This is a genomic window from Pseudomonas sp. ICMP 460 (assembly GCF_002723595.1).
GTDB lineage: Bacteria > Pseudomonadota > Gammaproteobacteria > Pseudomonadales > Pseudomonadaceae > Aquipseudomonas > Aquipseudomonas kitaguniensis.
Genome location: NZ_LKBR01000013.1, coordinates 56,885 through 112,563, shown reverse-complemented (window position 1 = coordinate 112,563; position 55,679 = coordinate 56,885). Strand labels below are relative to the sequence as shown.

Annotated in this window: 55 protein-coding genes (1 of these 55 cut by a window edge); 31 read left to right on the top strand and 24 right to left on the bottom strand. The window is 60.1% G+C overall.

Annotated elements, in window-relative coordinates:
* Nucleotides 1–124, bottom strand: the 5' portion of a protein-coding gene (gene rpmH / locus AO240_RS11180) for a 50S ribosomal protein L34 (protein WP_003213577.1). Its footprint begins 11 nt before the window's first position; only the first 124 of its 135 coding nucleotides appear in the window; its start codon is at nt 122–124; its stop codon lies off the left edge, out of view.
* Nucleotides 125–710: 586 nt separating this feature from the next.
* Between rpmH and dnaA the strand changes: the two genes are divergently transcribed.
* The 4 genes from dnaA to gyrB are packed head-to-tail and all read left to right on the top strand — an operon-like array spanning nt 711 to nt 6,919.
* Complete coding sequence (dnaA, locus tag AO240_RS11175) at nt 711–2,231, top strand: chromosomal replication initiator protein DnaA (protein ID WP_058415818.1); 1,521 nt, start codon at nt 711–713, stop codon at nt 2,229–2,231.
* 38 nt (nt 2,232–2,269) lie between these two features.
* Complete coding sequence (dnaN, locus tag AO240_RS11170; protein WP_010565855.1) at nt 2,270–3,373, top strand: DNA polymerase III subunit beta; 1,104 nt, start codon at nt 2,270–2,272, stop codon at nt 3,371–3,373.
* 20 nt (nt 3,374–3,393) lie between these two features.
* Nucleotides 3,394–4,497 carry a DNA replication/repair protein RecF gene (gene recF / locus AO240_RS11165; RefSeq protein WP_010565854.1) on the top strand — a complete coding sequence of 368 codons (1,104 nt, stop codon included), beginning with the start codon at nt 3,394–3,396 and terminating at the stop codon, nt 4,495–4,497.
* Nucleotides 4,498–4,501: 4 nt separating this feature from the next.
* The gene (gene gyrB, locus AO240_RS11160) at nt 4,502–6,919 is read left to right on the top strand and encodes a DNA topoisomerase (ATP-hydrolyzing) subunit B (protein WP_099236586.1); all 2,418 of its coding nucleotides are present in this window, start codon (nt 4,502–4,504) and stop codon (nt 6,917–6,919) included.
* Between the two features lie 105 nt (nt 6,920–7,024).
* Here gyrB and AO240_RS11155 read toward each other — a convergent pair whose 3' ends face one another.
* A complete protein-coding gene (locus tag AO240_RS11155) occupies nt 7,025–7,738 on the bottom strand; it encodes a response regulator transcription factor (RefSeq protein WP_099236585.1) in 714 nt (237 codons plus the stop codon).
* Nucleotides 7,739–8,164: 426 nt separating this feature from the next.
* Here AO240_RS11155 and AO240_RS11150 point away from each other — a divergent pair, with 426 nt between their 5' ends.
* Complete coding sequence (locus AO240_RS11150; protein WP_371918620.1) at nt 8,165–9,733, top strand: ATP-binding protein; 1,569 nt, start codon at nt 8,165–8,167, stop codon at nt 9,731–9,733.
* A 182-nt stretch (nt 9,734–9,915) separates the two neighbouring features.
* Here the strand turns inward: AO240_RS11150 and AO240_RS11145 are convergent, their stop codons facing one another.
* From AO240_RS11145 to glyQ, 4 genes are all read right to left on the bottom strand, one after another.
* Nucleotides 9,916–10,686 (bottom strand): 1-acyl-sn-glycerol-3-phosphate acyltransferase, encoded by a 771-nt coding sequence (locus AO240_RS11145; RefSeq protein ID WP_058415821.1) that lies wholly within the window; start codon nt 10,684–10,686, stop codon nt 9,916–9,918.
* Nucleotides 10,687–10,766: 80 nt separating this feature from the next.
* On the bottom strand, nt 10,767–11,303 hold the full coding sequence (gmhB, locus tag AO240_RS11140; protein WP_177445813.1) for a D-glycero-beta-D-manno-heptose 1,7-bisphosphate 7-phosphatase: 537 nt from the start codon (nt 11,301–11,303) through the stop codon (nt 10,767–10,769).
* Between the two features lie 2 nt (nt 11,304–11,305).
* The gene (glyS, locus tag AO240_RS11135; protein WP_099236583.1) at nt 11,306–13,360 is read right to left on the bottom strand and encodes a glycine--tRNA ligase subunit beta; all 2,055 of its coding nucleotides are present in this window, start codon (nt 13,358–13,360) and stop codon (nt 11,306–11,308) included.
* Nucleotides 13,357–14,310: a glycine--tRNA ligase subunit alpha gene (gene glyQ, locus AO240_RS11130; protein ID WP_003213601.1), complete on the bottom strand. Its 954-nt coding sequence runs from the start codon at nt 14,308–14,310 to the stop codon at nt 13,357–13,359. The genes glyS and glyQ overlap by 4 nt, the downstream gene beginning before the upstream one ends.
* An 81-nt stretch (nt 14,311–14,391) precedes the next feature.
* Between glyQ and AO240_RS11125 the strand changes: the two genes are divergently transcribed.
* Nucleotides 14,392–14,949, top strand: a complete 558-nt coding sequence (locus tag AO240_RS11125) for a DNA-3-methyladenine glycosylase I (protein WP_099236582.1) — start codon at nt 14,392–14,394, stop codon at nt 14,947–14,949.
* Nucleotides 14,950–14,989: 40 nt separating this feature from the next.
* On the top strand, nt 14,990–15,877 hold the full coding sequence (locus tag AO240_RS11120; RefSeq protein ID WP_058415824.1) for a lysophospholipid acyltransferase: 888 nt from the start codon (nt 14,990–14,992) through the stop codon (nt 15,875–15,877).
* A 162-nt stretch (nt 15,878–16,039) separates the two neighbouring features.
* Here the strand turns inward: AO240_RS11120 and AO240_RS11115 are convergent, their stop codons facing one another.
* The 5 genes from AO240_RS11115 to def all read right to left on the bottom strand — a co-directional run bounded on the left by AO240_RS11115 (nt 16,040) and on the right by def (nt 20,602).
* Nucleotides 16,040–16,351 carry a lipopolysaccharide assembly protein LapB gene (locus AO240_RS11115; protein WP_099236581.1) on the bottom strand — a complete coding sequence of 104 codons (312 nt, stop codon included), beginning with the start codon at nt 16,349–16,351 and terminating at the stop codon, nt 16,040–16,042.
* Nucleotides 16,352–16,370: 19 nt separating this feature from the next.
* Nucleotides 16,371–17,744 carry a Trk system potassium transporter TrkA gene (gene trkA / locus AO240_RS11110; RefSeq protein ID WP_034110514.1) on the bottom strand — a complete coding sequence of 458 codons (1,374 nt, stop codon included), beginning with the start codon at nt 17,742–17,744 and terminating at the stop codon, nt 16,371–16,373.
* Nucleotides 17,745–17,766: 22 nt separating this feature from the next.
* A complete protein-coding gene (gene rsmB / locus AO240_RS11105; RefSeq protein ID WP_099236580.1) occupies nt 17,767–19,077 on the bottom strand; it encodes a 16S rRNA (cytosine(967)-C(5))-methyltransferase RsmB in 1,311 nt (436 codons plus the stop codon).
* Nucleotides 19,074–20,027, bottom strand: coding sequence for a methionyl-tRNA formyltransferase (gene fmt, locus AO240_RS11100; protein ID WP_099236579.1), 954 nt, complete (start codon nt 20,025–20,027; stop codon nt 19,074–19,076). Before fmt ends, rsmB begins: the two co-directional genes overlap by 4 nt.
* A gap of 68 nt (nt 20,028–20,095) precedes the next feature.
* Nucleotides 20,096–20,602, bottom strand: a complete 507-nt coding sequence (gene def / locus AO240_RS11095) for a peptide deformylase (RefSeq protein WP_099236578.1) — start codon at nt 20,600–20,602, stop codon at nt 20,096–20,098.
* Between the two features lie 135 nt (nt 20,603–20,737).
* On the opposite strand from def, the gene AO240_RS11090 reads away from it, so the two are divergent.
* From AO240_RS11090 to AO240_RS11080, 3 genes are all read left to right on the top strand, one after another.
* Complete coding sequence (locus tag AO240_RS11090; protein WP_099236577.1) at nt 20,738–21,514, top strand: peptidoglycan-binding protein; 777 nt, start codon at nt 20,738–20,740, stop codon at nt 21,512–21,514.
* A 63-nt stretch (nt 21,515–21,577) separates the two neighbouring features.
* Complete coding sequence (dprA, locus tag AO240_RS11085) at nt 21,578–22,681, top strand: DNA-processing protein DprA (protein ID WP_099236576.1); 1,104 nt, start codon at nt 21,578–21,580, stop codon at nt 22,679–22,681.
* A 72-nt stretch (nt 22,682–22,753) separates the two neighbouring features.
* The gene (locus tag AO240_RS11080; protein ID WP_099236575.1) at nt 22,754–23,311 is read left to right on the top strand and encodes an L-threonylcarbamoyladenylate synthase; all 558 of its coding nucleotides are present in this window, start codon (nt 22,754–22,756) and stop codon (nt 23,309–23,311) included.
* 215 nt (nt 23,312–23,526) lie between these two features.
* On the opposite strand, the gene AO240_RS11075 is transcribed toward AO240_RS11080, so the two are convergent.
* Entirely contained in the window at nt 23,527–24,504 is a 978-nt protein-coding gene (locus tag AO240_RS11075) for an NADPH:quinone reductase (protein WP_099236574.1), read from the bottom strand.
* A gap of 158 nt (nt 24,505–24,662) precedes the next feature.
* Between AO240_RS11075 and hemF the strand changes: the two genes are divergently transcribed.
* Together hemF and aroE are read left to right on the top strand one after the other, a co-directional pair.
* Entirely contained in the window at nt 24,663–25,595 is a 933-nt protein-coding gene (gene hemF, locus AO240_RS11070; protein WP_099236573.1) for an oxygen-dependent coproporphyrinogen oxidase, read from the top strand.
* Nucleotides 25,595–26,413 carry a shikimate dehydrogenase gene (gene aroE / locus AO240_RS11065; protein ID WP_099236572.1) on the top strand — a complete coding sequence of 273 codons (819 nt, stop codon included), beginning with the start codon at nt 25,595–25,597 and terminating at the stop codon, nt 26,411–26,413. Before hemF ends, aroE begins: the two co-directional genes overlap by 1 nt.
* Nucleotides 26,414–26,450: 37 nt before the next feature.
* Here aroE and AO240_RS11060 read toward each other — a convergent pair whose 3' ends face one another.
* The 3 genes from AO240_RS11060 to betC all read right to left on the bottom strand — a co-directional run bounded on the left by AO240_RS11060 (nt 26,451) and on the right by betC (nt 30,595).
* On the bottom strand, nt 26,451–28,019 hold the full coding sequence (locus tag AO240_RS11060; RefSeq protein WP_099236571.1) for a SulP family inorganic anion transporter: 1,569 nt from the start codon (nt 28,017–28,019) through the stop codon (nt 26,451–26,453).
* A gap of 128 nt (nt 28,020–28,147) precedes the next feature.
* Nucleotides 28,148–29,062, bottom strand: a complete 915-nt coding sequence (choX, locus tag AO240_RS11055; RefSeq protein ID WP_099236570.1) for a choline ABC transporter substrate-binding protein — start codon at nt 29,060–29,062, stop codon at nt 28,148–28,150.
* Nucleotides 29,063–29,080: 18 nt separating this feature from the next.
* Nucleotides 29,081–30,595, bottom strand: coding sequence for a choline-sulfatase (betC, locus tag AO240_RS11050; RefSeq protein WP_099236569.1), 1,515 nt, complete (start codon nt 30,593–30,595; stop codon nt 29,081–29,083).
* 103 nt (nt 30,596–30,698) lie between these two features.
* On the opposite strand from betC, the gene AO240_RS11045 reads away from it, so the two are divergent.
* From AO240_RS11045 to AO240_RS11020, 6 genes are all read left to right on the top strand, one after another.
* The gene (locus AO240_RS11045; protein ID WP_099236568.1) at nt 30,699–31,649 is read left to right on the top strand and encodes a LysR family transcriptional regulator; all 951 of its coding nucleotides are present in this window, start codon (nt 30,699–30,701) and stop codon (nt 31,647–31,649) included.
* Nucleotides 31,650–31,680: 31 nt separating this feature from the next.
* A complete protein-coding gene (locus AO240_RS11040) occupies nt 31,681–32,007 on the top strand; it encodes a DOPA 4,5-dioxygenase family protein (RefSeq protein WP_058414569.1) in 327 nt (108 codons plus the stop codon).
* 162 nt (nt 32,008–32,169) lie between these two features.
* Entirely contained in the window at nt 32,170–33,129 is a 960-nt protein-coding gene (locus tag AO240_RS11035; protein WP_099236567.1) for a 2-dehydro-3-deoxygalactonokinase, read from the top strand.
* Nucleotide 33,130: 1 nt separating this feature from the next.
* The gene (locus AO240_RS11030; protein ID WP_058414571.1) at nt 33,131–33,751 is read left to right on the top strand and encodes a 2-dehydro-3-deoxy-6-phosphogalactonate aldolase; all 621 of its coding nucleotides are present in this window, start codon (nt 33,131–33,133) and stop codon (nt 33,749–33,751) included.
* Nucleotides 33,752–33,799: 48 nt separating this feature from the next.
* On the top strand, nt 33,800–34,948 hold the full coding sequence (dgoD, locus tag AO240_RS11025) for a galactonate dehydratase (protein WP_058414572.1): 1,149 nt from the start codon (nt 33,800–33,802) through the stop codon (nt 34,946–34,948).
* A 181-nt stretch (nt 34,949–35,129) separates the two neighbouring features.
* Nucleotides 35,130–36,434, top strand: a complete 1,305-nt coding sequence (locus AO240_RS11020) for an MFS transporter (protein ID WP_099236566.1) — start codon at nt 35,130–35,132, stop codon at nt 36,432–36,434.
* Between the two features lie 127 nt (nt 36,435–36,561).
* Here AO240_RS11020 and AO240_RS11015 read toward each other — a convergent pair whose 3' ends face one another.
* From AO240_RS11015 to trpB, 3 genes are all read right to left on the bottom strand, one after another.
* A complete protein-coding gene (locus AO240_RS11015; protein ID WP_099236565.1) occupies nt 36,562–37,002 on the bottom strand; it encodes an anti-virulence regulator CigR family protein in 441 nt (146 codons plus the stop codon).
* Nucleotides 37,003–37,139: 137 nt separating this feature from the next.
* Nucleotides 37,140–37,949 (bottom strand): tryptophan synthase subunit alpha, encoded by an 810-nt coding sequence (gene trpA / locus AO240_RS11010; protein ID WP_099236564.1) that lies wholly within the window; start codon nt 37,947–37,949, stop codon nt 37,140–37,142.
* Entirely contained in the window at nt 37,949–39,175 is a 1,227-nt protein-coding gene (gene trpB / locus AO240_RS11005) for a tryptophan synthase subunit beta (RefSeq protein WP_099236563.1), read from the bottom strand. Before trpB ends, trpA begins: the two co-directional genes overlap by 1 nt.
* A 108-nt stretch (nt 39,176–39,283) precedes the next feature.
* Between trpB and AO240_RS11000 the strand changes: the two genes are divergently transcribed.
* Entirely contained in the window at nt 39,284–40,180 is an 897-nt protein-coding gene (locus AO240_RS11000) for a LysR family transcriptional regulator (RefSeq protein ID WP_099236562.1), read from the top strand.
* An 8-nt stretch (nt 40,181–40,188) separates the two neighbouring features.
* Here AO240_RS11000 and AO240_RS10995 read toward each other — a convergent pair whose 3' ends face one another.
* The gene (locus AO240_RS10995; protein ID WP_058414578.1) at nt 40,189–40,515 is read right to left on the bottom strand and encodes a YqjD family protein; all 327 of its coding nucleotides are present in this window, start codon (nt 40,513–40,515) and stop codon (nt 40,189–40,191) included.
* Between the two features lie 154 nt (nt 40,516–40,669).
* Here AO240_RS10995 and AO240_RS10990 point away from each other — a divergent pair, with 154 nt between their 5' ends.
* Together AO240_RS10990 and AO240_RS10985 are read left to right on the top strand one after the other, a co-directional pair.
* Entirely contained in the window at nt 40,670–40,885 is a 216-nt protein-coding gene (locus AO240_RS10990) for a dodecin (RefSeq protein ID WP_058414579.1), read from the top strand.
* Nucleotides 40,886–40,998: 113 nt separating this feature from the next.
* A complete protein-coding gene (locus tag AO240_RS10985; RefSeq protein ID WP_058414580.1) occupies nt 40,999–41,226 on the top strand; it encodes a DUF1161 domain-containing protein in 228 nt (75 codons plus the stop codon).
* A 59-nt stretch (nt 41,227–41,285) separates the two neighbouring features.
* On the opposite strand, the gene AO240_RS10980 is transcribed toward AO240_RS10985, so the two are convergent.
* A complete protein-coding gene (locus AO240_RS10980) occupies nt 41,286–42,287 on the bottom strand; it encodes an LLM class flavin-dependent oxidoreductase (protein WP_099236561.1) in 1,002 nt (333 codons plus the stop codon).
* A 218-nt stretch (nt 42,288–42,505) separates the two neighbouring features.
* On the opposite strand from AO240_RS10980, the gene AO240_RS10975 reads away from it, so the two are divergent.
* Together AO240_RS10975 and AO240_RS10970 are read left to right on the top strand one after the other, a co-directional pair.
* Nucleotides 42,506–42,937 carry an OsmC family protein gene (locus AO240_RS10975; RefSeq protein ID WP_099236560.1) on the top strand — a complete coding sequence of 144 codons (432 nt, stop codon included), beginning with the start codon at nt 42,506–42,508 and terminating at the stop codon, nt 42,935–42,937.
* 222 nt (nt 42,938–43,159) lie between these two features.
* Nucleotides 43,160–43,399, top strand: a complete 240-nt coding sequence (locus tag AO240_RS10970; protein WP_056860983.1) for a DUF1161 domain-containing protein — start codon at nt 43,160–43,162, stop codon at nt 43,397–43,399.
* Here the strand turns inward: AO240_RS10970 and AO240_RS10965 are convergent, their stop codons facing one another.
* Nucleotides 43,400–43,822 carry a hypothetical protein gene (locus AO240_RS10965; protein ID WP_099236559.1) on the bottom strand — a complete coding sequence of 141 codons (423 nt, stop codon included), beginning with the start codon at nt 43,820–43,822 and terminating at the stop codon, nt 43,400–43,402.
* 142 nt (nt 43,823–43,964) lie between these two features.
* Here AO240_RS10965 and AO240_RS10960 point away from each other — a divergent pair, with 142 nt between their 5' ends.
* The gene (locus AO240_RS10960) at nt 43,965–45,008 is read left to right on the top strand and encodes an aminopeptidase (protein WP_099236558.1); all 1,044 of its coding nucleotides are present in this window, start codon (nt 43,965–43,967) and stop codon (nt 45,006–45,008) included.
* 86 nt (nt 45,009–45,094) lie between these two features.
* Here AO240_RS10960 and AO240_RS10955 read toward each other — a convergent pair whose 3' ends face one another.
* Nucleotides 45,095–45,754: an HAD family hydrolase gene (locus tag AO240_RS10955; protein WP_099236557.1), complete on the bottom strand. Its 660-nt coding sequence runs from the start codon at nt 45,752–45,754 to the stop codon at nt 45,095–45,097.
* Nucleotides 45,751–46,293, bottom strand: a complete 543-nt coding sequence (locus AO240_RS10950) for a gamma carbonic anhydrase family protein (RefSeq protein ID WP_058414587.1) — start codon at nt 46,291–46,293, stop codon at nt 45,751–45,753. The genes AO240_RS10955 and AO240_RS10950 overlap by 4 nt, the downstream gene beginning before the upstream one ends.
* A gap of 102 nt (nt 46,294–46,395) precedes the next feature.
* On the opposite strand from AO240_RS10950, the gene prlC reads away from it, so the two are divergent.
* Together prlC and AO240_RS10940 are read left to right on the top strand one after the other, a co-directional pair.
* Nucleotides 46,396–48,447 (top strand): oligopeptidase A, encoded by a 2,052-nt coding sequence (gene prlC / locus AO240_RS10945; protein ID WP_099236556.1) that lies wholly within the window; start codon nt 46,396–46,398, stop codon nt 48,445–48,447.
* On the top strand, nt 48,444–48,716 hold the full coding sequence (locus tag AO240_RS10940) for a YheV family putative zinc ribbon protein (protein ID WP_058414589.1): 273 nt from the start codon (nt 48,444–48,446) through the stop codon (nt 48,714–48,716). Before prlC ends, AO240_RS10940 begins: the two co-directional genes overlap by 4 nt.
* Before the next feature lie 6 nt (nt 48,717–48,722).
* Here AO240_RS10940 and AO240_RS10935 read toward each other — a convergent pair whose 3' ends face one another.
* Nucleotides 48,723–49,409 (bottom strand): dual specificity protein phosphatase family protein, encoded by a 687-nt coding sequence (locus AO240_RS10935; protein WP_099236555.1) that lies wholly within the window; start codon nt 49,407–49,409, stop codon nt 48,723–48,725.
* Between the two features lie 270 nt (nt 49,410–49,679).
* On the opposite strand from AO240_RS10935, the gene AO240_RS10930 reads away from it, so the two are divergent.
* The 5 genes from AO240_RS10930 (at nt 49,680) to AO240_RS10910 (ending at nt 55,631) form a co-directional block, all read left to right on the top strand.
* Entirely contained in the window at nt 49,680–50,432 is a 753-nt protein-coding gene (locus AO240_RS10930; protein WP_099236554.1) for a gluconate 2-dehydrogenase subunit 3 family protein, read from the top strand.
* A 2-nt stretch (nt 50,433–50,434) separates the two neighbouring features.
* Nucleotides 50,435–52,219: a GMC family oxidoreductase gene (locus AO240_RS10925; RefSeq protein WP_099236553.1), complete on the top strand. Its 1,785-nt coding sequence runs from the start codon at nt 50,435–50,437 to the stop codon at nt 52,217–52,219.
* A 12-nt stretch (nt 52,220–52,231) separates the two neighbouring features.
* Nucleotides 52,232–53,530 (top strand): cytochrome c, encoded by a 1,299-nt coding sequence (locus tag AO240_RS10920; RefSeq protein WP_099236552.1) that lies wholly within the window; start codon nt 52,232–52,234, stop codon nt 53,528–53,530.
* Between the two features lie 81 nt (nt 53,531–53,611).
* Nucleotides 53,612–54,670, top strand: a complete 1,059-nt coding sequence (locus tag AO240_RS10915; RefSeq protein ID WP_099236551.1) for a PA0069 family radical SAM protein — start codon at nt 53,612–53,614, stop codon at nt 54,668–54,670.
* A gap of 229 nt (nt 54,671–54,899) precedes the next feature.
* Nucleotides 54,900–55,631: a carbonic anhydrase gene (locus AO240_RS10910; RefSeq protein ID WP_058414595.1), complete on the top strand. Its 732-nt coding sequence runs from the start codon at nt 54,900–54,902 to the stop codon at nt 55,629–55,631.
* Nucleotides 55,632–55,679 lie beyond the last annotated feature (48 nt).

The following is a 55,679-nucleotide window of genomic DNA, read 5'->3' as shown; positions in this document are numbered from 1 at the left end:
GACGCGCACGACCTTTGGCGCGGCGACGCGACAGGACAGCACGGCCGTTCTTGGTAGCCATGCGAGCACGGAAGCCGTGAGTACGGGCGCGTTTGATGGTGCTTGGTTGGAAAGTACGTTTCATGGCGTTGTTACCTGGTTCGTCCACAACGGGCCGGAATGGCCCCCGTTTTAAGAGACCGGCGATTCTAGAGAAAGCAAGCCTCTAGGTCAATTTCCAACCAGCTTTTCCTCTAATTATATGTTTGTGGCCCATCGGCACGTTTTTGTCCGACTGGGCTTTCATGAGCAGTGCCATAGATATAAAAATAAAGAAGGAAGTTATTTAAAGCTTTTCTGTAAAGCTTATAAAAGCTATAGGGCCACTTATCTGTGGATAACTACCTTTAGACCACGTTTTACGTGCTGTACAGAGGATGACAAAGCGGGGGAGAAACGGTGCTCTGCCTGTGCTGCGCTGTCGGATAAGCTGTGTGTGGAATGGCTTGTTATCCACAGGCCAGTTACCCACAGACTTTTGACCCCACTTGTGCAACGGGCTTAGGTACGCTTATCCACAGAGCTTATGCACACACCATTGGTCGGCTTTTTGATGCTTAACGCGTTGATTCTGCCTGCCTTGTGAGCAACCTACATGTGGATAAGTAGGCGGCCGACCGCTACAATGGCGGCTGTTTTTGCCTCACCGGCTTTCAACTTAGGGGATATCCGTGTCAGTGGAACTTTGGCAGCAGTGCGTGGAGCTTTTGCGCGAAGAGCTGCCTGCCCAGCAATTCAACACCTGGATCCGTCCGCTACAGGTCGAAGCCGAAGGCGACGAGTTGCGTGTCTACGCGCCGAATCGTTTTGTTCTCGACTGGGTTAACGAGAAGTACCTGAGCCGCGTTCTCGAATTGCTCGATGAACACGGCAATGGCATCGCGCCCGTTCTTTCCTTATTAATAGGCAGCAAACGCAGCTCCGCACCGCGCGCGGCTCCGAATGCGCCGTTGGCGGCAAGTGCTTCGCAGGCGCAGCAAACCTCGGCACCTGTTAATAACGTGCAAGCGCCCGTTGCCCAAGCGTCTTCGAAATCCACGTCGCAGAAAAACGCGCCTATTAATGAAGAGCCGTCGCGCGACAGCTTTGACCCAATGGCGGGTGCCAGCTCCCAACAAGCACCGGTACGCGCCGAACAGCGCACCGTGCAGGTTGAAGGCGCGCTGAAGCACACCAGTTACCTGAACCGCACGTTTACTTTTGAAAACTTCGTTGAAGGCAAATCCAACCAGCTGGCCCGCGCGGCTGCCTGGCAGGTGGCTGATAACCCCAAGCACGGTTACAACCCGCTGTTCCTGTATGGCGGCGTTGGTTTGGGTAAGACGCACTTGATGCACGCTGTGGGTAACCATCTGTTAAAGAAGAACCCGAATGCCAAGGTCGTGTACCTGCACTCGGAACGCTTCGTGGCCGACATGGTCAAGGCCTTGCAGCTCAACGCAATCAACGAGTTCAAGCGCTTCTATCGGTCTGTCGATGCACTGTTGATCGATGACATTCAATTCTTTGCGCGCAAAGAGCGTTCCCAGGAAGAGTTTTTCCACACCTTCAACGCCTTGCTCGAAGGCGGCCAGCAGGTCATCTTGACCAGCGACCGTTACCCGAAAGAGATCGAAGGCCTGGAAGAACGTTTGAAGTCGCGCTTCGGCTGGGGCCTGACCGTTGCGGTCGAGCCGCCGGAGCTTGAAACTCGCGTCGCCATCTTGATGAAAAAGGCCGACCAGGCGAAAGTCGATCTGCCCCACGACGCGGCGTTTTTTATCGCCCAACGCATTCGCTCCAACGTGCGTGAGTTGGAAGGCGCGCTCAAGCGTGTCATCGCTCACTCGCACTTCATGGGCCGCGACATCACCATCGAGCTGATCCGCGAATCCCTGAAAGACTTGCTGGCGCTGCAAGACAAGCTGGTGAGTGTGGATAACATTCAGCGCACTGTTGCCGAGTACTACAAGATCAAGATTTCCGACCTGTTGTCCAAGCGCCGTTCGCGCTCGGTAGCACGTCCGCGTCAGGTGGCGATGGCGCTCTCTAAAGAGTTGACCAACCACAGCCTGCCGGAAATCGGTGATGTGTTTGGCGGTCGTGACCACACCACGGTTTTGCACGCCTGCCGAAAGATCAACGAACTTAAGGAATCCGACGCGGATATTCGCGAGGACTACAAGAACCTGCTGCGTACACTGACTACGTGATGACACCAGCGCAGCTTATTAAGGCAAGGGACTAGACCATGCATTTCACCATTCAACGCGAAGCCCTGTTGAAACCCCTGCAACTGGTCGCAGGCGTCGTTGAGCGCCGACAGACCTTGCCGGTGCTTTCCAACGTATTGCTGGTTGTCGAAGGCCAGCAATTGTCCCTCACCGGCACCGACCTGGAAGTCGAACTGGTGGGTCGTGTACAGCTGGAAGAACCTGCAGAACCGGGCGAAATTACGGTGCCGGCGCGCAAGCTGATGGACATCTGCAAAAGCTTGCCCAACGACGCGCTGATCGACATAAAGGTTGATGAGCAAAAGTTGGTGGTCAAAGCCGGTCGCAGTCGCTTCACCCTGTCGACCTTGCCTGCCAACGACTTCCCTACTGTGGAGGAAGGCCCTGGCTCGCTGACGTGCAGCCTTGAACAAAGCAAACTGCGCCGTTTGATCGAGCGCACCAGCTTCGCCATGGCTCAACAGGATGTGCGTTACTACCTCAATGGCATGCTGCTCGAGGTATCGGAAGGCATCATCCGTGCAGTCGCTACCGACGGCCACCGCCTGGCGATGTGTTCGATGAAGGCCGATATCGGTCAGCCGGACCGTCACCAGGTCATCGTGCCGCGTAAAGGTATCCTTGAACTGGCACGTTTGCTCACCGAGCCGGAAGGCAACGTGAGTATTGTCCTCGGTCAGCACCACATCCGTGCGACTACCGGCGAGTTCACCTTCACCTCCAAGCTGGTTGACGGCAAGTTCCCGGACTACGAGCGCGTGCTGCCTAAAGGCGGCGACAAGCTGGTGGTCGGTGATCGTCAGGCACTGCGTGAAGCGTTCAGCCGTACTGCGATTCTGTCGAACGAAAAGTACCGTGGTATTCGCCTGCAACTGGCTAATGGTCAGCTGAAAATCCAGGCGAATAACCCGGAGCAAGAAGAGGCGGAAGAAGAAGTGGGCGTCGACTACAACGGCGGTTCGCTGGAGATCGGCTTCAACGTGAGTTACCTGCTCGACGTACTGGGCGTGATGACGACTGAACAGGTACGCCTGATTCTGTCTGACTCCAACAGCAGCGCCTTGGTGCAAGAATCCGACAACGACGACTCGGCTTACGTTGTTATGCCGATGCGCCTGTAATCATGCTCAGCAGAAGCTAGATGTCCCTCAGTCGCGTCTCGGTCACCGCGGTGCGCAATCTGCACCCGGTGACCTTCTCCCCCTCCCCCCGCATCAATATCCTCCATGGCGCCAACGGCAGTGGCAAAACCAGCGTGCTGGAAGCCATCCATTTGCTCGGGCTTGCGCGTTCCTTTCGTAGTGCGCGCCTGTTGCCGGTGATTCAGTACGAGCAATTGGCATGCACGGTGTTTGGCCAGGTTGAATTGGCTGAGGGCGGGCATAGCAGCCTGGGCATATCCCGTGATCGCGGCGGTGAATTTCAAATTCGCATTGATGGGCAAAATGCTCGCAGTGCCGCGCAGCTGGCGGAAATTCTGCCGCTGCAACTGATCAACCCCGACAGCTTCCGCCTTTTAGAAGGTGCCCCGAAAATCCGCAGGCAGTTCCTCGATTGGGGAGTGTTCCACGTGGAACCACGGTTTATGGCCACGTGGCAGCGGTTGCAGAAGGCCCTGCGGCAGCGGAACTCGTGGCTGCGGCATGGTACACTTGACGCCGCTTCGCAAGCAGCTTGGGACCGGGAACTGTGCCTGGCCAGCGACGAAATAGATGAATACCGCCGTGCCTATATCAAAGCCTTGAAACCAGTCTTTGAGCAGACCTTGAGTGAGTTGTTGGATCTCGAGGGGCTGACGCTGAGTTACTACCGTGGTTGGGATAAAGAACGTGAGCTGAGCGCAGTGCTCGCCACCTCTCTACAACGGGATCAGCAAATTGGCCACACCCAGGCCGGCCCCCAACGCGCTGATTTGCGCCTTAGATTAGGCGCACATAATGCCGCGGACATCTTGTCCCGTGGTCAGCAAAAGTTGGTGGTGTGTGCATTGCGGATCGCGCAGGGTCACCTGGTTAGCCAGGCCCGCCGCGGTCAGTGTATTTATCTGGTGGATGACTTGCCGTCTGAACTCGACGAGCAACACCGCCGCGCGTTATGCCGCTTGTTGGAAGACTTACGCTGCCAGGTGTTTATCACCTGTGTAGACCACGAATTATTGAGGGAAGGCTGGCAGACGGAAACGCCAGTCGCTTTGTTCCACGTGGAACAAGGCCGTATCACCCAGACCCACGACCACCGGGAGTGAAGGCATGAGCGAAGAAAACACGTACGACTCGACCAGCATTAAAGTGCTGAAAGGTTTGGATGCCGTACGCAAACGTCCCGGTATGTACATCGGCGACACCGATGATGGTAGCGGTCTGCACCACATGGTGTTCGAGGTGGTCGACAACTCCATCGACGAAGCTTTGGCCGGTCACTGCGACGACATCAGCATCATCATCCACCCGGATGAATCCATCACCGTGCGCGACAACGGTCGCGGCATTCCGGTCGATGTGCATAAAGAAGAAGGCGTATCGGCGGCAGAGGTCATCATGACTGTGCTCCACGCCGGCGGTAAGTTCGACGACAACTCCTATAAAGTATCCGGCGGTTTGCACGGTGTAGGTGTGTCCGTAGTGAACGCGCTGTCCGAAGAGTTGGTGCTTACGGTTCGCCGTAGCGGCAAAATCTGGGAACAGACCTACGTGCATGGCGTTCCACAAGAGCCGATGAAAATCGTTGGCGAGAGTGAAACCACCGGTACGCAGATCCACTTCAAACCGTCCGACCTGACTTTCAAGAATATTCACTTCAGCTGGGACATCCTGGCCAAGCGTATTCGTGAACTGTCCTTCCTCAACTCCGGTGTGGGTATCGTCCTCAAGGACGAGCGCAGCGGCAAAGAAGAGCTGTTCAAGTACGAAGGCGGCCTGCGTGCATTTGTTGAATACCTGAACACCAACAAGACTGCGGTTAACCAGGTGTTCCACTTCAACATCCAGCGTGAAGACGGCATCGGCGTGGAAATCGCCCTGCAGTGGAACGACAGCTTCAACGAGAACCTGTTGTGCTTTACCAACAACATTCCACAACGCGACGGCGGTACTCACTTGGTGGGTTTCCGTTCCGCGCTGACGCGCAACCTGAACAACTACATCGAAGCCGAAGGCTTGGCCAAGAAGCATAAAGTTGCCACCACCGGTGACGATGCGCGCGAAGGCCTGACAGCGATTATTTCGGTGAAAGTGCCAGACCCTAAATTCAGTTCCCAGACTAAAGACAAGCTGGTGTCTTCCGAAGTGAAGACCGCAGTGGAACAGGAGATGGGCAAATACTTCTCCGACTTCCTGCTCGAGAACCCGAACGAAGCCAAACTGGTTGTTGGCAAGATGATCGACGCGGCACGTGCGCGTGAAGCAGCACGTAAAGCCCGTGAGATGACTCGTCGTAAAGGCGCGTTGGACATCGCAGGCTTGCCGGGCAAACTGGCCGACTGCCAAGAGAAAGACCCTGCCCTCTCCGAGCTGTACCTGGTGGAAGGTGACTCTGCTGGCGGTTCCGCCAAGCAGGGTCGCAACCGTCGCACCCAGGCTATCCTGCCGTTGAAAGGCAAGATCCTCAACGTTGAGAAAGCCCGCTTCGACAAGATGATTTCCTCTCAGGAAGTCGGCACGTTGATCACGGCGCTGGGCTGCGGTATCGGCCGCGACGAGTACAACATCGAGAAGTTGCGCTACCACAACATCATCATCATGACCGATGCTGACGTCGACGGTTCGCACATCCGTACGCTGTTGCTGACCTTCTTCTTCCGTCAGCTGCCGGAGCTGATCGAGCGTGGTTACATCTACATCGCTCAGCCGCCGTTGTACAAAGTGAAAAAGGGCAAGCAAGAGCAGTACATCAAAGACGACGACGCCATGGAAGAATACATGACGCAGTCGGCCCTGGAAGATGCAAGCCTGCACTTGAACGACGAAGCTCCGGGCATCTCCGGTGCATCGCTGGAGCGTCTGGTTAACGACTTCCGCATGGTCATGAAGACCCTCAAGCGTCTGTCGCGCCTGTACCCTCAGGAACTCACCGAGCACTTCATCTACCTGCCGGCTGTAAGCCTTGAGCAGCTGGGTGACCATGCAGTGATGCAGGATTGGCTGGCCCAATACGAAGTGCGCCTGCGTACCGTCGAGAAGTCTGGCCTGGTCTACAAAGCCAGCCTGCGTGAAGACCGTGAACGCAACGTGTGGCTGCCAGAGGTCGAACTGATCTCCCACGGCCTGTCGAACTACGTCACCTTCAACCGCGACTTCTTCGGCAGCAATGACTACAAGACGGTCGTAACCTTGGGCGCGCAACTGAGCACGCTATTGGACGACGGTGCTTATATTCAACGTGGTGAACGCAAGAAGCAGGTCAAGGAATTCAAAGAAGCCCTCGACTGGCTGATGGCCGAAAGCACCAAGCGCCACACCATCCAGCGATACAAAGGTCTGGGCGAAATGAACCCGGATCAACTGTGGGAAACCACCATGGACCCCGCTCAGCGTCGCATGCTGCGCGTGACCATCGAAGACGCCATTGGCGCGGACCAGATCTTCAACACCCTGATGGGTGATGCGGTCGAGCCTCGTCGTGACTTCATCGAGAGCAACGCCTTGGCGGTGTCCAACCTGGACTTCTGATCAGGTAGCTCTGCCAAAACTAAAAGGCCAACGCTTAGCGTTGGCCTTTTTTATTGCCCGGTATTTGAGAATGCTCCACGTGGAACATCGAATTTCCCACCGAGCTTAAGCCGGCGTCACGCTCTCCAATCGATACCCATACCCATAAATCGTCAGCAACTGCCAACCGCGATCCGCGGTGAGCCCCAGCTTGTTGCGCAGTCGATAGATATGCGTGTCGAGTGGCCGCGATGAGGCTATTTCTTCATGCGTCCAGAAGCGCTCATACAGGTATTCCCGAGACAGCGGGCGTGCCAGGTTGGCAAACAAGCAGCTCGCCAAGCGGTATTCGCGCTCGGTCAATGTGATGGGTTTACCCGCGCGGGTGACGGTCAGCTCGGCATCGTCGAAGGTCAGGTCGTTGAAACTCTGTACTTCATGGGTGGAAGATTTTTGCAGGCCGTGGCGGCGTAAAACGGCGCTGACCCGAGCCTTTAGCTCGTTGGGGCGAAACGGTTTGCTGAGGTAATCATCCGCCCCGCTGTTCAACGCGGTGACAATATCGGTTTCGGCATCACGGCTGGTGAGCATGATGACCGCGGGCGGTGACTCCATGTGTTCACGCGTCCAGCGCAACAGTGCGATACCTGTGATGTCGGGTAATTGCCAGTCGAGTATCAATAGGTCAAAGGTCTCGCGGCGCAACTGACGCAGCAGGTCTTCACCACGCTCGAAGCAATGCAGTGACCAAGGTTGATCCGCCGTGCTGGGGATCTGCCGCAGTGTCTGTTCAACCCGACGCAATTCAGCGGGCTCGTCATCCAGTATCGCGACACGCATAGGAGGGTCCTTTCTACTAAGAATACGGCAGCCGACGGCCCGTTTGATAACGGCACTGACTGCGCCGTTGCCAGTCTTTGAATCTGAATAATTGTGGCTGGATTCAACGACCTTCGGTTCTGGCGGTACGCTGATACCAAGACGCCTGAAGTCCATTCAAGGACCGCGATACCTACAGCGAAGATACCGGCTCTCACCTGTTAGGAACAGTATCAGTGCCAAATGCATTTGCTGCCTTTCGGGCGTGTCATGCACTGCCCCGATGTACGCTATGGTGCTGCAAGCGCTTTTTTCACCGTGAGGCCTGAAGGGTCACAAATCAGCCACTCGCGTTAACGCACATCACCTGGAAGGTGTACTGGGCTCTATGAAACCTTCAACAATTCGTTATCAACCGCAGCGCCAGCGCGCAGCGGTAGCCTCGTGATGCTGTGGCGCAAGGCCGAACAACGCCAGCCGACTCGGGCGCAGCTGCTGTTTCACGACTTGTTTCGCGAGTGGGTGTGGATTGGTTTGGTCTTGCTGCCTTTCACTGCTTGCCTGTCGCTGGCCTTTTCCTCCACGGCTGGCGTAGAGCTTGAGGCGAATGTGCTGAAGGGTTGGGTGCAAGGTCGCAGCATCGTCGATGTGCCCGGTTGGTTCGCGGCGCTGACGGCGACTTCTCTGGTGGCATTGCTGCTGGGCTTGCTGCTGTATCGACCTCGCTATGCGCTGTGGATGACGCTGCTTTGCATGGCTGGTGCGTTGCTTGGCTCATGGGCGCTGCTGCGCTTCGGTCATTGGTGGTCACCCGCTGCGTGCCTGATTGGCTTGCTGCTCAGTTATTTGATCTGGAATTGGCGCCGACTCAGCGTGATCGTTGCGTACTTCGGCTGGGAACTCGCCCGCCTGGATAACGAACCCAAAGTACTGCCGGAACGGCGTCGTGCACCGGCCAGCAAAGGTGATGTGCTGCAAGGGCAGATATTTGCGCTTGAGCAGGCGGTCAGTCGTACACGCGATACGCGCCGCTTTATGGCAGACGGCTTGGAATGCCTGCCGGTAGCAACGCTGATTACCGACCCGAAGGGTAGCGTCCTGTTGGCCAACCGTGTTGCCCGTGATGTGTTTGGTAATGACCTGGTGACTGAAAACATCCTGGAGCAACTCGCCGACCTGGGGTATCCGCCGCTGCACAATGGCGTTCGCCCTGCCCTGTCGGCGATGCAGCTGATTGAGTTTCGTGACGTGCATCAGCGCAGCCTGCGCATAGAGCTTGCACCGCTGTTGCCGGCTGAAGGGGATCTCGCGCTTGGCTGGCTGTTGAGCCTTACCGACTTGAGCAAAGAGCGTGACGCTCAGCAGCATCGTGAGACCATGCTGCGGTTCCTTTCCCACGACCTGCGCGCCCCGCATTCGGCGATCCTCGCGTTGCTGGATGTGCACAACGACACCTCACCGATATTTGCCCAGATCGAACAACAGGTTAAGCGCGCCTTGAACCTCACCGAATCCTTCGTGCAGTTGGCCAAAGCCGAAGCGGACGGTTACCAATTCCAGCCGTCACTGTTCGCTATGTTGGTAATGGATGCGTTCGACCAGGTGGCGGTAACCGCTCAACTCAAGGGTATCCGTCTGGTGCATGACCTGGATGAGGCGGACGACGGCATGGTGTTAGCCGATCAATCACTGCTGACTCGCGCGTTGTTCAACCTGCTGGAGAATGCGATTAAATACTCACCCTCCGGCACCACAGTCAGGTTGAGCCATGGCAGCGCGCAAGGTTGGTTGGAATGCCGTATCAGCGATCAAGGGTCAGGCATCGCCGCAGCGGATCTGCCGGAGCTGTTTAGCCAATATCGGCGGTTTGATTCGGCGCAAGGCAGCGAGGGTTTGGGGTTGGGCCTTACGATGGTTAAAGCGGTAATAGAGCGTCACGACGGGCGCATTTTATGTCAAAGCGAGTTGGGTAGAGGCTCTACCTTCAGCCTGCGATTGCCGTTGCTGGACGACTGAAATAACCGGCTTTTTGGTTGTGCATAAAAAACCGGTCTCAAGGACCGGTTTTTTAATGCGGGAAAAACTTATGCACGGTTTTCGGTATTTTATGAGCTTAAGAAATATGTAATAAAATCAGCTCTTTATGTATGAAAACTGGCAGTTTACGAACAAACCGTACACAGGTTATCCACAATTTTTTATAGCACTGGCGTCTCGACCACAACAGGCTCCGGCGGCAGCGAACCCATGGCGCGTTGCTGCGCTTCGTTCCAGGCTGCAGCGCGGTCATTCAACGCGGCAATCGCACGCGGGCCTTCGCCCTCGGCGTACATGGGCTGGCCAATCACCACGGTGATCGTACCGGCGCGTTTCGCCCAGCCAGTCTTTGGCCAGAACTTGCCGGCGTTGTGCGCAATCGGCAGCACCGGCAGGTTGGCGTTGACCGCGAGTGCTGTGCCGCCGCGCGAAAACTTGCCGACGGTGCCGAACGGCACGCGAGTCCCTTCCGGGAAAATCAGCACCCAAACGCCATCTTTGAGCAGCTCGTCGCCCTTCTTGGCCACATGCTTGAGCGCAGCCTTGGGGTTATCGCGGTCGATAGCGATCGGCCGCAGCATGGCCATGGCCCAGCCGAAAAACGGCACGTACAGCAGCTCCCGCTTGAGTACTTGGCTAAGCGGCGAGAAGTACGCCGAGAGGAAGAACGTCTCCCACGTGCTTTGGTGGTTCGACAGAATCACGCAAGGCTGCTGCGGGACGTTTTCAGCGCCCTTGATTTCGAAGCGGATGCCGAGAAATACCTTGCTCAGCCACAACGCGCAGCGGCACCAGTAAACGTTGATAAAACGATAGCGCGCCTTGAACGGCAGGAACGGCGCAATAAAAAAGCTCAGGGTGCACCAGAGAAACGAACTGGTGCCCAGCAGCAGGTAAAAGAAAAAGGTTCTGATGGCCTGCAAGATCGACATGGCAGCATTTACCGTTGCGGGTCATGGCCCGCCTGCTAAAAGCGCACTCCCGAGCAATCCTGATCAGGAAGTCGGGGCGGCTAGTTGTTAATAAGTTCTGCGGCAACCGCCGCCAGATCGTCAAAAATCAAGGTGCCTACCGGCAGGTTTTTCGCCTGGGTCTTTTCGCCTTTCCCGGTCTTAACCAAAACTGGCTGAGAGTCGACGGCTTTGGCCGCCTCCAGGTCACCGAGGCTGTCCCCGACAAACCATAGCCCAGCCAGCGGTACCTTGTAATGTTCTGCAATGGTTTTCAACATCCCGGGCTTGGGTTTGCGGCAATCGCAGTCCTCATCCGGCCCGTGTGGGCAATACACCACCAACCCCAGCTCACCGCCCTGCTCAGCCACCAACGTGCGCAAGCGCGCGTGCATGGCGTCCAGCGTGGCGATGTCGTAATAGCCGCGGGCGATGCCGGACTGGTTGGTAGCGATGGCCACCGTCCAGCCGACTTTGCTCAACTGCGCGATGGCCTCGATCGAGCCGGGCAGTGGAATCCATTCCGCCACCGATTTGATGTAAGCGTCGGAGTCATAATTAATCACCCCGTCCCGATCGAGAATCAGCAGTTTCAACATAGTCAGCTCAGCGTCGAAATATCAGCGATATTGACGAACAAGCCGCGCAGACGCGCCAGCATGGCGTAGCGGTTTTTGCGTACACCCGCATCTTCGGCATTGATCATCACGGCTTCGAAGAACGCATCCACCGGCTCACGCAAGCTGGCCAGTCGCGCCAACGCTTCGGCGTAATTACGCTCGGCGATCAATGGCTTCACCGCGTTTTCTGCCTTGGCGATGGCGGAGTTCAGCGAGAACTCTTTGGCATCGGCAAACAGCCCAGGGTCGACTTCGGCAGTGCCGAGGTTATCGGCCTTGCTCAGCAGGTTCGACACACGCTTGTTCACGGCAGCCAGTGCATCGGCCTCCGGCAGTTTGCGGAACGCTTGTACGGCTTGCACGCGTTGGTCGAAGTCCAGCGCCGAACCCGGTTGCAGGGCACGCACCGACAGGTACACGGACACGTCCACGCCTTCGTCTTCGTAACGCGCACGCAGGCGGTCGAAGACGAATTCGAGCACTTGCTCGGCCAAGCCGGCTTGTTTGACCTTGGCGCCGAATTGGCCGACCGCGAACACCACGGCTTGGGTCAGGTCGAGGTCGAGCTTTTTATCGATCAGGATGCGCAGTACGCCCAGCGCGGCACGGCGCAGGGCATACGGGTCTTTGCTGCCGGTGGGCAACATGCCGATACCGAAGATACCGACCAGCGTATCGAGCTTGTCGGCGATGGCCACGGCCGCACCGGTCAAGGTGGTCGGCAATTCTGCGCCGGCACCGCGCGGCATGTACTGCTCGTTCAGCGCCAGGGCTACTTCGTCCGGCTCGCCATCGTTGAGGGCGTAGTAGTAACCGGCAACGCCTTGCATCTCAGGGAACTCGCCCACCATCTCGGTGGCAAGGTCGCATTTGGACAGCACACCCGCGCGCGCAGCCCAGGCAGGGTCACCGCCGATGCGCGGCGCAATGTAGGCGGCCAGCTTGGAAATGCGTACGGCTTTGTCGTAAACGCTGCCGAGTTTTTCCTGGAACACCACGTTTTGCAGGCGCAGGTTGAAGTCTTCGAGCTTCTGCTTTTTGTCTTGCTTGAAGAAGAACTCGGCGTCGGTCAGGCGCGGGCGAACGACTTTCTCGTTACCGGCGATGATCTGTTGCGGGTCCTTGCTTTCGATGTTGGCCACGGTGATGAAGCGCGGCAGCAATTTGCCGTCCACGTCCAGCAGGCAGAAATACTTCTGGTTGTCCTGCATGGTGGTAATCAGCGCTTCTTGCGGCACGTCGAGGAAACGTTCTTCGAACGAGCACACCAGCGGCACTGGCCACTCAACCAGCGCGGTCACTTCATCAAGCAGGCCTGGCGGCACGATAGCGGTGCCTTCCTGCTGGCGGGCCAGCTCTTCAGTGCGCTTGCTGATCAGTTCGCGACGCTCGTTGGCATCGGCCAGCACGTAGGCGGCTCGCAGGTCGGCGGCATAGTTGGCCGGCGAGGTGATACGCACCGCTTGCGGGTGGTGGAAGCGGTGACCACGCGATTCGCGACCGGCTGTCTGAGCAAGGATCGTGCAATCGATGACCTGGTCACCGAGCAACATCACCAGCCACTGGGTTGGGCGTACGAATTCTTCTTTGCGCGCGCCCCAACGCATGCGCTTGGGGATCGGCAAGTCGTTCAGCGAGTCTTCAACGATAGTCGGCAACAGGCTGGCGGTTGGCTTGCCGGTGATGACCTGGCTGAAACGCAGTTTCGGGCCGCTCTGGTCGATTTCGCTCAGCTCGACGCCACACTTCTTGGCAAAACCCAGCGCGGCTTGAGTCGGGTTACCTTCCGCGTCGAACGCCGCCTGACGCGGCGGGCCGTCGAGGTTGATGCTGCGGTCCGGTTGCTGGGTTTCCAGCGCGGTCAGCAACACGGCCAGGCGACGTGGCGCGGCGTAGACTTTTTTCGCTTCAAACTTCAGGCCAGCGCTGTGCAGGCCTTTTTCGATACCGGCCAGGAACGCATCGGCCAGGGTATTGAGTGCCTTGGGTGGCAGCTCTTCGGTGCCCAGTTCAACCAAAAAATCTTGAGCACTCATTGTGCAGCCTCCAGCTTAGCCAACACTTCATCACGCAGGTCCGGGGTTGCCATCGGGAAGCCCAGCTTGGCGCGCGCCAGCAGGTAGGCTTGGGCGACGGAACGCGCCAGGGTGCGTACACGCAGAATGTATTGCTGACGCGCGGTTACCGAGATGGCACGGCGGGCGTCCAGCAGGTTGAAGGTATGGGACGCCTTCAAGACCATTTCATAGCTCGGCAACGGCAGCGGCTGGTCGAGTTCGATCAGGCGCTTGGCTTCGCTTTCATAGAAGTCGAACAGTTCGAAGAGTTTTTCGACGTTGGCGTGTTCGAAGTTGTAAGTGGATTGCTCCACTTCGTTCTGGTGGAACACATCGCCATAGGTGACTTTGCCGAACGGGCCGTCAGCCCACACCAGGTCGTACACAGAGTCCACGCCCTGCAGGTACATGGCCAGGCGCTCGAGACCGTAGGTGATCTCGCCGGTCACGGGGTAGCACTCAATGCCGCCAGCTTGCTGGAAGTACGTGAACTGCGTGACTTCCATGCCGTTCAGCCAAACTTCCCAACCCAGGCCCCAGGCGCCCAGCGTTGGCGACTCCCAGTTGTCTTCGACGAAACGGATGTCGTGCACCAGCGGGTCCAGGCCAACATGTTTCAGCGAGCCGAGGTACAGCTCCTGGAAATTGTCCGGGTTCGGCTTCAACACCACCTGAAACTGGTAGTAATGCTGCAGGCGGTTCGGGTTTTCGCCGTAGCGGCCGTCAGTCGGGCGACGACTGGGCTGCACATAAGCGGCGTTCCAGGTTTCCGGGCCGATGGCCCGCAGGAAGGTAGCGGTGTGGAAAGTGCCGGCGCCTACTTCCATATCGTAGGGCTGAAGTACCACACAACCTTGCTCGGCCCAGTATTGCTGGAGGGCGAGGATCAAGTCTTGGAAGGTACGCACGGCTGGCGTAGGCTGGCTCACGAAATTCACCTGTTACTTGGGCTGCGATTTAAAGAGCGGGAGTATACCCGATTCGGCCGCGCCACCATCCCCTGGAGCCTTATGCCACGCTGCTTTTGGTGTTCTGAAGATCCGCTGTACATGGCTTATCACGATCAGGAGTGGGGAACGCCGCTGCGCGATGCGCAGGGCTTGTTCGAGTTACTTTTGCTCGAAGGGTTCCAGGCGGGCCTGTCCTGGATCACCGTTTTACGCAAACGCGAGCATTATCGAAAGGTCCTGTTCGGCTTTGATGCGCAGCGCTTGGCGCAACTGACCGACGCCGAGATTGAGGCGCTGATGCTCGACCCCGGCATTGTGCGCAATCGCCTCAAGCTCAATGCCACCCGGCGTAATGCCGCCGCCTGGCTGGCGCTGGAAGACCCGGTAGGTTGGCTTTGGTCGTTTGTCGGCGGCATGCCCAAGGTCAACCACTTCAAGGATCGCAGCCAAGTCCCGGCGATCACGCCAGAAGCCGAAGCCATGAGTAAAGCCTTGAAAAAAGCCGGCTTCACCTTTGTCGGCCCGACCATTTGCTACGCATTCATGCAGGCCTCGGGCATGGTCATGGACCACACCCAAGACTGCGACCGTTACGCGGTTTTGGCCAACGCCGGTTAGAATGGCGGTTTTGCGCACTACATTTGATCAGGAGTGACCTGTGGAAAAGTTTAAAGGCGCCTTGCTGGTAGGCGCTCTGCGGTTGTTTGCCCTGCTGCCTTGGCGCGCTGTACAGGCCGTCGGCACGGCGATTGGCTGGATCATGTGGAAAACCCCCAACCGCTCGCGCGAAACGGTGCGGATCAACCTCTCCAAATGCTTCCCGGACATGGACCCCGCCGCGCGCGAGCGCTTGGTCGGCCAGAGCTTGATGGACATCGGCAAGTCCCTGACTGAAAGCGCCTGCGCGTGGATCTGGCCGGCGCAGCGCTCGATTGATCTGGTACGCGAAGTCGAAGGCCTGGACGTGCTGCACCAAGCATTGGCCTCCGGCAAAGGCGTGGTCGGCATTACCAGCCACTTGGGCAACTGGGAGGTGTTGAACCACTTCTATTGCAGCCAGTGCAAACCGATCATTTTCTACCGCCCGCCGAAGCTCAAGGCGGTGGATGATTTGCTGCGCAAGCAGCGCGTGCAACTGGGTAACCGCGTCGCGGCGTCGACCAAGGAAGGCATTCTCAGTGTGATCAAAGAAGTGCGTAAAGGTGGCCAGGTGGGCATTCCTGCCGACCCGGAACCGGCAGAATCGGCCGGCATCTTTGTGCCGTTCTTCGCCACTCAGGCGCTGACCAGCAAGTTCGTGCCGAACATGCTCGCCGGTGGCAAGGCGGTTGGCGTGTTCCTGCATGCCCTGCGGCTGCCGGACGGCTCGGGTTACAAAGTGATTCTGGAAGCCGCGCCGGAAGACATGTACAGCACCGACACCGCCACCTCCTGCGCGGCGATGAGCAAGGTGGTCGAGCGTTATGTCGGCGCCTACCCGAGCCAGTACATGTGGAGCATGAAGCGCTTCAAGAAACGCCCGCCGGGCGAGGCGCGGTGGTATTGATACACGGCTGACTCAAGGTCGACAACAAACACTATGGGAGGGGGCTTGCTCCCGATGGCGGTCTATCAGTTACAGATAAATTGACTGACACTCTGCTATCGGGAGCAAGCCCCCTCCCACATTTTTGGCCTGAGCAGTTAAGCCAACTTTTTGGGTAGCGCGTTAAGCCTTGCGGTCGAGTTTCTTCAGGAACAGCGTCATCTCTTTCTCGGCCTGTTTGTCGCCATGCGCCTGGGCCGCTTCGATACCCTTCTCCCACGCCTGTCGTGCTGCGCCACTGTCGCCCTGCGCTTGCTGCGCCTTGCCCAACAACTTCCACGCCGCCGAGTACTTCGGGTCAAATTCGACGCACCTGAGCAAATGCTCCGCCGCCTTGGCGTAGTCCTTCAGGTCCAGATAACCCTTGCCCAAGCCAAAGCGCAGCAGCGAGTTATCCACACCCTTGGCGAGCATTTTCTCCAGCGATTCGAGCATGCAGGTGTACTCCGTTGTGTCAGAAGAAGCTCAGCCCGACGTGGAACAACTTCTCCACATCGCGGATGTGTTTTTTATCCACAAGGAACAGGATCACGTGGTCGCCCGTTGCAATCACCGTGTCGTCGTGGGCGATGATCACTTCTTCGTCACGGATGATCGCGCCAATGGTGGTGCCCGGCGGCAAGCCGATATCGCGAATGGCCTTGCCGATGACCTTGCTCGACTTCGAATCGCCGTGGGCAATTGCCTCGATGGCTTCCGCCGCGCCACGCCGCAGCGAGTGCACGCTGACAATATCGCCACGGCGTACGTGCGCGAGCAAGGTGCCGATGGTCGCCAGTTGCGGGCTGATGGCAATGTCGATGTCGCCGCCCTGAATCAGGTCCACGTAAGCCGGGTTGTTGATGATGGTCATCACCTTCTTCGCCCCCAGCCGCTTGGCCAACAAGGAAGACATGATGTTGGCCTCGTCATCGTTGGTCAGGGCCAGGAAAATATCCGCGTCGGCAATGTTTTCTTCCATTAGAAGGTCGCGGTCCGAGGCACTGCCTTGCAGTACGACAGTGCTGTCGAGCGTGTCGGACAAATGCCGGCAGCGCGCCGGGCTCATCTCGATGATTTTCACTTGGTAGCGGCTTTCAATCGCCTCGGCCAAGCGCTCGCCGATCTGCCCACCGCCGGCGATGACGATGCGTTTGTAGGTCTCATCGAGGCGGCGCATTTCGCTCATGACGGCGCGAATATTCGCCTTGGCGGCGATGAAAAACACTTCGTCGTCGGCCTCTATCACCGTATCGCCTTGCGGCAGAATCGGCCGGTCGCGACGGAAAATCGCGGCTACGCGGGTTTCCACATTCGGCATGTGTTCGCGCAGTTGGCGCAGTTGCTGGCCCACCAGCGGCCCGCCGTAATAGGCTTTTACCGCGACCAATTGCGCTTTACCGCCGGCGAAGTCGATCACCTGCAAGGCGCCGGGAATTTCGATCAGGCGCTTGATGTAATGGGTTACCACCTGCTCCGGGCTGATCAGCACGTCGACTGGAATCGCGTCGTTGTCGAACAGGCCGGCGCGGGTCAGGTAAGCCGCCTCACGCACGCGGGCGATTTTGGTCGGGGTGTGAAACAGGGTGTGTGCGACCTGGCAGGCGACCATGTTGGTCTCGTCGCTGTTGGTCACGGCCACCAACATGTCGGCATCGTCGGCGCCTGCCTGGCGCAGCACTGTCGGGAATGACGCGCGGCCTTGCACGGTGCGGATGTCGAGGCGGTCACCGAGGTTGCGCAGGCGCTCGGCATCGGTGTCGACCACAGTGATGTCGTTGGCTTCGCTGGCCAAATGTTCAGCCAGCGAGCCACCCACCTGCCCTGCCCCGAGGATGATGATTTTCATCCGGTCACTCCCTTAAACCCATTCAGCCGCGCGCGGCGGCAATCTTGATCAGTTTGGCGTAGTAGAAGCCATCGTGCCCGCCTTCTTGCGCGAGCAACTGGCGACCATGCGGCTGCTTGATACCGGCAGCCGTGGCCAGGTCCAGCTCACGTGCGCCACTGGTGCGGGCCAGGAACGCCGCGATCACCTCGGTATTTTCGGTGGGCAAGGTCGAGCAGGTGGCGTAGAGCAGGATGCCGCCGACTTCCAGCGTCGGCCACAGCGCGTCGAGCAGTTCGCCTTGCAACGCGGCCAGGGCAGCGATGTCATCAGCTTGGCGGGTCAGCTTGATGTCCGGGTGGCGGCGGATCACGCCGGTGGCGGAACAGGGCGCGTCCAGCAGGATGCGCTGGAACGGTTTGCCGTCCCACCAGGTGGCGGTGTCGCGGCCGTCGGCGGCGATCAGGTCGGCACTCAGGCCCAGGCGCGCAAGGTTTTCGCGCACGCGCACCAACCGTTTGGCTTCCAGGTCCACCGCAACCACACCGGCGAGGTCTTTTTCGACTTCGAGGATGTGACAGGTCTTGCCGCCCGGTGCGCAGCACGCGTCCAGCACGCGCTGGCCAGGCGCCAGGTCGAGCAGGTCGGCGGCCAGTTGCGCGGCTTCGTCCTGCACGCTCACCCAGCCTTCGGCAAAGCCCGGCAGGCTGCGCACGTCGCTGGCGGCGTCCAGCACGATGCCGTCCACACTGAACACGCACGGTGTGGCCGCGATGCCGGCAGCGCTCAGCAATTGCAGGTACGCGTCGCGGCGGTGATGGCGGCGGTTGACCCGCAGAATCATCGGCGGGTGCGCATTGTTGGCCGCGCAAATGGCTTCCCATTGCTCAGGCCAAAACGCCTTGAGGGATTTTTGCAGCCAGCGCGGGTGGGCGGTGCGCACCACCGGGTCATGTTCCAGCTCGGCCAGCAGCGCTTCGCTCTCGCGTTGCGCGCGGCGCAACACGGCGTTGAGCAGCGCTTTGGCCCAAGGCTTTTTGAGTTTTTCGGCGCAACCGACGGTTTCACCGATGGCGGCGTGGGCTGGCACACGGGTGTAAAGCAGCTGATAAAGGCCGACCAGCAGCAGCGCTTCCACATCCGCATCGGCTGCCTTGAATGGCTTTTGCAGCAGCTTGGCGGCCAGCGCCGACAAACGAGGCTGCCAGCGCGCGGTGCCAAAGGCCAGGTCTTGGGTGAAACCACGGTCGCGGTCTTCCACCTTGTCCATCTGAGTCGGCAATGAACTGTTCAGCGACGCCTTGCCATTGAGCACGGCGGCGAGAGCCTTGGCGGCGGCCAGACGCGGGTTCATTGCGCGACCGCCCCGAGTACGCTGCCCAAGGCAAATTTCTCACGACGGCTGTTGAACAAATCGCTGAAATTAAGCGCTTTGCCACCCGGCAATTGCAAGCGGGTCAGGCACAGCGCCTGCTCACCACAGGCCACCAGCAGGCCGTCTTTGCTGGCGCCGATGATCTCACCGGGGGCGCCTTGGCCGTCAGCCAGCGTGGCGGCGAGTACTTTCAACGCTTCGCCATTCAGCATGCTGTGGCAGACCGGCCAAGGGTTGAAGGCGCGCACCAGGCGCTCCAGTTCCACGGCCGGGCGGCTCCAGTCGATGCGGGCTTCATCTTTGTTCAGTTTGTGCGCGTAGGTGGCCAGGCTGTCGTCCTGTACTTCGCCTTCCAGCGTACCGGCAGCGAGCCCTGCGATGGCCTGGATCACGGCGGGCGGGCCCATCTCGGCGAGGCGGTCGTGCAGGCTGCCGCCGGTGTCTTCGGCGCTGATCGGGGTGATGACTTTGAGCAGCATCGGGCCGGTGTCCAGACCCGCCTCCATGCGCATCACGGTCACGCCGCTTTCAGCGTCACCGGCTTGCACCGCGCGCTGAATCGGCGCCGCACCGCGCCAGCGCGGCAGCAGCGACGCATGGCTGTTGATGCAGCCCAGGCGTGGAATATCCAGCACGGCTTGCGGCAGGATCAAGCCATAAGCCACCACCACCAGCAGGTCCGGTTTTAATGCTGCCAGCTCAGCTTGAGCCTCGGCGTTGCGCAACGTCGGCGGTTGCAACACATCAATAGTGTGCTCAAGCGCCAGCTGCTTGACCGGGCTCGGCATCAGTTTTTGCCCGCGACCGGCCGGGCGATCCGGTTGGGTGTACACCGCGACGACTTCATAAGGGCTGGCAAGCAACGCCTTGAGGTGTTCGGCGGCAAATTCAGGAGTGCCGGCAAAAACAATGCGCAGTGGCTCGGTCATGGGAGGTCTCGTTAAAAACAGTCACAAAAGAAAAAGGCTTGCCGCAGCAAGCCTTTGGAAGAAGGGAATCAAGCTTGCTGGCGATGCTTTTTTTCCAGCTTCTTCTTGATCCGGTCGCGTTTAAGCGTGGACAGGTAATCAACAAACAGCTTGCCGTTGAGGTGGTCGCATTCATGCTGAATGCACACCGCCAGCAGGCCTTCGGCAACCAGCTCGTAGGGCTTGCCGTCACGGTCCAGGGCCTTGATCTTCACGCGTACCGGGCGTTCGACGTTTTCGTAGAACTCCGGCACCGACAGGCAGCCTTCCTGGTATTCGCCCATCTCTTCGGTCAGCGGTTCGAACTCGGGGTTGATAAACACCCGAGGTTCGCTGCGATCTTCCGACAGGTCCATGACCACGACGCGTTGATGCACGTTGACCTGGGTCGCGGCGAGGCCGATGCCCGGTGCTTCATACATTGTTTCAAACATGTCATCGACCAACTGACGAACCTTGTCGTCCACTACGTCCACCGGTTTGGCGATTGTGCGCAGGCGCGAGTCGGGAAATTCGAGGATGTTCAAAATAGCCATAAGCGTAATTGCTGCACATGTGAGGTAGAGGCAAATCGGCGTTGGGATGGACCCACACAGCCGGTGTGAAACGTTCGGAAGCCGCGAAGGCTATGGCATTTCACGCGAACGCACATAATAAAGGAGATTCACCCCATGAGGAAATCGCTACTCGTCTTGCTGCTGTGGGCACCGCTCGCCACGGCCCTGATTCCAAAGCCCGGCCAAGCGCTGAATCAAACGACGCAGCAGGCTATTAAGCACTTTCTAGTGCATAACCGCATCCTCAATACGCCCCAGGAACTGGACAGCGCGCCGTACATCGTCGCAGCCGCGGCCGGTCGCGTACTCGGCGCCAATGGCGAGCGTGTGCACGCGCGGGGTCATCTGGACCCGGCCCAGCCAACCTATGGGATCTTTCGTCGGGGCAAAACCTACATCGACCCCGACACCCAGGAATTGCTGGGTATCAACGCCGACGACATCGGCACCGCACGTTTTGTAACGGCCGGCGACCTCACCACCCTGGCGGTGCAACGGGTGACTCAGGAAGTGCGCCCGGGCGACCGTTTGCTGCGTGCCGAACCGCGTGTCGAGCTGGCCAACCTGCAAACGCCCAAGCCTGCACCCTTTATCGAAGGGCACATCATCGACATCCCCAAAGGCGTGACCCAGATCGGCGTGCGGGATGCCGTGACCTTGAACAAGGGCCGCCGCGACGGCCTGCTCGAAGGCCAACTGCTGACGGTGATCAAGGCTGGCGCCACCGTGCGCGACGTTATCAGCGGGGCGGCGACAACACTGCCGGATGAGCGTGCCGGCACCGTGCTGGTGTTTCGCACGTACGAAAAGCTCAGTTATGGCCTGGTGCTCAGCGCTTCGCGTTCACTGGCCGTAATGGATCGATTCGAGGCTACCGATCGGGCCGAATAAGTAGCTTGCTAAATAAGTTACCAACAGAGTTATCCACAGCTTGTTCCGGTCAAGGACGATTAAATGTATCCGATAAACAGCAGTGAAATTTCCCCGTCTGAGCTGGAAGCTCGACTACGCTTGCACAGGCTGCCGGAGCTGGGTCCCAAGCGGTTTCGCGTATTGATTGACGCGTTCGGTTCTGCCTCAAAGGCGATCAGTGCGCCGGCCAGTGCCTGGCGCTCGCTGGGGTTGCCGGCCAGCAGCGCCGAGGCCCGACGCAGCCCCGAAATACGTGATGGCGCCAGCCACGCATTAGCGTGGCTTGCGCGTCCCGCCCAGCATTTGCTGATGTGGGACCAGCCCGAGTACCCCGCGCTGCTTGCACAGATTGACGATGCGCCACCTTTATTGTTTGTTGCAGGCGACCCGAAAATTCTTGAAAAACCACAGTTGGCGATGGTCGGCAGCCGCCGTGCTTCCAGGCCCGGCCTGGACACTGCAGCGGCCTTTTCGCGCAGCCTGGCGAGCGCCGGTTTTGTCATCACCAGCGGCTTGGCGTTGGGCATCGACGGCGCTGCGCATCAAGCGGCGCTGGATGTCGGCGGGCAGACAATCGGCGTGCTCGGCACAGGCCTCGAAAACTTTTATCCACAGCGCCACCGACAGCTCGCGGCAGCGATGATTGCCCAAGGCAGCGCAGTGGTTTCCGAGTTTCCGCTGGACGCCGCACCGCAGTCCGCCAACTTTCCGCGGCGCAATCGAATCATCAGCGGGCTGTCGTTGGGGGTGCTGGTGGTAGAAGCCGGCATGGCCAGTGGTTCGTTGATCACCGCGCGGCTGGCGGGTGAGCAAGGGCGCGAGGTGTATGCGATCCCAGGCTCCATCCATCATCCCGGCGCCAAGGGCTGTCATCAATTGATCCGCGATGGCGCAACGTTGGTGGAGTCCATCGAGCACATTCTCGAAGGCCTGCGCGGTTGGCAAGCGTTGTCCCGCCCTGCGCCGATGCCCGTCACCCATCCGTTGGTGGCACTGCTGCACGCGGCGCCGCACACCAGCGAAGCCCTGGCGATTGCCAGCGGGCGCGCATTGTCGCAGGTGCTGGCGACGCTGACGGAGCTTGAGCTTGAAGGCTTGGTGACCTGCGATAGCGGGCGCTGGCTTGCGCGCCGCCAGCTTTTTTAGCGTGGTTTTTGTGGCTGGGTTTTGCAAAGAACATCGGTAAACTGCGCAGAGCTTTAGTCCGGAGAGTGAGCAATGGTCAACAGGTGGCGTGTGCTGGAAACCGCACGAGAAATTCGCGCAGGCGCGGTGATTGCCTATCCGACCGAAGCGGTCTGGGGCTTGGGCTGCGACCCTTGGAACGAGGCAGCGGTAGACCGTCTGCTGGCGATCAAGAATCGGTCGGTGGACAAGGGCCTGATCCTGGTGGCAGACAACATTCGCCAGTTCGATTTTCTATTTGAAGACTTCCCCGACACCTGGATCGAGCGCATGGCCAGTACCTGGCCTGGGCCGAATACCTGGCTGGTGCCGCATCAGAACTTGCTGCCCGAGTGGGTGACCGGTGTGCACGACACGGTCGCCTTGCGCGTCAGCGATCACCCGCTGGTGCGCGATTTGTGCGCGCTGACAGGGCCGTTGATTTCCACCTCGGCCAACCCGCAGGGCCGCCCGGCAGCGCGCACGCGAATTCGTGTGGAGCAGTATTTCCGTGGCCAGGTCGACCTGGTATTGGGTGGCGCCTTGGGCGGGCGTAAAAACCCAAGCCTGATTCGTGACCTGGCGACGGGTGAGGTTGTGCGGCCCTCTTGAGACCGAGTTGGCGGAGTGGATCAAACACGCTTTCTGTGGGAGCGGGCTTGCTCGCGATTGCGGTGTGTCAGTTTAAAAATACTCATCTGACACACTGCAATCGCGAGCAAGCCCGCTCCCACAGTTTGAGTGCATTCTGCCTGGGAGATTGGGTCGGCTTTTGATGTGGGAAGCGCCCCGCTATAGGCGCAATCTCACGATGAGGCCTCACGCTCTTACGGCAACAGAATCGTCGATCCGGTGGTGCGACGCCCCGACAACTCCGTGTGCGCCTTCGCCGCTTCGGCCAATGAAAACCGTTGGTTGATGTCAATGCGCAGCTTGCCGCTCTTGATCATCGAGAACAGGTCATCCGCCATTACCTGCAGGTCTTTTGGGTTGCTGGCGTAAGTCGCCAACGTTGGCCGGGTGACATACAGCGAGCCCTTGGCGGCCAAAATCCCAAGGTTCACGCCATCCACCGCGCCCGATGCGTTACCAAAACTTATCAACAGACCTCGTGGCGCTACGCAGTCCAGCGAGGTCAGCCAGGTGTCTTTGCCGACGCCGTCGTACACCACCGGCACCTTTTTGCCGTCGGTCAATTCCAGTACGCGCTGTGCGACATTTTCCTTGCTGTAGTCGATGGTCTCCCACGCGCCGAGGGATTTGGCCAAGGCGGCTTTCTCCGGCGAGCTTACGGTACCGATCAGCTTCACGCCCAAGGCTTTGGCCCATTGGCACGCGAGTGAGCCCACGCCACCCGCCGCCGCGTGGAACAGAATGGTTTCGCCGCCCTTCAGCTCATAGGTCTGGCGCAGCAAATATTGCACGGTCAGGCCCTTGAGCATGGCACCGGCGGCGTGTTCAAAGCTGATGTCGTCCGGCAGGTGCACCAGGTTGGCGGCGGGCAACACGTGCAGTTCGCTGTAGGCGCCCAGTGGGCCACTGCCGTAGGCCACACGGTCGCCGACGCTGAATTGAGTGACGTCGCTGCCGACCGCGTCGACCACGCCGGCGCCCTCCGCGCCCAACCCCGATGGCAATGCCGGCGGTGCATAAAGGCCGCTGCGAAAATAGGTGTCGATGAAATTCAGGCCAATCGCCTTGTTACGCACCCGAACCTGCTGCGGGCCTGGCTCTGCCGGTGTGTAGTCAACATATTCAAGCACTTGCGGGCCGCCATGGGCGCTGAACTGGATACGTTTAGCCATCTACCTTCTCCTTGAGTCGACTGTACGAAGCACCCTATCGGACTCCTAAGCGTGACCTTCGTCAACTGCGGCGCACGTGTGTGCGGTGTTATCCTGTGCGCCCATTTGCCGCCGACGCCCAATGGCCTCGCGTAGCTTTGCCCGATAAAGGTGACGCCATGACTACCCACACCGAGGCTGTTAAAGCCTACCTGCTTGATCTGCAAGAGCGCATTTGCAGCGCTCTGGAAACCTTTGAGCCGGACACTCGTTTTATTGAAGACGCCTGGACCCGGCCAGCCGGCGGCGGCGGGCGCACACGTGTGATTGAAAACGGTTCGGTCATCGAAAAAGGCGGCGTTAACTTTTCCCACGTGTTTGGCAGCGGCCTCCCACCGTCTGCCAGTGCGCATCGCCCTGAACTGGCCGGTCGCGGGTTTGAAGCCATGGGCGTGTCGCTGGTGATTCACCCGCACAACCCGCATGCACCGACATCCCACGCCAACGTGCGCTTTTTCATCGCCGAAAAAGAAGGCGAAGAACCCGTATGGTGGTTCGGTGGCGGCTTCGACCTCACGCCCTACTACGGCCATGAAGAGGACTGCATTCATTGGCATCGCGTGGCAGAGCAGGCGTGTGCGCCGTTCGGTGCCGACGTGTACCCGCGCTACAAGGCCTGGTGCGACACCTACTTTCATATCAAGCACCGCAACGAACCGCGCGGTATCGGCGGGCTGTTCTTCGATGATTTGAATGAGTGGGGCTTCGACACCAGCTTCGCCTTTATTCGCGCCATCGGCGACGCTTACATCGACGCCTACTTGCCGATTCTGCAGCGGCGCAAGGCCATGGCCTATACCGAGCAGCAGCGTGAATTCCAGGAATTTCGCCGTGGCCGCTACGTCGAATTCAACCTGGTTTACGACCGTGGCACCTTGTTCGGCCTGCAATCGGGCGGGCGTACCGAGTCGATCCTGATGTCACTGCCGCCGCAAGTGCGCTGGAGCTACGACTGGAAAGCCGAGGCTGGCAGCGAGGAAGCACGCTTGACTGATTATTTCCTGCAAGACCGCGACTGGCTTGGCGTGGCCACGCCCAAGGCGGCGGTCTGATGGACCGTTATGTGGTGTTCGGCAACCCCATCGGCCACAGCAAGTCGCCGTTGATTCATCGAATGTTCGCCGAACAGACCGGTGAGCGGTTGGACTACAGCACCTTGCTCGCACCGCTAGAGGACTTCAGCGGCTGTGCGCGTGAGTTTTTTCAGCAAGGGCGTGGCGCCAACGTCACCGTGCCGTTCAAGGAAGACGCTTACCGCCTGGCCAACAGCCTGACCGAACGCGCCCAGCGCGCTGGCGCGGTGAACACCCTGAGCAAGTTGGCCGATGGCAGCCTGCTCGGTGATAACACCGACGGCGCAGGTTTAGTGCGCGACCTGACGGTGAACGCCGGGTTGCAACTGCACGGCAAACGCATCCTGTTGCTGGGCGCCGGTGGCGCGGTGCGCGGGGCGTTGGAGCCCTTGTTGGCGGAGCAGCCTGGCGCGCTGATCATCGCCAACCGCACGGTGGCAAAGGCCGAGTTGCTCGCCGAGCTGTTCGATGATCTTGGGCCGGTTTCCGCCAGCGGTTTCGACTGGCTAAGTGAGCCGGTGGACCTGATCATCAATGCCACATCCGCCAGCCTGTCAGGCGATGTGCCGCCGATTGCCGGCAGCCTGATCGAACCCGGCAAAACCTTTTGCTACGACATGATGTACGCCAAAGAGCCGACGGCGTTCTGCCGCTGGGCCACTGAACACGGTGCATCCGTGGCAATGGATGGCTTGGGCATGTTGGTGGAGCAGGCGGCGGAAGCGTTCTTCCTGTGGCGCGGCGTACGCCCGGATTCGGCGCCGGTGTTGGCCGAACTGCGCCGCCAACTGGCCTGACGCAGCGGCAACTGTGTGCACAATTATTGTGCCCACATCAGTCTTCGAAATGGATGGGGCATTTTTCAGCCCCTTCGAGTTTTTTCAATTCTTCAACGACCTGCGGTCGCGCTCGGCGCAACGTCAGGCTACGGCCTGAAGCTCGTAGCCGCCGCGCTTCCTGGTGCAGCATCTCGACCCCGGAATAGTCGATAAAGTTGATCTGCTGCGCTTCGATCACCACGCGCTCGCCGTGCAAGCGTTGCAGGCGTACTTGCAGGTAATGGCTGGCGCCAAAAAAGATCGAGCCGCCGACGCGCAACACGTCCTCATCACCGTCGCGCCACTGCTGCACGCGCGGCTGCGAGGTGCGTTTGAGGTAGAAAAACAGCGATGCCAGCACCCCGGCGTAGATCGCGGTTTGCAGTTCCAACAGCAAGGTGGCGGTGCACGTCAGGCCCATCACCACACATTCGGCGCGACTGACGCGCCACAGCGCGCGAATGCTGCGATGGTCCACCAGGCCCCAGCAAATCAGCAAGATGCTGGCAGCCATGCTCGGTAGCGGAATGTGCGCGATCAACGCGGCGCCGAACAGCGCAAACAGCGCCACCCACACCGCCGAAAACACCCCGGCCAGCGGCGAGCAGGCGCCAGCTTCGTAGCTGAGGCCGGAACGCGTAAAGGAACCGGCCGACAGGTAGCCAGAGAAAAATCCGCCGACGATATTCGACAAGCCCTGCGCGCGGACTTCCTGGTTCGCATCGAGCAACTGTTGCGAGCGCGCCGACAACGAGCGGGCAATCGACAGGCTGGTGACCAGCCCCAGCATGCCTACCGCCACCGCGCTGGGCAGCAGGCGCAGAAGCATGTCCAAGTCCAGCGGCAATGGGCTGAACGGCGGCAGCTTGCCGACAAACGCGCTCACCCGCGCCACCTGCCCGAACATGGCCGGCCACAGCCACGCCGCCAGGCTGCTTAAGGCCAGCGCAATCAGCAGCGTCGGCCAGCGCGGCAGCCAATACTTGAGCAGCGCGCCGGCCAACAATGTGCTTAAGCCGAGGGCGAGCGAGGCGTGGTCCCATTCGCCGCCGTGATCCATAAGCGCCAGCACACTTTTGATCGCCGTGGCCTGGCTCGGCAAATCCAGCCCCAACAGGTTGGGTAGTTGCCCCAGGGCAATCACCACGGCGGCGCCGAGGGTGAAACCCAGCACCACCGGATGCGAAACAAAATTCACCAGCGCGCCGAAGCGCAGCATGCCGAGCAACCACTGGAAAACCCCGGCGAGGAAGGTGAGCAGCAGGATGAGCGTGATGTAGTCCTGCGAACCCGGCACGGCGAGTGGGCTGACGCTGGCGTAGAGCACGACGGAAATCGCCGCCGTCGGCCCACAGATAAGGTGCCACGACGAGCCCCACAGGCAGGCGATCAGCACCGGGATAATCGCCGCGTACAGGCCGTACTCCGGTGGCAGGCCGGCAATCAGCGCGTAGGCTATCGACTGTGGCAGCGCGAGCACCGCGCCACTGAGGCCGACCATCGCGTCCCGGCCAACGCTGGCGCGGGTTTGGCGCGGGAGCCAAGAGAGGAAGGGCAAGAGTGTATGGCGGTTGGGCCGGGGCATCGCAAACTCGGGTTGAAAGGTTTGAGTCAGAATATCAGGCTGCTAATGAGCGTAATGATCGTTCGCACGCTCTGCGTGGGAACGTCACAGGATGCATTCCCACGCGAAGCGTGGGAATGATCCGCGTGCTAGAGCTTGGCCTTTACCGCTGCCAACGCATTCTGGCCATCGACGGTTTTCACGCCATCCAGCCACTTGTCCAGCACGGCCGGGTTGGCCTTGATCCACGCCTTCGCCGCCTCGGCATAGCTGGCCTTGTTGTTGGCCACCTCGGCCATGATTGCGTTCTCCATCTCTTGGGTAAAACTCAGGTTGGTCAGCAACTTTCCTACGTTCGGGCAGGACTGCGCATAACCCTTGCGGGTCAAGGTGTACACGCTGCCGGTGTCGCCGAAGTACTTCTCGCCACCCTTGAGGTAATGCATTTTCAACTGCACGTTCATTGGGTGCGGCGTCCAGCCGAGGAAGGTCACGAATCGCTGCTTTTTCACTGCCCGCGACACTTCGGCGAGCATCGCCTGCTCGCTGGATTCCACCAGCTTCCACTGGCCGAGGTCAAAGTCGTTTTTCTTGATAATTTCCTGCAACGAGATATTCGCCGGCGCGCCGGAGCCGATGCCGTAGATTTTTTTGTCGAACTTGTCGGCAAACGTGTTCAGGTCGGCAAACTCATGCACGCCGGCCTCCCACACATAGTCCGGCACGGCGAGGGTGAACTCGGTGCCGTCGAGGTTTTTCGCCAGTTGCACCACGTCGCCGTTGGCCACGAACTTGTCGTAGAAACCTTGCTGCGCCGGCATCCAGTTGCCCATAAACACATCGACCTTGCCTTCCTTGAGCCCACCAAACGTGATCGGCACCGCCAGCGTGTCGACCTTGGCTTTGTAACCCATGCCCGTCAGCAGAAAACCGGTGATGGCATTGGTGGCGGCAATGTCGCTCCAGCCCGGATCGGCCATCTTCACCGTTTCACAACTGGCATCCGCGTACACATTGGCGCTTGTCAGCGCCAACGTCGCTAGCATCACAGTCAACTTTTGCATGGCCTTCCCTTTGTCTGATTATTGGTCTTGGCAGGGTTGTGGATAACGTGCCTTGCGCTCCAGGTCGTCGAGGTCGATATGGTTGCGCATGTATTGCTGACTGGCGTCTACCAGTGGCTGGTGGTCCCAGCTCTTCAGCTTGCCTTCGGTCAGTGCTTCAAACACCAGACGACGGCGGCGTTGGCTGGCGAGCACCTGTTGGTGGATCGCCGGGATGTCCCATTTGGCCCGCGCCTCACTCAAAAACGCCTCGAACAGTGGCCGGTGTTCCGGTGACTGGCTGAGGTTCTCCCGCTCGTGCGGGTCATTGTGCACATCGAAGAGTAAACAAGGGTCGTCTTCGCTGTAGATGAATTTGTACGCGCCACGACGGATCATCATCAGCGGGCTGATGGTGCCTTCGGCCATGTATTCGCCGAACACTTCGTCGTGCCCGCCCTGCCCCAGCAAGTGCGGGACCAGAGAGCGGCCGTCCAGCGGCAGAAGCGGGTCCAGCGCGCCGCCGGCCAGTTCCACCAGGGTCGGCAGCAGGTCGGCAGTCGACACCGCCTTGCTCACGCGGCCAGCGGCAAACTGCCCCGGCGCACTGACCAGCAGCGGCACGCGCGCGGCCATTTCAAACCAGTGCATCTTGTACCAGAGGCCGCGCTCGCCAAGCATGTCGCCGTGGTCGCCAGAGAAAACAATGATGGTGTCATCACTCAGGCCGGTGTCTTCGAGGGTTTGCAGCAGCTTGCCGACGTTGCTGTCGATGTAGCTGCAGGCACCGAAGTAGGCGCGGCGTGCATCGCGGATTTTATTCAGCGGCAGCGGCTTGTCCCACAGGTCATAGACCTTGAGCAGGCGTTGCGAATGCGGGTCTTGGTCAGCTTGCGCGGGCGTGGCAGGCAACGGGATGTCGCTGTCGTCGTACAGGTCCCAGAACGGCTTGGGAATCGTGTACGGGTCGTGTGGGTGAGTCATCGACACGGTCAGGCAGAACGGCTGGTCACCGTCTTCGCGAATATGGTCGAACAGGTATTGCTGCGCCTTGAACACCACCTCTTCGTCGAAATCCAGTTGGTTGGTACGCACGCACGGCCCGGCTTGCAGCACCGACGCCATGTTGTGATACCACGTGGGGCGTACATCCGGCTCGTCCCAGTTCACCGCCCAGCCATAGTCGGCGGGGTAAATGTCGCTGGTCAGGCGCTCCTCAAAGCCGTGCAACTGGTCTGGCCCGCAGAAGTGCATCTTGCCCGACAGCGCAGTGCGGTAGCCGAGGCGGCGCAAGTAATGCGCGTAGGTCGGTACATCGGCGGGAAAGTCGGCCGCATTGTCGTAGGCGCCGATTTTGCTCGGCAACTGGCCGCTGACCAGCGTGAAGCGCGACGGCGCGCACAAGGGGCTGTTGCAATACGCGGCGTCGAACACCACGCCTTGTGCGGCGAGGCGGCTGAGGTTGGGCAACTTGATAGGCGAAGGACCGTAGAACGGAAGCAACGGCGCGGCCATTTGATCGGCCATGATGAAAAGAATGTTCTTGCGCTTCATGAGTCTTCGGCATTCCATAGGCGGTGTTTATGCGAATGAGCATGCGGCCCATGGAAATTGGGGTAAAGCCCATGAAAAGCAATGTCTAGGATAAGCACAGCTTATGTATGAAGCCCTCGGTGATGTGTCGCTCGACCTGCTCCGCGCATTTGAAGCGGCGGGGCGTCATCGCAGCTTTACCGCCGCCGCAATGGAGCTGGGCAGCACCCAGCCAGCCGTCAGCCAGCAGATCAAGCGCCTTGAAGAGCAACTGGCGATTCGCCTGTTTGATCGCATCTACCGTGGCATCGAACTGACCGACGCGGGCGCCTTGCTCTTCGAACACGTGCAGGGCGGCTTGCAAAGCATCAACCACGGCTTGAGCGCGATCACCCAACAAGACCAGCACGAAGTGCTGCAGGTAGCCACCGACTTCGCCTTCGCCGCGTATTGGCTGATGCCACGCCTGCATCGTTTTCACGCGGCCAACCCTTACGTCGACGTGAGCCTGGTCACCAGCCAGCGCAACCACGCCACCTTGCGCAGCGATATTGACGTGGCGGTGTTGTTTGGCGATGGCCGTTTCAAACAGGGCGACAGCCTGTGGCTGTTCAATGAGGAGGCGTTCCCGGTGTGCAGCCCGCAATGGCTCAAAGACCAGGCCACGCCGCTGACGGTGCAGAGTTTGCCCGACTACCCGTTGCTGCACCTGCGCCAGGAAAACAACAGCCATTGGTTCGACTGGAGCGGCGTGTTTCGCGAGCTGGGCATCACCACCACACCGACGCCCGGCCAACTGCGTTTCGACAATTACACCCTGCTGATCCAGGCGGCGATAGCCGGCCAGGGCGTGGCCATCGGTTGGCGGCACCTGGTGGACAGCATGCTCGAACAGAATTGGCTGTGCCGGCCGATCCGCGACACGGTGATCTCGCGCTACGGTTATTACGTGGTGCAGCCGCAGCGCAAACGTCGCGGGCAGTTGGTCGAGCGCTTTGTCGACTGGCTGGTGGCCGAGCAAGCCAGCAATGTGCAGTCGCTGACCGGGCTGGCCCTACCGTCGATTGCGGTCTAGGATTTGGCGCACATCGCAGACGGATTTCGCCATGCAACGAATCAAGGGTTACCACGCCCATATCTACTTTGACGCCCACAGCATCGAACAAGCGCGCACCTTGTGTGAAGACGCGGCCAAGCTGTTTCCGCTGCGCATGGGCAACGTGCATGAGCGGCCCGTAGGCCCGCACCCGGACTGGAGCTGCCAACTGGCGTTCGACCCGGAATACATCGGCGTGGTGCTGCCATGGCTGGCGCTGCACCGCGAAGGGCTGGTGGTGTTCTTGCACCCCAATACCGGCGACGACCTGAAGGACCACACCGATTATGCGATCTGGATGGGTGCGATGCGCGAGCTGAATCTGTCTGCGCTCTAACGCCGGCTGATACGCACCCCGTCAGCGTGTGCAGGCACGCGGGATTTTTGCACGTAAAAACCCAATATATGGGACTGTTATTTATATATTGAGATTTATCAGCGCGTAGGTTTATATTCGCCCATCTGCTTTTTTCAGCACCCACTCATTTCAGGTGAAGCGATGCAGGCGCAATTGATCGCGCTCGACTGGGGGACCAGCTCCCTTCGTGCTTATAAACTCGGCCCGGCTGGTGAGGTGCTCGAACAGCGCTCGCTGGCGTTCGGGATCATGCACCTGCCCAGCGAACCCCGCGACATCGCCGGCGTGCGCTGCAGCGATGGCTTCGAGTTGGCGTTCGATGCCGCCTGCGGCGATTGGCTCGACGCCCAGCCCGGCCTGGCGGTGATTGCCTGCGGCATGGTTGGCAGCGCTCAGGGCTGGAGCGAAGCGGCCTATCGCAACACCCCGGTGGATGTCGCAAGCTTGGGCCAGGCGCTGCATACAGTCCGCAGCCTGCGTGGCGTGGTGGTGCACATCGTGCCAGGCGTGATTGAGCAGGTCGGCTTGCCCAACGTGATGCGCGGTGAAGAAACCCAAGTGCTCGGCGTGTTGCAGAGCCTTAACAGCGACGCCTTGATCGGCCTGCCTGGCAGCCATTCCAAATGGGTCGAGGTGGTGGGTGGTCGCATCACGCACTTCGACACCTTCATGACCGGTGAACTGTTCGCGATACTCAGCAAGCACAGCATTTTGGGGCGTACTCAAAAAACCGTGGAACAGTTCCAGACACAGGCCTTTGACCGAGGCGTGCAGGTGGCGCTGTCGGCAGACGGCCAGCGTGGCGTGCTGTCGACGCTGTTCAGCGCGCGAACGCTGGGGCTGACGGCTGAGCTTGCGCCTGAGCAACAGCCCGACTACTTGTCTGGCCTGTTGATTGGCCACGAACTCGCGGGCTTGCCGGCCAGCGCCAAACACCAGCCGATCATTCTGGTCGGCGCCGCCGCCCTGTGCACGCGCTACCAACGCGCCCTCGCCCTTTGCGGCTTCGCCCACGTCAGCCTGGCGCAAGAAGCCACCGAGCGCGGCTTGTGGCAATTGGCCGTGGCGGCCGGGCTCACTCAACCTGTATCGGAGGCCTGACATGCTCAAGCAAGCACTCACACACAACGGTTTGATCGCGATTTTGCGCGGTGTGCGACCGGACGAAGCCCGTGCGATTGGCCAGGTGCTTTACGCCGCGGGCTTCCGGGTGATCGAAGTGCCGCTCAATTCACCCGAGCCTTACACCAGCATCCGCACGCTGCGCGACAGCCTGCCCGCCGATTGCCTGATCGGTGCGGGCACGGTGTTGACGCCAGAGCAGGTTGAACAGGTCAAGGCCGCCGGTGGCCAGGTGATCGTTATGCCCCACAGCGATGCCAAGGTGTTGCGCGCCGCCAAAGCGGCGGGCCTGTACCTGTCGCCAGGCGTGGCCACGCCGACCGAGGCGTTTGCTGCGCTGGCTGAAGGCGCGGACGTGTTGAAGCTGTTCCCGGCCGAGCAAATGGGCCCGGCAGTGATCAAGGCCTGGCTCGCGGTATTGCCAGCGGGCACGTTGTTGCTGCCGGTCGGCGGCGTTACACCAGACAACATGCAGGTGTATTTCGACGCCGGCGCCAAGGGCTTCGGGCTGGGCTCGGGGTTGTTCAAACCGGGCATGTCTGTGGATCAAGTGGCGAGCAGCGCGCAGGCGTACGTCGCGGCCTGGAACGCGCTTCATTGATTGCAAGCTTTGCGCCCTGGGCGCTGCATCGACAAGAGAGATAAGAAGATGAAAATCACCAAACTGACTACCTTCATCGTTCCGCCGCGCTGGTGCTTCCTCAAGGTCGAAACCGACCAGGGCGTGACCGGCTGGGGCGAGCCCGTGGTCGAAGGCCGCGCCCACACGGTGGCCGCCGCGGTTGAGGAACTGTCCGACTACTTGATCGGCAAAGACCCACGCAATATCGAAGACATCTGGACCGTGCTCTATCGCGGCGGCTTCTACCGGGGCGGCGCCGTGCACATGAGCGCCCTCGCCGGTATCGACCAGGCGCTGTGGGACATCAAGGGCAAGGCGCTGGGTGTGTCGGTCAGCGATTTGCTCGGCGGCCAGGTGCGCGACAAAATCCGCGTGTATTCGTGGATCGGCGGCGACCGTCCGGCCGACACTGCGCGTGCCGCCAAAGAAGCCGTGGGCCGTGGTTTTACCGCAGTAAAAATGAACGGCACCGAAGAATTGCAGTTCGTCGACAGCTTTGAAAAGGTCGACCTGGCGCTGGCCAACGTGGCCGCTGTGCGCGATGCCGTCGGCCCTAACGTCGGCATCGGCGTCGACTTCCATGGCCGCGTGCACAAGCCCATGGCCAAAGTGCTGATGAAGGAGCTGGACGCTTACAAGCTGATGTTTATCGAAGAGCCGGTGCTCAGCGAAAACTACGAGGCACTCAAAGAACTCGCGCCGCTGACCAGCACGCCGATCGCTTTGGGCGAGCGCCTGTTCTCGCGCTGGGATTTCAAGCGTGTGCTCAGCGAAGGTTACGTCGACATCATCCAGCCCGATGCTTCCCACGCGGGCGGCATCACCGAAACCCGCAAAATCGCCAACATGGCCGAAGCCTACGACGTGGCGCTGGCCCTGCACTGCCCGCTCGGGCCGATTGCCTTGGCGGCCTGCCTGCAACTCGACGCGGTGTGTTACAACGCGTTTATCCAAGAGCAAAGCCTGGGCATCCATTACAACGAGAGCAACGACCTGCTCGACTACGTGCGCGACCCGGGCGTGTTCGACTATGACAAAGGCTTCGTGAAGATCCCCAATGGGCCAGGGCTGGGCATCGAGATCAACGAGGAATACGTGATCGAACGCGCGGCCATCGGCCACCGCTGGCGCAACCCGATCTGGCGCCACGCCGACGGCAGCTTCGCCGAGTGGTGATTTTTATCTGAAGTAATGCGGATCAACATGTGGGAGGGGGCTTGCTCCCGATGGCAGTGGACCAGCCGCCGAAGAAGTCGACTGACACTCCGCCATCGGGAGCAAGCCCCCTCCCACAGTGACCGCGTTGCTCCCGAGAGTTGTTTACTGCGTCCTCAATAAACATAAGAAGAGGCTACCCATGCAACCTGAATCCTTCACTGGGCAGGCTCCCTTAGTCGCGCCCAGCAGAAAGCGTTTCTTCATCATGCTGCTGTTGTTTATCACCGTGGTGATCAACTACCTCGACCGCAGCAACCTGTCGATTGCAGCGCCAGCGCTGACCAGCGAGCTGGGTATCGACCCGGTGCACGTCGGGCTGATCTTCTCGGCCTTCGGCTGGACCTACGCCGCCATGCAAATTCCCGGCGGCTGGCTGGTAGACCGCGTGCCGCCGCGCATCCTCTACACCGTGGCCCTGTTGTTGTGGTCGATTGCCACCGTAATGCTTGGCTTTGCCGCCAGCTTTATCGCGCTGTTCGTGCTGCGCATGGCGGTCGGCGCGCTCGAAGCGCCGGCCTACCCGATCAATAGCCGCGTGGTCACCACCTGGTTTCCCGAGCGCGAGCGCGCCACGGCGATTGGCGTTTACACGTCCGGGCAGTTTGTCGGGCTGGCGTTTCTCACGCCGGTGCTGGCGTGGCTGCAACACACCTTCGGCTGGCACATGGTGTTTGTCGCCACCGGCGGCGTGGGCATTCTGTGGGCGCTGGTGTGGTACGCGGTGTACCGCGAGCCGAAGGATTTCAAAGGCGCCAACGCCGCTGAAATCGAGCTGATCCGCGAAGGCGGCGGGCTTGTGGATATGCAGGCCAAAGTGGTCAAGGCACCGTTCAGTTGGGTCGACCTCGGCATCGTACTGACCAAGCGCAAGCTATGGGGCATCTACCTGGGGCAGTTCTGCCTGAACTCCACGCTGTGGTTTTTCCTGACGTGGTTTCCGACTTACCTGGTGAAATACCGCGGCATGGACTTCATCAAGTCCGGCCTGCTCGCGTCGCTGCCGTTTCTGGCGGCGTTTGTCGGCGTGCTGTGTTCGGGGCTTTTCTCTGACTGGCTGATTCGCCGGGGCGCGTCGGTGGGTTTTGCGCGCAAGTTACCGATCATCAGTGGCTTGCTGATTTCCACGGCGATCATCGGCGCCAATTACGTGGACTCGACGGCCTGGGTGATTGCGTTTCTGGCTGTGGCGTTTTTCGGCAATGGCCTGGCGTCGATTACCTGGTCACTGGTATCCACCCTGGCGCCCGCACGGTTGCTCGGCCTGACGGGAGGCGTGTTCAACTTTATCGGTAACCTGTCGGCGATTACCACGCCGATCGTGATCGGCTTTCTGGCCAGCGGCGACTCGTTTGCGCCAGCGATCACCTACATCGCCGTGCTGGCGTTGCTGGGCGCGCTTTCGTACGTATTGCTGGTGGGCAAGGTCGAGCGCATCGAGCTGTAGCAGGCGATTAAGCCCTGTGGCTATCCAATAGATTTTTCCGGCGAGCGGGCTTCTGTGGCGAGCGGGCTTGCTCGCCACAGAAGCCCGCTCGCCACACAAGATGGCTGGCTGCAGAACGGGTTAGGTGTCAGTTGAGCACGCCGTCGAGGATTTCGTAGACGATGCCGGTGCCGACGGCGATCAGCACCACGTCTGGGCCGGAGCGGCGCCATTCGTAGCCTGGGTACGTGGGCAGGCGGGCCAGCGCGCGGCCGTCGAGGCGTTCGCCGTAGTAGCCGCCTGGCAAGGGTTGGCCACGCACCAGGCGTACGTTCGGTGGCGGAGGAGCGCCGCGCGAGAACTGGCTGTGGTTGTCGTGGATGATCTGGCGCACCGGGCCGAAATCCTCGGGTGGGCCGCCACGGCGGTTGCCCTGCGGGCCGCGATGGTCGTCGCCACGTTGTTCGTGCTGGCCTTGCGGGCCGCCACGGTCGGGGCCGCCTTGATCGTTGGGCGCGGCCTGCGCCAGGGCACTTGCGCCGAGCATCAGTACGCCAAGGCCAGCGATCAAGCGTTTAGGCATTTTCATGGGTGTTTCCTCAGTACTGCACGAACAAAAAAGGGATTTCGAACGCGGTTCGAAATCCCTTGGTCTTGTCACTTTAGGTACTGATCCGGAGGTTTGATTCCTCTGTATCAGGAACTTTACTTCCCGCTACATCGCGTTTACTTACGCGCGTTGCGCACACCTTCCGACAGTGCGGCACACAGGCTCAACACACCATCAATCGCTTGCTGATCATTTTTCGCATTGGCGATGTGATCGATCAGCGCAGAACCCACGACTACCCCGTCCGCCAGGCGCGCGATAGCGGCCGCTTGCTGCGGTGTGCGGATACCAAAACCGATGCTGATCGGCAGGTCGGTATGCCGACGCAGGCGAGTCACGGCTTCTTCGACGTGCTCCAGGGTGGCGGCGCCGGCACCGGTGACACCGGCCACCGACACGTAGTACACAAAGCCGGAGCTGCCGTTGAGCACGGTTGGCAGGCGCGCGTCATCGGTGGTCGGCGTGGTCAGGCGGATAAAGTCGATGCCCGCAGCCTGGGCCGGGTCGCACAGCTCGGCGTTATGCTCGGGCGGCATGTCGACCACGATCAGGCCATCAACCCCGGCTTCCTTGGCGTCAGCGATGAACTGCGGCACGCCGTATTTATGGATAGGGTTGAAGTAGCCCATCAATACCAGCGGCGTGTCGTTGTTGTCTTTACGGAACTCGCGAACCATTTGCAGGGTTTTCGCCAGGTTCTGCTTGGCAGTCAGCGCGCGGATATTCGCCAGTTGAATGGCTGCACCGTCGGCCATCGGGTCGGTGAAGGGCATGCCCAACTCGATCACATCGGCACCGGCGGCCGGCAAGCCTTTGAGGATCGCCAGCGAGGTGTCATAACCCGGGTCGCCGGCGGTGACGAAGGTCACCAGGGCGGCGCGGTTTTGTTCTTTCAGCTGCGCAAAGCGTGTGTGCAGGCGGCTCATCAGTGTTTCTCCTGCTGGCTGGATTGCATATGGTGCATCACGGTCTGCATGTCTTTGTCGCCACGACCGGAAAGGTTGACCACCATCAGGTGATCCTTCGGCAGGTTCGGTGCACGTTTGAACACTTCGGCCAGCGCGTGCGCGGTTTCCAGCGCCGGGATAATCCCTTCGAGTCGGCAGCATTTGTGGAACGCGTCCAACGCTTCGTCGTCGGTCACCGAGGTGTACTGAACGCGGCCGATGTCATGCAACCAGGCGTGTTCCGGGCCGATGCCAGGGTAGTCGAGGCCGGCAGAAATCGAGTGCGCGTCGATGATCTGGCCGTCGTCGTCCTGCAACAGGAAGGTGCGGTTGCCGTGCAGTACGCCGGGTACGCCGCCGTTAAGGCTGGCGGCGTGTTTGCCGGTTTCGATGCCAAAACCTGCGGCTTCAACGCCGATGATCTCGACGCCGGTGTCATCCAAAAACGGGTGGAACAAGCCCATAGCGTTCGAGCCGCCGCCGATGCACGCCACCAGGCTGTCGGGCAGACGGCCTTCCTGGGCTTGCATCTGGGTGCGCGTTTCTTTGCCGATCACCGCCTGGAAGTCGCGAACCATGGCCGGGTACGGGTGTGGGCCGGCCACGGTGCCGATCAAGTAGAAGGTGTCGTCGACGTTGGTTACCCAGTCACGCAGCGCTTCGTTCATCGCGTCTTTAAGGGTGCCGGTGCCGGAGATTACCGGGATCACTTCTGCGCCCAGCAGCTTCATGCGAAACACGTTGGCCTGTTGGCGCTCAATGTCGGTGGTGCCCATGTAGATCACGCAATCGAGGCCAAACCGCGCGGCGACGGTGGCCGTGGCCACACCGTGCATGCCGGCGCCGGTTTCGGCGATGATGCGTTTTTTGCCCATGCGCCGCGCCAGCAAAATCTGGCCGATGCAGTTATTGATCTTGTGCGCGCCGGTGTGGTTGAGCTCTTCGCGCTTGAGGTAAATCTTGGCGCCGCCGCAGAATTCGGTCAGGCGTTCGGCGAAGTACAGCGGGCTTGGACGCCCAACATAGTCGCGTTGGAAGTAGGCCAATTCTTCGTTGAAGGCCGGATCAATCTTGGCCGCTTCGTATTCGCGGGCCAATTCAAGGATCAACGGCATCAAGGTTTCAGCGACGTAGCGGCCGCCGAACCCGCCAAACAGGCCGTTGGCGTCGGGGCCGTTGCGAAGGTCGGTCTGGGACTGAGTCATGGGACGCTCCAGGGAAAACGTGAGTAGAGGCAATGAAGGCCACTCTACCCCTGACGCGCTGCGCTGAAAACCGATAAGATCGCCGCAACCTGTCAGGAAAACTCACAGATGAGCCGAGACCTTCCACCGCTTAACGCCCTGCGCGCGTTCGAAGCGACTGCGCGCCTCAACAGCGTTAGCCAGGCTGCCGAGCAATTGCACGTGACGCACGGCGCGGTCAGCCGCCAATTGAAAGTGCTGGAAGAGCACTTGGGCCTGAGCCTGTTCGTCAAGGACGGGCGCGGCCTTAAACTCACAGATGCAGGCGTGCGGCTGCGCGATGCGAGTGCCGAGGCGTTCGAGCGCTTGAGGGATGTGTGCGCAGAACTCACGCAAAGCAGCGCCGACGCGCCGTTCGTGTTGGGGTGCTCGGGCAGTTTGCTGGCGCGCTGGTTCATCCCGCGCCTGGGCCGCCTGAATGCCGACCTGCCCGACTTGCGCTTGCACCTGTCGGCGGGTGAAGGCGACCTCGACCCGCGCCGCCCGGGTCTGGATGCTTTGCTGGTGTTCGCCGAACCGCCGTGGCCAACCGATATGCAGGTATTTCAGCTGGCCAGCGAACGCATCGGCCCGGTGCTGAGCCCGCGTTTCGCCGGTTACGAACGCCTGCGCCAAGCGCCTGCCTCAGCCTTGTGCGACGAAGCGTTGCTGCACACCACTTCACGCCCGCAAGCTTGGCCCGTGTGGGCGCGGCAACACGGCATCGAGCCCGGCGCGTTGAAACAAGGCCAGGGTTTTGAGCATTTGTATTATTTACTGGAGGCGGCGGTTGCCGGTTTGGGCGTGGCCATTGCGCCAGAACCGCTTGTGGCAGAAGACCTGCGAGCGGGTCGCCTGGTCGCGCCGTGGGGTTTCAGTGAAACCCCGGCGCGCCTGGCGTTGTGGCTTCCCAAGCGCGCCGCAGACGGGCGCGCGGGTCAACTGGCGCAGTGGCTCAAGGCAGAGCTGTTGCGCCAGCCGATGTAGCCCGTCAATCAGTCACCGCGTTTGAACAGCAGGTAAGCAGCTACCAGACCCAGCGCGCCAACGGCAACGCCGGCGGTGGTCCATGGGTGCTCTTGTGCGTAATCACGGGTCGCAACACTGGTTTCGCGGATTTTGACTTTGCTTTCTTCGTAGGCATCGCTGATCAGGTGGCGAGAATGCTTGAGTGCGTTCTCGGCATTGCTTTTCAGGGCCTTCAAGGTTTTGCGCGACTCGTCGGATGCATCGTCCTTGAGGCTTTCGAGGGATTTGAGCAGGCTCGAAATCTCGGCTTCCATGCTTTCCAGCGACGCTTTGCGTAAAGAAGTGTTGGCCATTTGGACTCTCCTGAAATGATTGAGTGGCAGGTGTAGATACCGACTGCGGTGATTTCAGAAAGTGCAGTAAATCTGAACTTTTGCGTAGGAAAGGTCGCCAGAAGCATTACGAACATCGACTGCTACGCTCACTAAAGACCTCAGGAGAAATGCCATGTCTGATCATCACACCTACAAGAAAGTCGAGCTGGTAGGCTCGTCCACCACCAGCATCGAAGACGCCATCAACAATGCCGTGGCTGAAGCCAACAAGAGCCTCAAGCACCTGGAATGGTTTGAAGTGACTGAAACCCGTGGGCATATCGAGAACGGCAAGGTTGCGCATTATCAGGTCACGCTCAAGGTAGGTTTCCGAATTGCCAGCAGTTGATCCTGCGAGTTGAACTTGCTGACTGGCCGATTGCCATAACCTGCGCTACAACGTTGGGGGGCCGATGCGCTAGCGTCGGCGCGTTCTATTCGATCAGCGTAAGGAAGTAACGGATGAAGAAGTTTCTGTTAGCAGTCGGTCTGTTGAGCATTGCCGGTACAGCCCTGGCGGCGGGCAAGCCATGCGAAGAGCTGAAAAGCGAACTCGCGGCAAAGCTTGATGCCAAAGGCGTTCAGCACTATTCGCTGGATGCTGTGGACAAAGGCACTGCAGGCGCCGATGCCAAAGTTATTGGCAGCTGCGAAGGTGGCACCAAGGAAATCGTCTACAAGCGCGGTTAATCCCGTGTTGCAGACATGAAAAACCGACGCGAGTGCGTCGGTTTTTTTTAGCCTGAGGTTTAGCCCTTCATCACTTGCGCGAGCAGCTCGTAGGAATGAATCCGATCGGCGTGTTCGTACAGGTCGCAGGTAAAGATCAGCTCATCGGCGCCGGTTTGCTCCACCAACACTTCCAGCTTGGCGCGGATTTTTGCCGGGCTGCCCACCATGGCCAGTCCAAGGAAGCTGCCGACCGCTTCTTTTTCATGCGGCAACCACAGGCCATCCATGCTTTTCACCGGTGCGCGCTGTACCAGGCTTTGCCCGCGCATCAACGCGAGAATGCGCTGGTACACCGAGGTGGCGAGGTACTCGGCCTGCTCGTCGGTGTCGGCGGCTACCAGTGGAACGCCGAGCATCACGTAGGGTTTGTCCAGCACGGCTGAAGGCTTGAAGTGGTTGCGGTACACGCGAACCGCCTCATGCATCATGCGGGGTGCGAAATGTGAGGCGAAGGCGTAGGGCAAACCGCGTTCACCGGCCAATTGCGCGCTGAACAGGCTTGAGCCCAGTAGCCACACCGGCACGTTGGTGCCGGTGCCTGGCACAGCGATCACCCGTTGGTCTGGCGTGCGCGGCCCCAGGTAGGCCATCAGCTCAGCCACGTCGTCCGGGAAGTCATCCGAGCTGCCCGAGCGCTCACGGCGCAGGGCGCGGGCGGTCATCTGATCGGAACCGGGCGCGCGGCCCAGGCCCAAGTCGATACGGCCGGGGTACAAGCTTTCCAGCGTGCCGAATTGTTCGGCGATCACCAAGGGCGCGTGGTTGGGCAGCATTACGCCACCGGAGCCGACGCGAATAGTCGAGGTGCCACCGGCCAGGTAGCCCAGCAACACCGAGGTGGCCGAACTGGCGATGCCGTCCATGTTGTGGTGTTCGGCGACCCAGAAACGGTTGTAGCCCATCTTTTCGACGTGCTGGGCGAGGTCGAGGGAATTGCGCAGCGACTCTGCCGGGCTGCCGTTGGCCCGTACGGGCACCAGGTCGAGGGTCGAGTACTTCACGTCGGACAGCGATTTCATAAGCCTGCTTCTCCAATGGGGGCGCAGGCTTTTAAGTCGAACCAAAACCTGCCGCTTCATGTGCATGCTCTATGAAATGAGGGCATATACCCGAGATTCAATAGCCGCTAGGGAAATTTCCTACTGAATTGCTAGGTTTCTCCGACAAGATGAACTTTGCCAGCGCTTCTATCCTCAGAACCCTTACTGAAGCAAAACCACCGTTCGAGGAGAAAGCTATGAGTATCGTTAAAAAAGCATCCGCGCATTGGGAAGGTGATCTGAAGACAGGTCTGGGTTCGATTTCCACCGAAACCGGCGTACTGCGCGACGCGCCTTACGGCTTCAAGGCTCGTTTTGAAGGCGGCAAGGGCACCAACCCTGAAGAGCTGATTGGCGCGGCCCACGCGGGTTGTTTCTCGATGGCGTTCTCGATGATCCTGGGCGACGCCGGCCTTACGGCTGACACCATCGACACACACGCTGAAGTGACGCTTGACCAGGTTGACGGCGGTTTTGCCATCACCGCGGTGCATTTGATCCTTAAGGCCAAGATTCCGGGCGCGAGCCAGGCGCAGTTCGATGAACTGAGCAAAAAAGCCAAAGAAGGCTGCCCGGTGTCCAAGCTGCTGAATGCTAAAATCAGCCTGGATGCCACGCTGGTTAGCTAACGCGCTCTGAGAAACACAGCAGGTCCAAAGTGGGAGGGAGCTTGCTCTCGATAGCGGTGTACCAGGCAGCCAAGCATTGGCTGGCCTGCCGCAATCGGGAGCACGCTCCCTCCTGCATTTAGTTCTGCTTTAAATCAGAACTCGTGTTTCCCGGATGTGGTCCTATAGCCTATGCAGCCTTAGACGCACACCCGTGCGCAATGCATTCAGGGAGCTTCAAAAATGAAACGTTTTGCCTTGGCGATCATCTGCGGTGTATTGGCCACTTCGGCCGTGGCCGCTCCAAAAGATTGTGAAGAGCTCAGGAAAGAGATTGAAGTGAATATCCAGGCCAAGGCGATCCCGTCTTACACCCTGGAAATCATTACTGCCGAAGAAGCCAAGAACCACGACAGCGCGATGATTGTTGGTTCTTGCGAAAACGGCACCAAGCGCATCATTTACCAGAAAAACAGCGACTGATTACAGGCAGTTCACGCTGCGCTCTTGCGCCAGCAACTGACGCGCTGAGTCATACAGCCGAATGTTCGGCGTGAAGGCCAGCGAGCGCCCTTCCAGAACATAGCGCTGGCCGGCCTGGAAATTGTCGTAGTGCAGGGTGATGAAGCAGGTTTGGTCGCGCGTCTGGTCCAGCCCGCCCAAGCCCCCACCCGTGTTGACTTCGAAATCAAAGCGCACCATCAACTCGTGGCTGCCGGGCGGCACCTGAAAGAAACGCCCATCGTCGAGGTTTTTGCCGTCCAGGCGCTGGGCCATCACCAGTTTGGCGCCCGGCGTCGGTGTGGTGAAGTCGACCCAAGCCTGGTTCGGATCGACCGGCGGTATCGGGGTCAACGCACAGGCGCTGAGAAACGCGGCGGTGATGGGAAGCACGAGCTGGCGCATGATAGGCACTCAACGGTTGGAAAGAATTGAACCCGGCGCCGAGGGCGGCAGGCTCTGTATCAGTATAAACATGCCGTGCAATGGAAAAACTCCCCGCTGGCAGGCTAGTCTGGCGAGCAAATAACCCAGGAGTGGTTGGGGCATGGTCAGGCGTTTTCTTCCAGGGTTGATGGTGCTGCTGCTCAGCGGCTGTTCCAGCGTCAGTTACTACAGCCAGTTGGCCGGTGGCCAGTGGCAATTGTTGCGGGCGCGGGAACCGGTTTCCGAGGTTATTGCTGACCCTTCTCGCCCACAGGCGCTGCGTGAGCACTTGGTGCAAGCGCAGAAAGCGCGCACGTTCGCCAGCCAGCACCTGCACCTGCCGGATAACCAGAGTTACCGGTTATACGCTGACATTGGCCGGCCTTACGTGGTCTGGAATGTGTTTGCCACGCAGGAATTTTCCCTGTCGCCCGACACCCATTGCTTCCCGATTGCCGGCTGCGTGGCTTATCGCGGTTATTACAACCAAGGCGCAGCGCGCGGCGAAGCGGCGTTGTTGCAGCAACGCGGTATGGACGTCTCGATTGGCGGCGTCGAGGCTTATTCCACGCTGGGTTGGTTCAACGACCCGATCATGAGTTCGATGATGAGCTGGGGCGATGAGCGCTTGGCCACGCTGATCTTTCATGAGCTGGCGCACCAGCGTTTTTACGTGAAGGACGACACCGAGTTCAACGAGTCGTATGCCAATTTTGTCGAGCAGGAAGGCACCCGCCAATGGCGTGCGGCGCGGGGCCTGGCGCCGATCAGCAATGCGGCGGTGCAGCAACGGGATCAATTCATCCGACTGGTACTCGACACGCGCAAACGCCTTGAACGGTTGTACGCGCAGCCGCTGGCGGCTGATGCGATGCGGCGAGCCAAAGCCGCAGAGTTTGAGCGGTTGCGCAGTGAGTACCGCCAGATGCGCGATAGCCAATGGGGCGGCGACAAGCGTTATGACGTGTGGGTAAACCAGCCGATGAACAATGCGCGGTTGCTGCCGTTCGGGCTGTATGACCAATGGGTGCCGGCGTTTGCCGCGTTGTTTCGGCAGGAAGGTGGCGATTGGGTGAAGTTTTTTGCGGCGGTGGAGAAGCTGGGTGGGTTGCCGGTGGAGCAGCGCAAGGCGGCGTTGAGGCAGTTGGAGGGTGCTAGCCGTTAGGGCCTCATCGCAGGCAAGCCAGCTCCCACATTTTGATCTGTGTGCACCGATTCAATGTGGGAGCTGGCTTGCCTGCGATAGCGGCATCAGCCGCGCTGCAAAAACGCCTGATGCAGCTCATCCAGCGTCTCAAAGTGCCAGGTCGGTGCCTCGGCGCTCAGTTCTTCAAAACTGCCAAACCCATAGCCGACCGCTGCCGAAGCCAGCCCGTTGCTGTGTGCGCCGATCAGGTCATGCTTGCGGTCACCAATCATCAACGTGGTGGCCGGGTCCAGGCCCTCCTCGCTGATCACGTGGGCAATCAACTCGACTTTGTTGGTGCGTGTGCCGTCCAGCTCGCTGCCGTAGATCGCCTTGAAGTGCTTGGCAAAATCGAAATGCCGGGCGATCTCGCGGGCGAACACCCACGGTTTGGAGGTGGCCACGTACAACTGACGGCCTTGGCCGTTGAGCGCTTCGAGCAACGGTATCACGCCCTCGAACACGTGGTTTTCATACAGCCCGGTGACCTTGAAACGCTCACGGTAGAAATTCACCGCCTGCCACGCCTTGGCCTCGTCGAAGGCGTAAAACTGCATGAACGCTTGCAGCAACGGCGGGCCGATGAAGTGTTCCAGCTTGGTCAGGTCCGGTTCGTCAATGCCGAGCTTGCCGAGGGCGTACTGGATCGAACGGGTGATGCCTTCACGCGGGTCGGTCAGCGTGCCGTCCAGGTCAAACAGCACGGTTTGATAGGGCAGGCTCATTGGTCGAACCCCTCAGCCAGGTGCAGGTCTTTGAGCTTCACGTAGTTCGCCGCGCTGTAGGTGAAAAACGCGCGCTCTTTGTCGGTGAGTGCGCGGATTTGTTTAACCGGGCTGCCGACATACAAAAAGCCGCTTTCGAGTGTCTTGCCCGGCGGCACCAGGCTGCCCGCGCCAATGATCACGTCGTCTTCGACCACCGCACCGTCCATCACGATGCTGCCCATGCCGATCAAAATGCGATTGCCGACGCGGCAGCCGTGCAGCATCACCTTGTGCGCGATGGTCACGTCATCGCCGATCAGCAACGGGAAGCCATCCGGGTTGAATGGCCCGGCGTGGGTGATGTGCAGAACGCAGCCGTCTTGCACGCTGGTGCGCGCACCGATGCGGATGCGGTGCATGTCGCCACGAATCACGGTCAACGGCCAGACCGAGCTGTCGGTGCCGATTTCGACATCGCCGATCACCACCGCCGAAATATCGACAAAAGCCCCGGCGCCCAAGGCTGGCGTGTGGTTCTGATAGGTGCGAAGGGTCACGATAGCTTCTCTCTCTGTTGTTGATAGCTGCGGTGGGCATTGATTGTAATTAAGATGGCCCCATCTTTGTTCTTACATGTTTCTTCAGCCAAGGTGCCCACCGTGAGCGCGAACAACCCGCTTCTGCAGTCCTACGACCTGCCGCCGTTCTCGGCGATCCGTGCCGAGCACGTGCAACCGGCCATCGAACAGATTTTGGCCGACAACCGCGTCGCCATCGAAGGCATCCTGCAAAGCCAGGGTAAAAACCCGACCTGGGCCGGGCTGATCCTCGCCATGGACGAGCTGAACGACCGCCTCGGCGCTGCCTGGAGCCCGGTCAGCCACCTCAACGCCGTGTGTAACAGCGCGCAGCTGCGTGAGGCGTACGAAAGCTGTCTGCCTGCGTTGAGCGCCTACTCCACCGAGATGGGCCAGAACCGTGCGCTGTTCCAGGCCTTCGAAGCCTTGGCCAACAGCCCGGAAGCTGCGGGTTTCGACGTGGCGCAAAAAACCATCCTGGAACATTCGTTGCGCGATTTCCGCCTGTCGGGTATCGATTTGCCGCCTGAGCAGCAAAAACGCTACGCCGAAGTGCAAAGCAAGCTTTCGGAGTTGGGCAGCAAGTTTTCCAACCAATTGCTCGACGCCACCCAAGCCTGGACCAAACACGTCACCGATGAAACCACCCTCGCCGGCCTGACCGACTCGGCCAAGGCGCAAATGGCCGCCGCCGCCCAGGCCAAAGGCCTCGACGGTTGGCTGATCACCCTGGAATTCCCGAGCTACTTCGCGGTGATGACCTACGCCCAAGACCGTGCCCTGCGTGAAGAACTCTACGCGGCCTACTGCACCCGCGCGTCGGACCAAGGCCCGAATGCCGGCCAGAACGATAACGGCCCGGTGATGGAGCAAATCCTCGACCTGCGTCAGGAGCTGGCCAAACTCTTGGGCTACGCCTCGTTCTCCGAGCTGAGCCTGGCCACCAAAATGGCCGAGTCGAGTGACCAGGTGTTGAGCTTCCTGCGCGACCTGGCCAAGCGCAGCAAGCCGTTTGCCGCCCAGGATCTGCAACAGCTCAAGGCGTACGCTGCCGAACAAGGCTGCGCCGACCTGCAAAGCTGGGACAGCGGTTTCTACGGCGAAAAGCTGCGTGAACAACGTTACAGCGTGTCTCAGGAAGCCCTGCGTGCGTACTTCCCGATCGACAAAGTGCTGGGCGGGCTGTTCGCCATCGTGCAGCGCCTGTACGGCATCGAAATCGCAGAGCAAAAAGGCTTCGACACCTGGCACCCGGATGTTCGCCTGTTTGAAATCAAGGAAAACGGCCAGCACGTCGGCCGCTTCTTCTTCGACCTCTACGCCCGCGCCAACAAGCGTGGCGGTGCGTGGATGGATGGCGCCCGCGACCGTCGCCGCACCGTCGACGGCGTGCTGCAAAGCCCGGTGGCGAACCTGGTGTGTAACTTCACCCCGGCCGACAGCGGCAAGCCTGCGCTGCTGACCCACGATGAAGTGACCACGCTGTTCCACGAATTCGGCCACGGCCTGCACCACCTGCTGACCCGCGTTGACCACGCCGGTGTTTCCGGTATCAACGGCGTGGCGTGGGATGCGGTGGAATTGCCGAGCCAATTCATGGAGAACTGGTGCTGGGAGCCGGAAGGCCTGGCGTTGATCTCCGGCCACTACGAAACCGGCGAGCCGCTGCCGCAAGACCTGCTGGAAAAAATGCTTGCGGCGAAGAATTTCCAGTCCGGCCTGATGATGGTGCGCCAGTTGGAATTCTCGCTGTTCGACTTTGAACTGCACGCTACCCACGGCGATGGCCGCAGCGTGGCGCAGGTGCTTGAAGGCGTGCGCAATGAAGTCTCGGTGATGCGCCCACCGGCCTACAACCGCTTCCCCAATAGTTTTGCGCACATCTTCGCGGGCGGTTATGCGGCGGGTTACTACAGCTACAAGTGGGCCGAAGTGCTGTCGGCGGATGCCTTCTCGAAGTTTGAAGAAGACGGCGTGTTGAACGCCGAAACCGGCCGCGCATTCCGTGAGGCGATCCTGGCGCGCGGCGGCTCCCAGGCGCCGATGGTGCTGTTCGTCGACTTCCGCGGCCGTGCGCCGTCGATTGACGCACTCTTGCGCCACAGCGGCCTCAGTGAGGACGCGGCAGCATGAGCGAAGGGCCTGTGATCAGCAAAAAGCAATTCATCGCTGGGGCGGTCTGCCCGGCGTGCAGCGAGCCGGACAAGCTGAAAATGTGGACGGAGGACAGCGTGCCGCACCGCGAATGCGTGGCCTGCGGGTATACCGACACGCTGAATGACCAGGGTTTGTCGGTGCCCAAGGAATTGGGCACGCGGGTCAATACCTCGGCGTTGAAAGCGCCGGACCCTAAAGTGCAGGCCGTGCAGTTTTTTCCCAACCCCAAGCTGAAAAAAGACTGACACCGTTCAGGGTGTAAGTACCACTTCAGCGTCTTGCTTTGGCTCAACGCGGCGGCTGCTCGCCGTGTTGAGCCAACTGTTCATCGAGCACAGCGCAAACGCGCTGGTGCTGCAATCGCCATTCGCCAAGGCCGTGCGTAACTTGTCGACATCGGCCTTCATCATGTAGCGAACGCCGTCCTTGAAGCCATTGCTGCTGCCAAAGCCGCCCAGGGTCATCTCGTTCAACGCGTCTTCCTTGCTCCAGCCTTGAACCACCACGCGGTACATGGCGGCGATCAGGCCGGTGCGGTCGGAGCCGTGCTTGCAGTGCATCAACACCGCGCCATTGGTTTGTGCGTCCTGGATGGCTCTAAGTGCCGCCAGCACGTCGGAATCGTCGACGTGATTGGTGCGATAAATCAGCTGCACCTGTTTTATGTCCGAGGATTTCAGCCAGTCGCTGTCCGATTCCGGCAAAAAGTTAATCACAGTCGCGATCTTCAGGTTTTGCAATACCGGCACCGCGCTGCTGTTGGGCAGCGCGCTCCGATACAGCGTGGGCGTCATCTGGTGCAGGTTGAATTGGTTGCCCACCGGCTGGGCCCATTCAGGGGAGCGCAGTGAGCCGGCGTCATCGGCGTGTGTGGCAGCGGTGGTGAACAGCGTCATGAGTGCCACGCCGAGGGCAGGCAGCAGTCGAATCGAGAACATGCGCTTTGTGACCGAATAGGGAAGTGGCTGATGGGCGATAGCTTCGTCTACCGCCGGTCAACGGCGCGTGAGGCGCTCGTCAAAGAATCGTGAATAACCTGGCGGCGGTGTTTTTGCGGCTGAATCGATTCTTCAAATCCTTAGCCTGCTATCATTTGTAACTATTGATTGCCGGTGTGTTCTATCCTTTTGGATCCCATTTCCAGGCAAGCCTTCACGCTGCTCCCAGAAGCGGCTGATAAACCCGTGACCACATGATGAGGTGCACCCATGTCTGATCAAGATCAAGACAACCCCCGGCGCGACTTTTTGCGCAAATCCTTGACCTTGATCCCGGTGGTCACGGTTGCCAGCACCGGCCTTGGCGGCTCGCTGATGATGGCCACGCCAGCCCCGGCCCAAGCCGCGCCCGCCAAGCCTGCCGGCAGCGACAACGCCTACGAGCCGAGCTACTTCACCGCCGAAGAGTGGGCGTTTATCAATGCCGCCGTTGCCCGTTTGATCCCGGCTGACGCCCAAGGCCCAGGTGCCCTGGAAGCGGGCGCGCCGGAATACATCGACCGCCAGATGAACACGCCGTACGCCAGCGGTGCCCTGTGGTTCATGCAAGGCCCGTTCAACGCTGACGCGCCGCCGGAAATGGGCTGGCAGAGCAAACTGGTGCCCAAAGAGATTTATCGACTGGGCATTGCCGCCACGGACTTATGGTCGAAAGCGTTTAACGGTAAAGCTTTTGCTGCGCAAGACAGCGCTACCCAGGAAGACATGCTGCGGCGTCTGGAAGCTGGCGGCAGCGAAGTAAGCGCGCATTTTGCGGCGGTGCCACCGAAGATGTTTTTCAATTTGCTGCTGCAAAACACCAAGGAAGGCTTCTTCTGCGACCCGATTCATGGCGGCAACAAAGGCATGGTCGGCTGGACCATGATCGGCTTCCCCGGCGCCCGCGCCGATTTCATGGACTGGGTTGAACGCAACGAGCAATACCCCTTTCCGGCTGTTTCCATTCGCGGCGAGAGGGCATAAACGTGGCAACCATCATGAAAAAAGTCGACGCGGTGATCGTGGGCTTCGGCTGGACCGGCGCGATCATGGCCAAGGAGCTGACAGAAGCTGGCCTCAACGTGGTAGCGCTGGAGCGCGGCCCGATGCAGGACACTTACCCAGACGGCAACTACCCACAGGTCATCGACGAACTGACCTACAGCGTGCGTAAAAAACTCTTCCAGGACATTTCCAAAGAGACGGTGACCATTCGCCACAGTGTGAATGACATCGCCATGCCCAACCGCCAGTTGGGCGCTTTCTTGCCGGGCAACGGCGTAGGCGGCGCGGGCCTGCACTGGTCGGGCGTGCATTTTCGCGTCGACCCTATCGAGTTGCGCATGCGTAGCCACTACGAAGAGCGCTACGGCAAAAATTTCATTCCCAAAGACATGACCATCCAGGACTTCGGCGTGAGCTATGAAGAACTGGAACCGTTTTTTGACTATGCAGAAAAAGTCTTTGGCACCTCCGGCCAGGCCTGGACCGTAAAAGGCCAGCTCGTTGGCGAGGGCCGTGGCGGCAACCCGTATGCGCCGGACCGCTCCAACCCGTTCCCGCTGCAAGCGCAGAAAAACACCGTCTCTGCACAGCTTTTTCAGAAAGCCGCTACCGAGGTGGGTTACAAACCCTACAACCTGCCGTCGGCAAATACCTCGGGGCCGTACACCAACCCCTACGGCGCGCAGATGGGCCCGTGCAACTTCTGCGGTTTTTGCAGCGGCTATGTGTGCTACATGTACTCCAAAGCCTCGCCGAACGTGAACATCTTGCCGGCGCTGCGTCAGGTGCCGAATTTTGAGCTGCGGCCCAACTCCCACGTGCTCAAGGTCAACCTCGACAGCACCAAAAGCAAAGCTACCGGCGTGACGTACGTGGATGCCCAAGGCCGCGAATGCGAGCAGCCGGCTGACTTGGTGATTCTCGGTTCTTTCCAGTTCAACAATGTGCGTCTCATGCTGCTGTCGGGCATTGGCAAGCCTTACGACCCGATCAGCGGCGAAGGCGTGGTGGGCAAGAACTTCGCCTACCAGAACATGGCCACCATCAAGGCCTTCTTCGACAAAGACACCCACACCAACAACTTCATCGGCGCTGGCGGCAATGGCGTGGCTATCGATGACTTCAACGCGGATAACTTCGACCACGGGCCGCACGGCTTTGTCGGCGGTTCGCCGATGTGGGTCAACCAAGCGGGCAGCCGGCCGATTGCCGGTACCTCCAACCCGCCGGGCACGCCGGCGTGGGGCAGTGCCTGGAAACGCGCGACCGCCGATTACTACACCCACCAGGTGTCGATGGACGCGCACGGTGCGCATCAGTCCTACCGCGGCAACTACCTGGATCTGGACCCGGTTTACCGTGATGCCTACGGCATGCCGTTGCTGCGGATGACGTTCGACTGGCAGGAAAACGACATCAAGATGAACCGCTTCATGGTCGACAAGCTGAGCAAGGTCGCCGCAGCGATGAACCCCAAGGCCATCGCCCTGCTCGGCAAGCAGGTGGGCGAACACTTCAACACCGCGTCCTACCAGACCACCCACCTCAACGGCGGCGCGATCATGGGCACCGACCCGAAAACCAGCGCGTTGAACCGCTACCTGCAGTGCTGGGATGTACACAACGTGTTTGTGCCTGGCGCGTCCGCCTTCCCACAAGGCTTGGGTTACAACCCTACGGGCCTGGTGGCGGCGTTGACCTATTGGTCGGCTCGCGCTATCCGCGAGCAGTACCTGAAAAACCCCGGCCCACTGGTTCAGGCATAAGGAGCGATGACCATGAAAACACTCGTTATCGCTGCCATGGCGTTGCTCAGCAGTTGCTCGGTAAGCGCCGCCGACACCGACGTGATCAAGCAGGGCGAATACCTGGCCCGCGCCGGTGACTGCGTGGCCTGCCACACCGCCAAGGGCGGCAAACCGTTTGCCGGCGGCCTGCCAATGGAAACCCCGATTGGCGTGATCTATTCCACCAACATCACCCCGGACAAGACCGGCCTGGGCGACTACAGCTTCGAAGACTTCGACAAAGCCGTGCGCCATGGCGTCGCCAAAAACGGCAGTACGCTTTACCCGGCGATGCCCTACCCGTCTTACGCACGCGTCAGCGACAGCGACATGCAGGCGCTGTATGCGTACTTCATGAAAGGCGTTGAGCCGGTCGCCCAAGAGAACAAGGCGAGTGATATTCCCTGGCCCTTGAGCATGCGTTGGCCGTTGGCGGCCTGGCGTTGGATGTTTGCCCCGGCGGTGCAGGCGCAGCCGGTGCAGGCCGCCGCCGACCCGGTGATCAGCCGTGGCGCGTACCTGGTGGAAGGCCTCGGCCACTGCGGCGCCTGCCACACACCGCGCGCACTGACCATGCAGGAAAAAGCCCTCAGCGCGACGGACGGCGACGCGTTCCTGTCCGGCAGCGCGCCACTCGAAGGCTGGATCGCAAAAAGCCTGCGTGGCGACCACAAAGACGGCCTCGGCAGTTGGAGCGAAGAGCAACTGGTGCAATTTCTCAAGACCGGCCGCAGCGACCGCAGTGCGGTGTTCGGCGGCATGAGCGATGTGGTGGTGCACAGCATGCAGTACATGTCGCAAGACGACCTGACGGCTATCGCGCGTTACCTCAAAAGCCTGCCGGCGGTCGATCCCAAAGACACGCCGCACCAGTACGACAAACAGGTCGCCGAGGCCTTGTGGAAAGGCGATGACAGCAAGCCCGGCGCCTCGGTGTATATCGACAACTGCGCGGCGTGCCACCGCACCGACGGCCACGGCTATACGCGGGTGTTTCCGGCGCTGGCGGGCAACCCGGTGTTGCAGACGGCGGACGCGACCTCGCTGATCAACATTGTGTTGAACGGCGGCACCTTGCCGGCCACCCACACCGCACCGTCGACCTTCACCATGCCGGCCTTTGCGTGGCGGCTGTCGGACCAGGAAGTGGCGGATGTGGTCAGTTTCATTCGCGGCAGTTGGGGCAACAAAGGTGCGCCGGTGAAAGCCAGTGACGTGGCGGATCTGCGCAAGAGTGATATGCGCACCACCTCGGGTGATGACCTCGGCCAAGTGACGCAAAAGCACTGAGCCTGCGCTGACCGCCAAACGGCACTGGTCAGACACCTCGCGCCTCGATACTGTTTATAAAAACAGTATCGAGGCGTTTTCATGTCTACTCCGCTGCCGCCCCGTGGCCGGGGCACCGCGACTAATCTGCACAACCGTTTTGCGCCCACCGTCAGCGTGGCCGAAGACGACGGCTGGTATCAGGAAGTGCCGCCGACCCAAGGCACTGAAGTGCGTATCGAAACGGCCAAGACCATCATCACCCGCAACACCTCGCCGGATCTGCCGTTTGATCGGTCGATCAACCCGTATCGCGGCTGCGAGCATGGCTGCATCTACTGCTATGCGCGGCCCAGCCACGCTTATTGGGACATGTCGCCGGGGCTGGATTTCGAAACCAAACTGATCGCCAAGACCAACGCGGCCGAGGTGTTGGAACAGCAACTGTCGAAGCCGGGCTATGTGTGTGCGCCGATTAATCTTGGCGCCAATACCGATCCCTATCAGCCCATCGAGCGCGAATACACGATCACCCGGCAAACCCTCGAAGTGCTGCTGCGCTACCGGCACCCGGTGACCATCATCACCAAGGGCTCGCTGATACTGCGCGACCTTGATTTACTCACCGAATTGGCGCGCCAGCGTCTGGTGGGCGTGATGATCAGCCTCACCAGCCTGGATGACGAACTCAAACGCATCCTGGAGCCGCGCGCAGCGGCGCCCAAGGCGCGGTTGCGGGCGATTCGGGTGATGCGCGAGGCCGGTATTCCAGTGGGCGTGTTGTGTTCGCCGATGATCCCGATGATCAACGACAGTGAGTTGGAAAGCCTGCTGACCGAAGCGCACGCCGCCGGTGCGCAAAGTGCAGCGTACATGATGCTGCGCCTGCCGCTGGAGGTGGCGCCGCTGTTTGAGGAGTGGCTGGCGGCGCATTACCCGCAGCGCGCGGCGCATGTGATGAGCCTGGTGCGCCAGGTGCGCGGTGGTGAGGTGTACGACAGCCGTTTCGGCGTGCGCATGCGTGGCGAGGGGCCTTTTGCGGATTTGTTGGCGCAGCGCTTCAGCAAGGCAATCAAGCGCCTTGGGCTCAATCGGCGGGAAGGGTTCAACCTGGATTGCGCGGCGTTTTGCCCACCGGGCAGGCAATTGGCTTTGTTGTAGACTGACGGCGAGGAACGCGGCGTCCGTGTAGCAATAGTCGCGTTTTGACATTACTGAGACGCCCATTCTAGAGCGGTTCATTCAGTTTGAGTTAAGTTTCGGCGGTTACCTTGTTCTGCGAGTGACTGATGAGTCGGCGCCTGAATGTGGGAAGTTTTACAACTAATCCACTAGCCGGGCGTCGAACTTTTTTGAACACTCCCCCCTGCATTAATCAAGAGGATGAATCATGAGTGACAAGGATAAACAGCCGTTGGCTGCGTCGGCTTCAGCCCCTCAGGTGGCGGAATCCGCCGATGCAGCGTTAAAGCACATCGTTGACGGCTTTTTGCATTTTCATCACGACGTCTTCCCTCAGCAGGAAGAGCTTTTCAAGAAACTCGCCACGGCCCAGAGCCCACGCGCGATGTTCATCACCTGCGCCGACTCGCGCATCGTGCCCGAGCTGATCACCCAAAGCTCCCCGGGTGACCTGTTCGTGACGCGTAACGTGGGCAACGTGGTGCCGCCTTATGGCCAGATGAACGGCGGTGTTTCAACGGCCATCGAGTACGCGGTGCTCGCCTTGGGCGTACAGCACATCATCGTTTGCGGGCACTCTGATTGCGGCGCCATGCGCGCGGTACTCAACCCTGCCAGCCTTGAGAAGATGCCGACCGTAAGGGCCTGGCTGCGGCATGCCGAGGTCGCCAAGTCGATGGTCGAGGACAACTGCGACTGCGCCAACGAAGGCGAGAGCATGAAGGTGCTGACCGAAGAAAACGTCATCGCCCAGCTGCAACATTTGCGCACCCACCCTTCTGTGGCTTCGCGCATGGCCAATGGCCAATTGTTTATCCACGGTTGGATCTACAACATCGAAACCAGCGAAATCCGTGCTTACGATGCGGATCAATCGGCGTTCCGATCTCTAAGCGGCGACGGGCCGATTCCATCCGCGACGCCTAAAGCGCGCTTCTAACACACTTCCCTGCCGGGTAAAGCGGCGGCTGCCATGGATGCAGCCAGG

What these genes read in the sequence shown, in the direction of transcription:
- dnaN (WP_010565855.1), top strand. Translation starts at nt 2,270, where the DNA reads ATGCATTTCACCATTCAACGCGAAGCCCTGTTGAAACCCCTGCAACTG.
- recF (WP_010565854.1), top strand. Translation starts at nt 3,394, where the DNA reads ATGTCCCTCAGTCGCGTCTCGGTCACCGCGGTGCGCAATCTGCACCCG.
- gyrB (WP_099236586.1), top strand. Translation starts at nt 4,502, where the DNA reads ATGAGCGAAGAAAACACGTACGACTCGACCAGCATTAAAGTGCTGAAA.
- AO240_RS11155 (WP_099236585.1), bottom strand. Translation starts at nt 7,738, where the DNA reads ATGCGTGTCGCGATACTGGATGACGAGCCCGCTGAATTGCGTCGGGTT.
- AO240_RS11150 (WP_371918620.1), top strand. Translation starts at nt 8,165, where the DNA reads ATGCTGTGGCGCAAGGCCGAACAACGCCAGCCGACTCGGGCGCAGCTG.
- AO240_RS11145 (WP_058415821.1), bottom strand. Translation starts at nt 10,686, where the DNA reads ATGTCGATCTTGCAGGCCATCAGAACCTTTTTCTTTTACCTGCTGCTG.
- gmhB (WP_177445813.1), bottom strand. Translation starts at nt 11,303, where the DNA reads ATGTTGAAACTGCTGATTCTCGATCGGGACGGGGTGATTAATTATGAC.
- glyS (WP_099236583.1), bottom strand. Translation starts at nt 13,360, where the DNA reads ATGAGTGCTCAAGATTTTTTGGTTGAACTGGGCACCGAAGAGCTGCCA.
- AO240_RS11125 (WP_099236582.1), top strand. Translation starts at nt 14,392, where the DNA reads ATGCCACGCTGCTTTTGGTGTTCTGAAGATCCGCTGTACATGGCTTAT.
- AO240_RS11115 (WP_099236581.1), bottom strand. Translation starts at nt 16,351, where the DNA reads ATGCTCGAATCGCTGGAGAAAATGCTCGCCAAGGGTGTGGATAACTCG.
- trkA (WP_034110514.1), bottom strand. Translation starts at nt 17,744, where the DNA reads ATGAAAATCATCATCCTCGGGGCAGGGCAGGTGGGTGGCTCGCTGGCT.
- rsmB (WP_099236580.1), bottom strand. Translation starts at nt 19,077, where the DNA reads ATGAACCCGCGTCTGGCCGCCGCCAAGGCTCTCGCCGCCGTGCTCAAT.
- fmt (WP_099236579.1), bottom strand. Translation starts at nt 20,027, where the DNA reads ATGACCGAGCCACTGCGCATTGTTTTTGCCGGCACTCCTGAATTTGCC.
- def (WP_099236578.1), bottom strand. Translation starts at nt 20,602, where the DNA reads ATGGCTATTTTGAACATCCTCGAATTTCCCGACTCGCGCCTGCGCACA.
- AO240_RS11090 (WP_099236577.1), top strand. Translation starts at nt 20,738, where the DNA reads ATGAGGAAATCGCTACTCGTCTTGCTGCTGTGGGCACCGCTCGCCACG.
- dprA (WP_099236576.1), top strand. Translation starts at nt 21,578, where the DNA reads ATGTATCCGATAAACAGCAGTGAAATTTCCCCGTCTGAGCTGGAAGCT.
- AO240_RS11080 (WP_099236575.1), top strand. Translation starts at nt 22,754, where the DNA reads ATGGTCAACAGGTGGCGTGTGCTGGAAACCGCACGAGAAATTCGCGCA.
- AO240_RS11075 (WP_099236574.1), bottom strand. Translation starts at nt 24,504, where the DNA reads ATGGCTAAACGTATCCAGTTCAGCGCCCATGGCGGCCCGCAAGTGCTT.
- hemF (WP_099236573.1), top strand. Translation starts at nt 24,663, where the DNA reads ATGACTACCCACACCGAGGCTGTTAAAGCCTACCTGCTTGATCTGCAA.
- aroE (WP_099236572.1), top strand. Translation starts at nt 25,595, where the DNA reads ATGGACCGTTATGTGGTGTTCGGCAACCCCATCGGCCACAGCAAGTCG.
- AO240_RS11060 (WP_099236571.1), bottom strand. Translation starts at nt 28,019, where the DNA reads ATGCCCCGGCCCAACCGCCATACACTCTTGCCCTTCCTCTCTTGGCTC.
- choX (WP_099236570.1), bottom strand. Translation starts at nt 29,062, where the DNA reads ATGCAAAAGTTGACTGTGATGCTAGCGACGTTGGCGCTGACAAGCGCC.
- betC (WP_099236569.1), bottom strand. Translation starts at nt 30,595, where the DNA reads ATGAAGCGCAAGAACATTCTTTTCATCATGGCCGATCAAATGGCCGCG.
- AO240_RS11045 (WP_099236568.1), top strand. Translation starts at nt 30,699, where the DNA reads ATGTATGAAGCCCTCGGTGATGTGTCGCTCGACCTGCTCCGCGCATTT.
- AO240_RS11040 (WP_058414569.1), top strand. Translation starts at nt 31,681, where the DNA reads ATGCAACGAATCAAGGGTTACCACGCCCATATCTACTTTGACGCCCAC.
- AO240_RS11035 (WP_099236567.1), top strand. Translation starts at nt 32,170, where the DNA reads ATGCAGGCGCAATTGATCGCGCTCGACTGGGGGACCAGCTCCCTTCGT.
- AO240_RS11030 (WP_058414571.1), top strand. Translation starts at nt 33,131, where the DNA reads ATGCTCAAGCAAGCACTCACACACAACGGTTTGATCGCGATTTTGCGC.
- dgoD (WP_058414572.1), top strand. Translation starts at nt 33,800, where the DNA reads ATGAAAATCACCAAACTGACTACCTTCATCGTTCCGCCGCGCTGGTGC.
- AO240_RS11020 (WP_099236566.1), top strand. Translation starts at nt 35,130, where the DNA reads ATGCAACCTGAATCCTTCACTGGGCAGGCTCCCTTAGTCGCGCCCAGC.
- AO240_RS11015 (WP_099236565.1), bottom strand. Translation starts at nt 37,002, where the DNA reads ATGAAAATGCCTAAACGCTTGATCGCTGGCCTTGGCGTACTGATGCTC.
- trpA (WP_099236564.1), bottom strand. Translation starts at nt 37,949, where the DNA reads ATGAGCCGCCTGCACACACGCTTTGCGCAGCTGAAAGAACAAAACCGC.
- trpB (WP_099236563.1), bottom strand. Translation starts at nt 39,175, where the DNA reads ATGACTCAGTCCCAGACCGACCTTCGCAACGGCCCCGACGCCAACGGC.
- AO240_RS11000 (WP_099236562.1), top strand. Translation starts at nt 39,284, where the DNA reads ATGAGCCGAGACCTTCCACCGCTTAACGCCCTGCGCGCGTTCGAAGCG.
- AO240_RS10995 (WP_058414578.1), bottom strand. Translation starts at nt 40,515, where the DNA reads ATGGCCAACACTTCTTTACGCAAAGCGTCGCTGGAAAGCATGGAAGCC.
- AO240_RS10990 (WP_058414579.1), top strand. Translation starts at nt 40,670, where the DNA reads ATGTCTGATCATCACACCTACAAGAAAGTCGAGCTGGTAGGCTCGTCC.
- AO240_RS10985 (WP_058414580.1), top strand. Translation starts at nt 40,999, where the DNA reads ATGAAGAAGTTTCTGTTAGCAGTCGGTCTGTTGAGCATTGCCGGTACA.
- AO240_RS10980 (WP_099236561.1), bottom strand. Translation starts at nt 42,287, where the DNA reads ATGAAATCGCTGTCCGACGTGAAGTACTCGACCCTCGACCTGGTGCCC.
- AO240_RS10975 (WP_099236560.1), top strand. Translation starts at nt 42,506, where the DNA reads ATGAGTATCGTTAAAAAAGCATCCGCGCATTGGGAAGGTGATCTGAAG.
- AO240_RS10970 (WP_056860983.1), top strand. Translation starts at nt 43,160, where the DNA reads ATGAAACGTTTTGCCTTGGCGATCATCTGCGGTGTATTGGCCACTTCG.
- AO240_RS10965 (WP_099236559.1), bottom strand. Translation starts at nt 43,822, where the DNA reads ATGCGCCAGCTCGTGCTTCCCATCACCGCCGCGTTTCTCAGCGCCTGT.
- AO240_RS10960 (WP_099236558.1), top strand. Translation starts at nt 43,965, where the DNA reads ATGGTCAGGCGTTTTCTTCCAGGGTTGATGGTGCTGCTGCTCAGCGGC.
- AO240_RS10955 (WP_099236557.1), bottom strand. Translation starts at nt 45,754, where the DNA reads ATGAGCCTGCCCTATCAAACCGTGCTGTTTGACCTGGACGGCACGCTG.
- AO240_RS10940 (WP_058414589.1), top strand. Translation starts at nt 48,444, where the DNA reads ATGAGCGAAGGGCCTGTGATCAGCAAAAAGCAATTCATCGCTGGGGCG.
- AO240_RS10935 (WP_099236555.1), bottom strand. Translation starts at nt 49,409, where the DNA reads ATGTTCTCGATTCGACTGCTGCCTGCCCTCGGCGTGGCACTCATGACG.
- AO240_RS10930 (WP_099236554.1), top strand. Translation starts at nt 49,680, where the DNA reads ATGTCTGATCAAGATCAAGACAACCCCCGGCGCGACTTTTTGCGCAAA.
- AO240_RS10920 (WP_099236552.1), top strand. Translation starts at nt 52,232, where the DNA reads ATGAAAACACTCGTTATCGCTGCCATGGCGTTGCTCAGCAGTTGCTCG.
- AO240_RS10915 (WP_099236551.1), top strand. Translation starts at nt 53,612, where the DNA reads ATGTCTACTCCGCTGCCGCCCCGTGGCCGGGGCACCGCGACTAATCTG.
- AO240_RS10910 (WP_058414595.1), top strand. Translation starts at nt 54,900, where the DNA reads ATGAGTGACAAGGATAAACAGCCGTTGGCTGCGTCGGCTTCAGCCCCT.